The sequence below is a fragment of the Paenibacillus polygoni genome, assembly GCF_030263935.1.
GTDB classification, from domain to species: domain Bacteria; phylum Bacillota; class Bacilli; order Paenibacillales; family Paenibacillaceae; genus Paenibacillus; species Paenibacillus polygoni.
Window position 1 is genome coordinate 4,295,172 of record NZ_CP127162.1, and the last position, 57,671, is coordinate 4,352,842.

Annotated in this window: 53 protein-coding genes (2 of these 53 cut by a window edge); 8 read left to right on the top strand and 45 right to left on the bottom strand. The window is 40.9% G+C overall.

The genetic code is table 11. The features are described 5' to 3' along the window. The 18 genes from QPK24_RS20595 to QPK24_RS20680 all read right to left on the bottom strand — a co-directional run. Positions 1-781: the start of a heavy metal translocating P-type ATPase gene (locus QPK24_RS20595; protein ID WP_285744324.1), read on the bottom strand. 1,169 nt of this gene lie to the left of the window's left edge; the window shows 781 of its 1,950 coding nt (coding positions 1-781); its start codon is at positions 779-781; its stop codon lies off the left edge, out of view. Between the two features lie 355 nt (positions 782-1,136). Continuing rightward, on the bottom strand, positions 1,137-2,450 hold the full coding sequence (locus QPK24_RS20600) for a homocysteine synthase (protein ID WP_285744326.1): 1,314 nt from the start codon (positions 2,448-2,450) through the stop codon (positions 1,137-1,139). Between the two features lie 190 nt (positions 2,451-2,640). Continuing rightward, entirely contained in the window at positions 2,641-3,492 is an 852-nt protein-coding gene (locus tag QPK24_RS20605) for a sugar phosphate isomerase/epimerase family protein (RefSeq protein WP_285744328.1), read from the bottom strand. Positions 3,493-3,521: 29 nt separating this feature from the next. Beyond that, positions 3,522-4,274 (bottom strand): 2-dehydro-3-deoxy-D-gluconate 5-dehydrogenase KduD, encoded by a 753-nt coding sequence (gene kduD, locus QPK24_RS20610; protein WP_285744330.1) that lies wholly within the window; start codon positions 4,272-4,274, stop codon positions 3,522-3,524. A gap of 19 nt (positions 4,275-4,293) precedes the next feature. After that, complete coding sequence (locus QPK24_RS20615; protein ID WP_285744332.1) at positions 4,294-5,046, bottom strand: DeoR/GlpR family DNA-binding transcription regulator; 753 nt, start codon at positions 5,044-5,046, stop codon at positions 4,294-4,296. A gap of 37 nt (positions 5,047-5,083) precedes the next feature. Beyond that, positions 5,084-5,914, bottom strand: coding sequence for a 5-dehydro-4-deoxy-D-glucuronate isomerase (gene kduI / locus QPK24_RS20620; RefSeq protein ID WP_285744334.1), 831 nt, complete (start codon positions 5,912-5,914; stop codon positions 5,084-5,086). Positions 5,915-6,102: 188 nt separating this feature from the next. After that, positions 6,103-6,780 (bottom strand): deoxyribose-phosphate aldolase, encoded by a 678-nt coding sequence (gene deoC, locus QPK24_RS20625; RefSeq protein ID WP_285744336.1) that lies wholly within the window; start codon positions 6,778-6,780, stop codon positions 6,103-6,105. Positions 6,781-7,014: 234 nt separating this feature from the next. Further along, on the bottom strand, positions 7,015-7,350 hold the full coding sequence (gene cyoD, locus QPK24_RS20630; protein ID WP_285744338.1) for a cytochrome o ubiquinol oxidase subunit IV: 336 nt from the start codon (positions 7,348-7,350) through the stop codon (positions 7,015-7,017). Position 7,351: 1 nt separating this feature from the next. Next, complete coding sequence (gene cyoC / locus QPK24_RS20635; protein ID WP_285744340.1) at positions 7,352-7,969, bottom strand: cytochrome o ubiquinol oxidase subunit III; 618 nt, start codon at positions 7,967-7,969, stop codon at positions 7,352-7,354. Next, complete coding sequence (locus QPK24_RS20640) at positions 7,969-9,942, bottom strand: cbb3-type cytochrome c oxidase subunit I (RefSeq protein WP_285744342.1); 1,974 nt, start codon at positions 9,940-9,942, stop codon at positions 7,969-7,971. Before QPK24_RS20640 ends, cyoC begins: the two co-directional genes overlap by 1 nt. A 29-nt stretch (positions 9,943-9,971) precedes the next feature. Next, positions 9,972-10,886: a cytochrome aa3 quinol oxidase subunit II gene (qoxA, locus tag QPK24_RS20645; protein ID WP_285744344.1), complete on the bottom strand. Its 915-nt coding sequence runs from the start codon at positions 10,884-10,886 to the stop codon at positions 9,972-9,974. Between the two features lie 280 nt (positions 10,887-11,166). Further along, a complete protein-coding gene (locus QPK24_RS20650; RefSeq protein ID WP_236570611.1) occupies positions 11,167-11,433 on the bottom strand; it encodes a hypothetical protein in 267 nt (88 codons plus the stop codon). Between the two features lie 334 nt (positions 11,434-11,767). Further along, positions 11,768-13,132 carry a GH1 family beta-glucosidase gene (locus tag QPK24_RS20655; RefSeq protein ID WP_285744347.1) on the bottom strand — a complete coding sequence of 455 codons (1,365 nt, stop codon included), beginning with the start codon at positions 13,130-13,132 and terminating at the stop codon, positions 11,768-11,770. Between the two features lie 172 nt (positions 13,133-13,304). Beyond that, positions 13,305-15,002, bottom strand: a complete 1,698-nt coding sequence (locus QPK24_RS20660) for an ABC transporter substrate-binding protein (RefSeq protein ID WP_285744349.1) — start codon at positions 15,000-15,002, stop codon at positions 13,305-13,307. A 154-nt stretch (positions 15,003-15,156) separates the two neighbouring features. Then, positions 15,157-16,056: a carbohydrate ABC transporter permease gene (locus QPK24_RS20665; protein WP_285744351.1), complete on the bottom strand. Its 900-nt coding sequence runs from the start codon at positions 16,054-16,056 to the stop codon at positions 15,157-15,159. A gap of 15 nt (positions 16,057-16,071) precedes the next feature. Further along, positions 16,072-17,055 (bottom strand): ABC transporter permease, encoded by a 984-nt coding sequence (locus QPK24_RS20670; protein ID WP_285744353.1) that lies wholly within the window; start codon positions 17,053-17,055, stop codon positions 16,072-16,074. A gap of 170 nt (positions 17,056-17,225) precedes the next feature. After that, positions 17,226-18,782 carry a response regulator transcription factor gene (locus QPK24_RS20675; RefSeq protein WP_285744355.1) on the bottom strand — a complete coding sequence of 519 codons (1,557 nt, stop codon included), beginning with the start codon at positions 18,780-18,782 and terminating at the stop codon, positions 17,226-17,228. Next, positions 18,782-20,575: a sensor histidine kinase gene (locus tag QPK24_RS20680; protein ID WP_407082933.1), complete on the bottom strand. Its 1,794-nt coding sequence runs from the start codon at positions 20,573-20,575 to the stop codon at positions 18,782-18,784. Before QPK24_RS20680 ends, QPK24_RS20675 begins: the two co-directional genes overlap by 1 nt. Positions 20,576-20,745: 170 nt before the next feature. On the opposite strand from QPK24_RS20680, the gene bacA reads away from it, so the two are divergent. Next, positions 20,746-21,561, top strand: a complete 816-nt coding sequence (bacA, locus tag QPK24_RS20685) for an undecaprenyl-diphosphate phosphatase (RefSeq protein ID WP_285749473.1) — start codon at positions 20,746-20,748, stop codon at positions 21,559-21,561. A gap of 74 nt (positions 21,562-21,635) precedes the next feature. Here the strand turns inward: bacA and QPK24_RS20690 are convergent, their stop codons facing one another. The 10 genes from QPK24_RS20690 to QPK24_RS20735 form a co-directional block, all read right to left on the bottom strand. After that, positions 21,636-21,962 (bottom strand): thioredoxin family protein, encoded by a 327-nt coding sequence (locus tag QPK24_RS20690; protein WP_160035719.1) that lies wholly within the window; start codon positions 21,960-21,962, stop codon positions 21,636-21,638. Between the two features lie 35 nt (positions 21,963-21,997). Beyond that, positions 21,998-22,906, bottom strand: a complete 909-nt coding sequence (locus tag QPK24_RS20695; protein ID WP_285744358.1) for an aldo/keto reductase — start codon at positions 22,904-22,906, stop codon at positions 21,998-22,000. A gap of 159 nt (positions 22,907-23,065) precedes the next feature. Next, positions 23,066-24,073 (bottom strand): siderophore ABC transporter substrate-binding protein, encoded by a 1,008-nt coding sequence (locus QPK24_RS20700; protein ID WP_285744360.1) that lies wholly within the window; start codon positions 24,071-24,073, stop codon positions 23,066-23,068. A gap of 102 nt (positions 24,074-24,175) precedes the next feature. After that, positions 24,176-24,934: an iron ABC transporter ATP-binding protein gene (locus tag QPK24_RS20705; protein WP_285744362.1), complete on the bottom strand. Its 759-nt coding sequence runs from the start codon at positions 24,932-24,934 to the stop codon at positions 24,176-24,178. Beyond that, positions 24,931-25,878 carry an iron chelate uptake ABC transporter family permease subunit gene (locus QPK24_RS20710; RefSeq protein WP_160035711.1) on the bottom strand — a complete coding sequence of 316 codons (948 nt, stop codon included), beginning with the start codon at positions 25,876-25,878 and terminating at the stop codon, positions 24,931-24,933. Before QPK24_RS20710 ends, QPK24_RS20705 begins: the two co-directional genes overlap by 4 nt. Next, positions 25,871-26,821: an ABC transporter permease gene (locus QPK24_RS20715; RefSeq protein WP_160035709.1), complete on the bottom strand. Its 951-nt coding sequence runs from the start codon at positions 26,819-26,821 to the stop codon at positions 25,871-25,873. The genes QPK24_RS20710 and QPK24_RS20715 overlap by 8 nt, the downstream gene beginning before the upstream one ends. A gap of 293 nt (positions 26,822-27,114) precedes the next feature. Continuing rightward, a complete protein-coding gene (locus tag QPK24_RS20720; protein ID WP_285744365.1) occupies positions 27,115-27,411 on the bottom strand; it encodes a putative quinol monooxygenase in 297 nt (98 codons plus the stop codon). Positions 27,412-27,422: 11 nt separating this feature from the next. Next, positions 27,423-28,061, bottom strand: a complete 639-nt coding sequence (locus tag QPK24_RS20725; protein WP_285744367.1) for a nitroreductase family protein — start codon at positions 28,059-28,061, stop codon at positions 27,423-27,425. A 24-nt stretch (positions 28,062-28,085) separates the two neighbouring features. Then, the gene (locus tag QPK24_RS20730) at positions 28,086-28,547 is read right to left on the bottom strand and encodes a MarR family winged helix-turn-helix transcriptional regulator (RefSeq protein WP_285744369.1); all 462 of its coding nucleotides are present in this window, start codon (positions 28,545-28,547) and stop codon (positions 28,086-28,088) included. Between the two features lie 148 nt (positions 28,548-28,695). Next, positions 28,696-29,262: a DUF420 domain-containing protein gene (locus QPK24_RS20735; protein WP_285744371.1), complete on the bottom strand. Its 567-nt coding sequence runs from the start codon at positions 29,260-29,262 to the stop codon at positions 28,696-28,698. Between the two features lie 407 nt (positions 29,263-29,669). On the opposite strand from QPK24_RS20735, the gene QPK24_RS20740 reads away from it, so the two are divergent. Continuing rightward, entirely contained in the window at positions 29,670-30,842 is a 1,173-nt protein-coding gene (locus QPK24_RS20740; protein ID WP_285744373.1) for a cation:proton antiporter, read from the top strand. Between the two features lie 126 nt (positions 30,843-30,968). Here QPK24_RS20740 and QPK24_RS20745 read toward each other — a convergent pair whose 3' ends face one another. From QPK24_RS20745 to QPK24_RS20780, 8 genes are all read right to left on the bottom strand, one after another. Continuing rightward, positions 30,969-31,142: a GapA-binding peptide SR1P gene (locus QPK24_RS20745; protein WP_160035697.1), complete on the bottom strand. Its 174-nt coding sequence runs from the start codon at positions 31,140-31,142 to the stop codon at positions 30,969-30,971. Positions 31,143-31,270: 128 nt separating this feature from the next. Beyond that, complete coding sequence (locus QPK24_RS20750; protein ID WP_285744376.1) at positions 31,271-31,978, bottom strand: DsbA family oxidoreductase; 708 nt, start codon at positions 31,976-31,978, stop codon at positions 31,271-31,273. 107 nt (positions 31,979-32,085) lie between these two features. Next, positions 32,086-32,697 carry a flavin reductase family protein gene (locus QPK24_RS20755; RefSeq protein WP_285749475.1) on the bottom strand — a complete coding sequence of 204 codons (612 nt, stop codon included), beginning with the start codon at positions 32,695-32,697 and terminating at the stop codon, positions 32,086-32,088. 34 nt (positions 32,698-32,731) lie between these two features. Further along, the gene (locus QPK24_RS20760) at positions 32,732-33,682 is read right to left on the bottom strand and encodes a ring-cleaving dioxygenase (RefSeq protein WP_285744378.1); all 951 of its coding nucleotides are present in this window, start codon (positions 33,680-33,682) and stop codon (positions 32,732-32,734) included. 46 nt (positions 33,683-33,728) lie between these two features. Next, positions 33,729-34,127: a DoxX family protein gene (locus tag QPK24_RS20765; protein WP_285744381.1), complete on the bottom strand. Its 399-nt coding sequence runs from the start codon at positions 34,125-34,127 to the stop codon at positions 33,729-33,731. Between the two features lie 210 nt (positions 34,128-34,337). After that, positions 34,338-34,772 (bottom strand): MarR family winged helix-turn-helix transcriptional regulator, encoded by a 435-nt coding sequence (locus QPK24_RS20770; RefSeq protein ID WP_285744383.1) that lies wholly within the window; start codon positions 34,770-34,772, stop codon positions 34,338-34,340. A 145-nt stretch (positions 34,773-34,917) separates the two neighbouring features. Beyond that, positions 34,918-35,781 (bottom strand): alpha/beta fold hydrolase, encoded by an 864-nt coding sequence (locus QPK24_RS20775; RefSeq protein WP_285744385.1) that lies wholly within the window; start codon positions 35,779-35,781, stop codon positions 34,918-34,920. A 166-nt stretch (positions 35,782-35,947) separates the two neighbouring features. Next, positions 35,948-36,826, bottom strand: coding sequence for a helix-turn-helix domain-containing protein (locus tag QPK24_RS20780; protein ID WP_285744387.1), 879 nt, complete (start codon positions 36,824-36,826; stop codon positions 35,948-35,950). Between the two features lie 133 nt (positions 36,827-36,959). Between QPK24_RS20780 and QPK24_RS20785 the strand changes: the two genes are divergently transcribed. The 3 genes from QPK24_RS20785 (at position 36,960) to QPK24_RS20795 (ending at position 40,598) form a co-directional block, all read left to right on the top strand. After that, the gene (locus QPK24_RS20785; RefSeq protein WP_285744389.1) at positions 36,960-38,171 is read left to right on the top strand and encodes a sugar efflux transporter; all 1,212 of its coding nucleotides are present in this window, start codon (positions 36,960-36,962) and stop codon (positions 38,169-38,171) included. A gap of 215 nt (positions 38,172-38,386) precedes the next feature. Then, positions 38,387-39,151 carry a CPBP family intramembrane glutamic endopeptidase gene (locus QPK24_RS20790; RefSeq protein ID WP_285744391.1) on the top strand — a complete coding sequence of 255 codons (765 nt, stop codon included), beginning with the start codon at positions 38,387-38,389 and terminating at the stop codon, positions 39,149-39,151. 113 nt (positions 39,152-39,264) lie between these two features. Beyond that, a protein-coding gene (locus QPK24_RS20795) for an IS3 family transposase (protein WP_285742314.1) occupies positions 39,265-40,598 on the top strand; the annotation gives its coding sequence in 2 pieces (ribosomal slippage) (positions 39,265-39,649 and positions 39,649-40,598; 1,335 coding nt in all). Positions 40,599-40,799: 201 nt separating this feature from the next. On the opposite strand, the gene QPK24_RS20800 is transcribed toward QPK24_RS20795, so the two are convergent. Then, positions 40,800-41,348: a VanZ family protein gene (locus tag QPK24_RS20800; protein WP_285744393.1), complete on the bottom strand. Its 549-nt coding sequence runs from the start codon at positions 41,346-41,348 to the stop codon at positions 40,800-40,802. Between the two features lie 569 nt (positions 41,349-41,917). On the opposite strand from QPK24_RS20800, the gene QPK24_RS20805 reads away from it, so the two are divergent. Both QPK24_RS20805 and QPK24_RS20810 read left to right on the top strand, forming a co-directional pair. Further along, on the top strand, positions 41,918-43,147 hold the full coding sequence (locus tag QPK24_RS20805; protein WP_285744395.1) for an FxLYD domain-containing protein: 1,230 nt from the start codon (positions 41,918-41,920) through the stop codon (positions 43,145-43,147). 12 nt (positions 43,148-43,159) lie between these two features. Beyond that, positions 43,160-44,296, top strand: coding sequence for a S1C family serine protease (locus QPK24_RS20810; protein WP_285744397.1), 1,137 nt, complete (start codon positions 43,160-43,162; stop codon positions 44,294-44,296). 401 nt (positions 44,297-44,697) lie between these two features. On the opposite strand, the gene QPK24_RS20815 is transcribed toward QPK24_RS20810, so the two are convergent. The 3 genes from QPK24_RS20815 to QPK24_RS20825 all read right to left on the bottom strand — a co-directional run bounded on the left by QPK24_RS20815 (position 44,698) and on the right by QPK24_RS20825 (position 49,954). Further along, positions 44,698-46,170: a glycoside hydrolase family 32 protein gene (locus QPK24_RS20815; RefSeq protein ID WP_285744399.1), complete on the bottom strand. Its 1,473-nt coding sequence runs from the start codon at positions 46,168-46,170 to the stop codon at positions 44,698-44,700. 125 nt (positions 46,171-46,295) lie between these two features. Further along, complete coding sequence (locus QPK24_RS20820; protein ID WP_285744402.1) at positions 46,296-47,735, bottom strand: PTS transporter subunit EIIC; 1,440 nt, start codon at positions 47,733-47,735, stop codon at positions 46,296-46,298. A 26-nt stretch (positions 47,736-47,761) separates the two neighbouring features. Continuing rightward, positions 47,762-49,954: an alpha-galactosidase gene (locus QPK24_RS20825; protein ID WP_285744404.1), complete on the bottom strand. Its 2,193-nt coding sequence runs from the start codon at positions 49,952-49,954 to the stop codon at positions 47,762-47,764. 316 nt (positions 49,955-50,270) lie between these two features. Here QPK24_RS20825 and QPK24_RS20830 point away from each other — a divergent pair, with 316 nt between their 5' ends. Then, positions 50,271-51,101, top strand: a complete 831-nt coding sequence (locus tag QPK24_RS20830) for an AraC family transcriptional regulator (RefSeq protein ID WP_285744406.1) — start codon at positions 50,271-50,273, stop codon at positions 51,099-51,101. 513 nt (positions 51,102-51,614) lie between these two features. Here the strand turns inward: QPK24_RS20830 and glmS are convergent. The 5 genes from glmS to cdaA form a co-directional block, all read right to left on the bottom strand. Then, on the bottom strand, positions 51,615-53,447 hold the full coding sequence (gene glmS / locus QPK24_RS20835; protein WP_285744408.1) for a glutamine--fructose-6-phosphate transaminase (isomerizing): 1,833 nt from the start codon (positions 53,445-53,447) through the stop codon (positions 51,615-51,617). Positions 53,448-53,731: 284 nt separating this feature from the next. Then, complete coding sequence (locus tag QPK24_RS20840; RefSeq protein WP_285744410.1) at positions 53,732-53,929, bottom strand: hypothetical protein; 198 nt, start codon at positions 53,927-53,929, stop codon at positions 53,732-53,734. Between the two features lie 164 nt (positions 53,930-54,093). Continuing rightward, a complete protein-coding gene (glmM, locus tag QPK24_RS20845) occupies positions 54,094-55,437 on the bottom strand; it encodes a phosphoglucosamine mutase (protein ID WP_285744412.1) in 1,344 nt (447 codons plus the stop codon). Positions 55,438-55,533: 96 nt separating this feature from the next. Beyond that, complete coding sequence (locus tag QPK24_RS20850) at positions 55,534-56,979, bottom strand: CdaR family protein (protein WP_285744414.1); 1,446 nt, start codon at positions 56,977-56,979, stop codon at positions 55,534-55,536. Then, on the bottom strand, positions 56,979-57,671 hold the 3' portion of the coding sequence (gene cdaA, locus QPK24_RS20855; RefSeq protein ID WP_191803887.1) for a diadenylate cyclase CdaA. The gene runs 132 nt beyond the window's last position; 693 of the gene's 825 nt are visible here — the last part of the coding sequence; its start codon lies off the right edge, out of view — the gene reads right to left on this strand; its stop codon occupies positions 56,979-56,981. The genes QPK24_RS20850 and cdaA overlap by 1 nt, the downstream gene beginning before the upstream one ends.

Below are 57,671 nucleotides of genomic sequence, written 5' to 3' on the forward strand. Positions count from 1 at the left end.
TCTCTATAAATCGCTGAGATGCAGGAACCTCGCTTTGTGCTTCTTCTACTAACTTAATAATTTTTGAAAAAAGGGAATTCTCAGCCCGCTGCGTCACCTCAATGTACAGCGCACCTTCTCCATTCATCGTTCCTGCAAAAACCTCATCTCCGGTTGTTTTTTCTACCGGTGTAGATTCGCCTGTAATGGAGGATTGATTCACAGCGGAATATCCCTTATAGATTCGGCCATCGGATGGCATTAGCTCTCCTGGTTTTACTAGTATCAAATCTCCTGGTACAAGTTCATCGGCAGCAACAAGTTCCATAGTTCCATTATCGATTCGCAGCGCCGTTTCCGGCTTCAATGAAATAAGGGATGAAATATCCTTATGACTGCGTTCTGTTGTATAACTTTCAAGCGCTCCACTCAGTGCAAAAATGAAGATGAGCATAGCTCCCTCGTTCCAGTAACCAATCGTTGCTGCACCAACGGCCGCTGCAATCATGAGCAGGTTTACATCTAAATCGCGCTCCTTAACCAGTGTCGCTACCCCTTCTTTTGCTTTAGACCATCCACCGATCGTGTATGCTGCAATATACAGCAGAATGGACAGAAATTCATAACTGCCAGAAACTCCCCATGCAGCAAGCATCATTACCCCGCTGCCAAGCGCTGCCTGCATCTCCTTGTTCTGAAGCATCATTTTAAAATTCGGACCACGTTTACGCCCTGGCTGCGGAGCAGCAGAATTTCCTTTTACTTGCGTAACCGTATTTAATCTCTTATTTATTGCGTCCATGCTGATCACTTCCCTCTCTTTTTCATTGTCATTTTCGGTCGGCTAATTGAGAATGAGATCCATTGTTAGTGCCCTTAAAATGGCACATGCTGCTTCGGGAGGCCCGAAGCAGCATGGATTTATCGACTATTGAGTTGAATTATTCTTCTATTATTTCTGAGAATGATAATCAATATTGCATCAGTACAATTGTTTTTATCTGATGCAACTTTTTTTATTATTATATTCCAGTTACCTGTAATTGTAAACATCGATTTGTTATGTAATGAACTATATTTTGAATTTATTTATGAACTTAAAAAAGCACCCCATTAGGGTGCTCACTCATCTATTCCATAGCGCCTATAACTCTGGTTTACATATGGGATACAGCTGATTGCTGACTCGCCGCTATGGCCTGTTCTAGATCTTGCAATATATCCTGAATATTCTCTGTACCAACCGATAGACGAAGCAACTCTGGATGTACCCCGGCTGCCTTCTGTTCATCCTCGCTAAGCTGCTGATGTGTGGTGCTCGCTGGATGAATAATCAGTGATTTGGAATCCCCTACATTCGCTAAGTGGGAGAATAGTTTTACATTTTCAATTAATTTGGCCCCTGCCTCTGCTCCGCCTTTGATACCGAAGGTAAGAATGGCTCCCTGCCCTCTAGGCAGATATTTCTGTGCAAGCGAATAGGAAGGATGGCTCGGTAATCCTGCATAGCTTACCCACTCAACATCTGGGTGGCTTTCTAAATATTCTGCAACTTGCAGTGCATTGGAGCTGTGGCGTTCGAGACGGAGATGAAGAGTCTCAAGACCCTGCAGTAATAACCATGAATTAAATGGTGCGATACTCGACCCCAAATCACGAAGCAGCTGGACTCTGGCTTTTATAATGTAGGCTAACTCTCCTACCGCCTCTGTATATTTTAACCCATGATAACTTGGATCCGGTTCTGTCAGGCCTGGGAATTTATCATTTGCACTCCAGTCAAACTTCCCGCTATCGACAATGACTCCCCCAATGGAAGTCCCGTGTCCGCCTATGAATTTGGTAGCTGAATGAACCACGATATCAGCTCCATGTTCAATAGGTCTTAATAGGTACGGACTTGGGAACGTGTTATCTACGATTAAAGGTATTCCACTGTTATGTGCAATCTCTGCGACCGCTTCGATATCAAGTACATTCCCTTGCGGGTTTCCAATGGTCTCTGCATAGATAGCTTTGGTCTTATCTGTAATTGCGGCTCTGAAGTTCTCAGGATCTGTAGAATCTACAAAATGAACGGTGATCCCAAGCTTCTTCAGGGTACTCGAAAATAGATTATACGTTCCGCCATATAGGCTGGAGGAAGATACGATCTCATCTCCGCTGCCCGCAATATTCAGGATCGAGAAGGTAATTGCAGCTTGACCGGATGCTGTAGCAAGCGCCCCTGCTCCGCCTTCAAGAGCAGCAATCCGCTTCTCGAACACATCGGTTGTAGGATTCGTGATTCTTGTATAAATATTTCCGAATTCTTGGAGGGAAAATAAATTAGCTGCATGATCACTGTCACGGAACCCATAAGAAGTCGTCTGATACAAAGGAACTGCTCTAGATAAGGTCGTAGGATCAATTTCCTGACCTGCGTGTACAGCGAGCGTTTCAAAAGCAAAAGCCTTTTTTTCATTTGACATATTCCTTATTCCTCCTTAACGAGATGACTGCCTCGCATTTTCCATATTCTCTCACAAATTAAACCTTTTGAAAAGATTAAATCCGAGTTTTCCTATAAATATTATAATAAAATCAAATCGTAGATAAATTCTACAAAAAAAACACCTTTCACTTGAGTTACAAATGAAAGGTGTTTTCTGAATTTGAATGTTACGATAAGTTATTATCTGCATGCCACAACCGGCGCAGATAGGCAGCTGCATCATCCGCTTGCTCTGCTGTAACTCCTTCGAGGGAAATATCGATGTGAGGTTTATAAGTTTTGAGCAGTTGGAAAAACAAAGGATAATCAAGGATACCTTCACCTGGCAGCGGATTATATTTTTTACCATTCACATCAAAGGCAACATCTTTGGCATGTATCGCAATCATACGATCAAATAATTTATCGAAGACATCTTTCAAGAAATCGGCCTGATTCACGACATGCTCTAATTTCATCAGGTTACATGGATCGAACAACAGGCCCACACTGGAGTTTGGAATCTCCTCAAATAGACGCTGCATATGCTCTGTGGTGTGCATCGTGTGCACAGAAACAGGTTCAATAGCTATATTTACGCCCCATCGATCTGCCTCTTCTGCCAGTTCCATCACTGAATCACGCAATACAAGGTACCCTTGCTCCTCATAAGATTCGGGATGTGAATCTTGGTAAGTCGTGAGACTTCCTGTTTCTGTTGCCACAATGCTGCAACCAAAATCACGAGCATATCGCAAATGTTCCTTAAACCTAGCAAGCTCTAACTTTCTTGCTTCTGGGTCAGGATGAACAGGATCAATATAGCATCCAAGAACGGCAATACGAATACCTTCATTATTAAAATGTTCACCCACCCAATGAGCAAGCCCCGGGCTCAGCTTCCCATTTGATGAATCGATATCAGAAAGTGCTTTAGAAAGTGCGAGCTGAACAGAAGTAAATCCGCTGCCCGCAATACGGCGGGCTAGATCTGCTGTTTTCTGTTTACCGAACGTATGCGCCAGTACTCCAAGTTTCATTCTCGTTATCCTCCTTTAGGCGAGAAATGCTAGCGAGCAAGCCAGCCCCCATCTACATTCAGTACATGACCATTCAAATAATCAGAAGCATCCGATGCGAGAAAGACAACGGGACCTTTTAGATCCTCTGGGGTACCCCAGCGACCAGCCGGAATCCGTGCTGTGATATCTCGATACCGGTTCTCATCTTCCCGAATCTGCTGCGTATTGCTTGTAACCATGTAGCCGGGAGCAATCGCGTTAACTTGGATTCCTTTTCCGGCCCATTCATTCGCCAAAGCCTTCGTTAGTCCAGCTACTGCATGTTTACTCGCCGTGTACCCAGGGACGTTAATTCCGCCTTGATAGGAAAGCATAGAAGCAATGCTGATAATCTTACCGCTTCCCCGTTCAATCATATGCCGGCCTGCAAGTTGACTAAGGAAAAACACGGTGTTTAGGTTCAAGTCGATTACGTCGTGCCAATCTGAAGCTGCGTGATCCGCAGCCGGTGTGCGCCGAATGATCCCTGCATTGTTAACAAGGATATCTATTTTCCCTTGGAAACCAAGAGCCTCTTCAAAAACACCAGCCAGCTCTTCCTCTATACTTAAATCTGCTTGAATAGATATCGCCTTACGTCCAAGGGCTTCAATGGCCTGTACAGTCTCTGTAGGCAAAGTGTTTGAAACTGCTACAATGTCAGCCCCAGCCTCAGCAAGCCCGAGTGCCATTCCCTGTCCCAGGCCGCCCGATGTACCGGTAACCAATGCTACTTTTCCGCTCAAATCAAAAACACGCATCTTTCCCGCCTCCTGCAAGTTAATAATCGATAGTTATTCCTGCATCTTTATAAGGAGCCAGTATGCTCTCATCCAGAGCACGATCACTGATTACCTTATGAACCTCCGGTAGCTGTGCAAATGTACGAAGAGCAAAATTCCCGAATTTATAATGATCAACAACAGCATAAACATGCTGTGCAGTTTGAATGAGTGCTCTTTTTAAAGGAACCAAATCACCGGTATAGATCGAAAAACCAAACTCTGGATGAAGAGCTGTAGTAGAAATGAATGCCTTATGAATATTTAGTTTCCTAATAAAATGCTCCGTATCTTCACTAACCAGCATATTCCTTACTCTTGATCCTCCCGGTACAACGAGGCGAATTTGGTCTTTCTTGGTGAGCTCTGCAATGATAAATAAATCGTTCGTAATCACGGTAAGGGGTTCATTAGGCAGCAGTCTAGCAATCTCCAGCGTTGTACTGCCGCCGTCTAGAGCGATAATATCTCCCGGTGTAATATAAGTGATTGCCCGCTCCGCAATCTCTATTTTCTCCGAGTTATGCTTCTCCAGCGCCCCTCTGCTGGTAAGAATACCATACTGATCCTTTTGAGCCAGCACTGCCCCGCCATGTACTCTCATCAGGAGTCCCATGGATTCCAGCTTATCCAGATCCTCACGAATCGTCTTTCCTGTTACATCGAGTTTTTCGCTCAGTTCACTGACTGTAACTTCTTTCTGTTCAAGCAGCGTTTCCATAATCTTTTCGTGCCGTTTCATTGAGTTCATACTATTTCAACTTCCTATCTGTATTTCTGTCTTCCGTTTATTTTAGCTCGGTCATTGCAACGCCGTCCATATCATCAAACGTCTGGTTCTCACCGGCCATCGCCCAGCAGAAAGTGTAGTTGCTTGTTCCTACCCCGCTATGAATAGACCAACTAGGTGAGATGATTGCCTGACCCTGCCGAACAACGAGATGTCTTGTTTCATCCGGCTCCCCCATCATGTGGAAAACAGCCCCTTGCTCTGGAAGATTAAAATACAAGTAAACTTCAGAGCGACGATTATGAGTATGAGCAGGCATGGTATTCCACATGTTTCCTGGAGCAAGTTCTGTAATCCCAAGTACTAACTGACAGCTTTTGATACCGCCTTCATGAATGTATTTGTAAATTGTTCTCTCATTGGAGGATTCAATGCTGCCAAGGTGACTTGGTGTGGCATCTTCTTGTGTAGCTTTTACCGTAGGATAAGCATGATGTGCTGGTGTAGATACAAAATAAAACTGCGGCGCTTCTTCCGCTCCGGCATGGAAAATCACTTCTTTTACACCTAAACCGATATATAAGCATTCTTTTGCTCCTACCTCGTATCTCACACCATCCGCTGACACGGTCCCATGTCCACCAATGTTAATTATTCCAACTTCACGGCGAGCAAGGAAGAAGTCCGTACCGATATCCTTCAGCGGAACCTCAAGTTTAATATCCTCGGATACAGGAACCGCAGAACCTACAATATAACGATCTACATGCGAGTACACGGTGACAAGTTCGTCCTTCGTAAACAAGTCTTCGATTAGGAATTCCTCACGTAAACGTTTTGTATCAAATTTCTTCACTTCATTGGGATGAGACGCATAACGGTTTTGCATTTTTCTTCAACCCTTTCCATAGTGAGTAATTTATTTAGGTTCATATAGGTTTATATTAGTTCATTTCGTTTCATTTGTGTACACCTTTTTTAAATAAAGATGAAATAATTGCTCAACTTTGAAAATGAAGACAAAAAAAAACGACTCCATGAGGAGTCGTTTTCTTCCATATTTTTAAATTTGAGGTTTTAGTAACTGCTGTTAGAACGTTCACCTTTTGCAATAGCTACGCCGCCGCTTGTCCCAATTCGGGAAGCTCCCGCTTCGATCATTACTAGTGCATCTTCCGCGCTCCGGACTCCTCCGGATGCCTTTACGCCAACATCAGGACCAACGGTCTTACGCATAAGAGCGATGTCTTCTTTCGTTGCTCCGCCTGTAGAGAACCCGGTTGATGTTTTAACAAAATCAGCTCCTGCCTGTACTGCAAGTTTGCACGCACGAACTTTCTCTTCCTCCGTTAACAGACAAGTTTCAATAATTACTTTGGTAAGAGCTTTTCCTTTAGCAGCATCAACGACAGCTTTGATATCTGCAGCAACATAGTCATCATTGCCGTCTTTCAGCGCGCTAATGTTAATTACCATATCTACTTCAGTCGCTCCGTTAGCAATCGCGTCCTTGGTTTCAAAGGCTTTTACCTCTGGCGTATTCGCTCCAAGAGGGAAACCAATTACCGTGCACACTTTTACCTGCGGTGTATCTTTAAGTACTTCATATACAGTGGATACAAATCCTGGATTCACACATACAGAAGCAAATCCATATGTTTTTGCCTCTTCTGCAAGTTTAATTATATCTTCACGGCGGGCATCAGCCTTAAGTAATGTATGGTCAATTAATGGTGCAATCGCGGTTTGTGTCATGATTGGAATCGTCCCTTCTTCTATCAATCCTAATTGTGTTAGTTAAAAAGTACATTTGTAATCATAACAAGACTATCTTCGTAAAGCAAAGGTCATATACCGAATTTACTACAGTTTGTGTAACCTGTCTCATTTCCATTCAGCAAGTAGCAGATTTTATTTTCGCGAGGCAAATAAAAAACACCTTGCCTGCTCCGTAAAGAGAAGACAAGGTGTTACGATTAATCGTGATCATTAATGAGCAACCGTGTTGTTCATCATGATCCAGATGGAACCTACAACAATGGTAAGTACCAACAAAAGTCCAAGAATCAAGGCCATGACATTCCATTTTGGTTTACCCGGTTCTCCTTCACGAACATGCATAAAGAAGAAGAGCTGAACAATAAACTGTAATATTGCCATAATCAAAATAATGATCATGTTTACTGTTTTATCGAACATATCATTCAAAACTACTACAAGCGGGATAATCGTGAGCACAATCGAGATCAGATATCCAATGAGGTAAGATTTGAACGACCCGTGGTTCTCATGAGAATCATGTGTATGGTTATGTTGCTCTGCCATCTTACATCACCCCCATCAAGTAGACGACGGTAAGCAAGAAGATCCATACCACGTCCAAAAAGTGCCAGAACAAGCTAAGTGCCATTACTTTACCGCGCGTTACAGATGTAATGCCACGTTTCTTAAGTTGAAGCAACAGCCCGATCATCCATACGAGACCGAATGTAACGTGAGCCCCGTGCGTTCCTACCAGGGTAAAGAATGCACCAGTGAAAGCACTTGTTGTAATCGTAGCACCTTCGTGTACCATTTCAACAAACTCGGTAATCTCAAGTCCTAAGAACGCAAGACCCAGTACCGCAGTTACGATAAGCCAAGATATCAAACCTTTCTTATCACCGCGGTTCATCGCTAATACTGCTAGACCACTTGTAAAACTACTTGTTAAAAGGATAAATGTTTCTGCAATAACACCTGGCATCTTAAACAGTTCAGCACCCGTAGGTCCGCCTGCTGTATTATCACGCAGTACGATAAATGTCGCGAAGAATACAGCAAACAGGATAAGGTCAGAAATCAAGAATAACCAGAAGCCGAGCATTTTCAGTTCTTGTGGATCATGATGTCCATGATCGTGATCATGTGCATTTGAATGTTGATTTGTTACTGTATGTGCCATTATACCGACCCCCTCAAGGCTGTTTCGGTACGATTTACTTCTTCAGCCGGAATGTAATAATCCGTATCGTACTGGAATGAGCGGGCAACGAGACATGCCGCTACACCGATGAGACCCGGAATGTACATCCAAGACCAGCCCCACACAAATCCGAAACCAGCAATAAAGAAGAATACTGCCATAACAATCGGAATTCCTGTGTTTTTAGGCATGTGAATTGGTTCATATGCTGGCGGTGTTTCAGCCTGTTGGTTCGCTCTACGCTGTTTGTCTTCCCAGAATTGGTCAACAGAGTCAACGGTAGGTACGATAGCAAAGTTATATTCAGGTACAGGAGACGGAATAGACCATTCCAGGGTACGTGCATCCCAAGGATCCGCTCCCACTTTATTTTCTTTATGTTTACGAATACCATCTGCAATTTGCAGAAGCTGGAACAAGAACCCTGCACCCATGAGGAATGCGCCGACGGAAGATACGAGGTTGAGCGGCATCCACCCAGTATCCCAACCATATGTACTCAGACGACGAGTCATACCCATCAGACCTAGCGCATATTGCGGCATAAATGTAAGGTAGAAACCAATGTTCCAAGTCCAGAATGCCCAGTGTCCCCAGCGATCCGGCAATGTAAAGCCGAACAGTTTAGGCCACCAGTAGTACATCCCTGCAAAGTAACCGAACACAACGCCACCGATCAGTACTTGGTGGAAGTGAGCGATCAGGAAGTAACTGTTGTGGAACTGGAAGTCTGCTGGCGCTACCGACAGCATTACCCCTGTCATCCCCCCGATAATAAAACATGGGAAGAAGGCAATCGTCCACATCATCGGAAGTGTAAAGCGAATCCGTCCGCGATACATCGTAAACAGCCAGTTAAAGACTTTAACCCCTGTAGGGATGGCTATAAGCATTGTAGTAATCGCGAAGAACGCATTAACATCCGCCCCCGAGCCCATGGTAAAGAAGTGATGGACCCAAGTGAAGAAGGACAAGACGCTGATAATCAGCATTGCAAATACCATGGATTTATATCCAAACAGTTTCTTTCTGGAGAACGTAGCAACGACTTCGGAGAAGATACCGAACGCCGGTAAGACTACGATATAAACCTCTGGGTGACCCCACATCCAGATCAAGTTGATATACATCATCGGGTTACCCCCGAGATCGAGTGTGAAGAAGTGAGTTCCTGCAAAACGGTCCATGAACAGAAGGAACAAGGTTACCGTCAAAATTGGAAAAGCAAACAAGATAATAATGTTTGTTGCAAAAACGGACCAAGTGAACATCGGCATTTTCATCCAAGTCATACCTGGTGCACGCATTTTGATAATAGTTACCAAGAAGTTAATCCCGGTTGCGAGGGAACCGATACCTGATATCTGGATACCCCATATATAGAAGTTCTGTCCTACCCCTGGACTAAACTGAAGTCCTGATAGAGGCGGATAACTCAGCCAACCTGCTGCTGGTGAACCCCCGATAACAAATGAAACGTTAAAGAGCATAGCTCCTAAGAAGAATAACCAAAAACTTAGTGCATTCAAATAAGGGAATGCAACGTCACGCGCTCCAATTTGCAGCGGTGTAACGATATTAAATAATCCGAACATAAATGGCATGGCCATAAACAGGATCATGATTGTACCGTGCGTTGTAAATACAGCGTTATAGTGATCCGCATGAAGGAATTCCATATTCGGCATGGCCAATTGGAATCTCATCATCAGGGCGTCAACCCCGCCGCGGAACATCATTAGGATCGCCGCCAAAATATACATGATACCGATTTTCTTATGGTCAACCGTAGTTAACCAGTTTTTCCAGAGCCATTTCCACTTTTTAAAATAGGTGAGCCCGACTATGATTGCAATCGATGCAAGACCAATCGAAACTTGTGCCCCTAGAATGAGGGGGTCACCCGTAACGAGAAATTCAGTAGTCAGGAACTCCCAAAACTCACTTAGCATGGATGAGGGCCTCCTTTCGAACTATTCATTTATTCTTTTGCAGCTTCTTCTGAAGCATTTTCATTCTTATCCACTACATATTTCGTAACGATATTCTGGAACATTTCATCTGGAACTGCAGAGAAATATTGTTCATCTTCGACACTTGGCAGTACAAGGTCTTCATAAGATTTTTCAGTAAGAGGCTCAGAATAGTCTTTTACTTCTTTCACCCAAGCTTCATACTCTTCATCCGAAACTGCATTCACATCAAATTTCATCTCTTGGAAATATTCTCCGGAGAAGTTAGCGCCTGAACCTTTATAAATACCAGGCTCATCTGCTTGTAGATGAAGTACCATCGCCATACCAGACATCGTATACATCTGTCCGCCAAGTTCAGGTATCCAGAATGAGTTCATCGGTGCATCTGATGTAAGTTCAAAGCGGATTGGTGTATCTTCCGGAATCGTAAGTGTATTCACACTTGCTATATTCTCTTCCGGATACATAAACAGCCATTTCCAGTCTAGGGAGACTGCCTGAATCGTAATAGGCTCTTTGTCCGATGCCAGTGGTTTTGAAGGCTCAGTGGCATAAGTGTATCGCACAGTAACCGCACCAAGAATGATAATGATAAGGATTGGAATCCCCCACCAGATCACTTCGGCAGTCGTATTGTGCGACCAGTTAGGTGTGTATTTTGATTTGTTGTCTGGTGTATCACGGTATTTCCATACGATGATACCTACGAGTATTAAGGTTGGTACAATAATGATCGCGCACAAAATGGTCGAAATAATGATTAAGTCCCTTTGTGCATCGCCGATCGGTCCTTTCGGATCGAGAACAACGTATCTTCCTCTTTCATCCGCAAACATAGCCCATACTATGACACCAATGGTGACAAGTGATAGGACTGCAGCGATAATGATTTTGGAAAGCGACCTAGGTTTTTTGTTCATCTTGATCCCCTCTCCTTACGCGCTATTACAAAACGATACTATAATATCTTCTACCTAAAGATATCAGATATTAACAGTCATATACGTCTTGTTAACAAATTTGTCGAAATTGATCATACCATTTGTGAATCTTTTCTCACAAATGATTTTCTCCCTTGATTTTCAAACACAAAAAACCTTAGCCATTGGACACGGTGGGTGCCAACTAACTAAGGTTTTTTACCTTTAGAATATGTTTTTGAATCAATTCTCCTCTTCTTCCCAGATGAACTCATTTTCTTTAATCAGTATCCCGTTCATTTCTTCTTATATTAAGAAGACCCATCGCTTTCCCGATGAAGTAAATATAGACGCTTCCTACTAAGAATCCAATGCCCACCATGATTCCTGTATTACTATTCGTCAGAGCATGAAGGTTAAACAAACAAATAACAACGCCCGTGATCAGAGCTACCCAAGCCATAACCGTCATCATAAAAACCATCTGAGTTAAACGTACTTCATTCTCCTTGTTGTCGCTCACACGTACCGGTTTATTCACAATCATTATTTTTCAACTCCTTCTAATATTTGTAAGTGCTTACTACATTTAATATATCACACTTCTGCTTATTTGTTCACTATTTGTTCAAATTTTAGTCAAACTTTGTTCATTATTTTTACACTTTAAGGTTTTTACCCTTAATTTTACAACTTTAATCATGACTTTTGTGGTTGACTTTACTTCGTTTAATGTGTTTTTAAGGTTTACATGTTATAAGACGACAGAAAAAAACCGCCGAAGAGAATGAATCTCCGGCGGTTCTATAACTTATAGGCTATGAATGACGACTCATTACACCGTAAATAAAGCGCAATGTTGTCCGATCCATAGTCTTATTTTACGATTGCAATTTCAATACGTCTTTCGTCTCCAGCCAATTATTACGAATTACATTCTGATACCAATAGAAGCTTTCTTTTGGAGTACGAACCAAAGAACGATAATCTACATGAACTAGACCAAATCTCATGCGGTAACCTTCTGCCCATTCGTAATTGTCCATCATAGACCAGGCCATATATCCTTTTAGATTAATACCGTCATTAATGGCACGGTGAACTTGAGCTATATGCTGTTGTAAGTACGAAATCCGGCGAAAATCTTTCACTTCACCATTCTCCAAACCATCATTAATGCATGCACCATTCTCGGTAATGTAGATATCGATATCGCCGTATTTTTGCAAATAATGCAGCGCCTCATATAAACCGCGTGACTCAACAGGCCAGCCTATATCTGTACGAACAAGCCCCATATCGAGCGTCTCCGACTGCAAGAGTCCACCACCTGGATTCGAACGCACCACACTCATTGTGTAATAATTGAGACCGATATGGTCAATTGGCTGGCAAATCGTCTCCATATCTCCTGGCTGAATTTCGGGTCTTGCGCCCGCGGCTTCAAAACAATCAAGCATAATCTGTGGATAGGTCCCTTTAAAAACAGGATCTAGGAACCAATCAGCAAACCAAGCAATATTTCGATCCGCTGCTGCCTGATCTGCCTCGGTTTTGCTATAAGGTTCTGACCACTCCATATTTGGTGCGATCCCAATCTTGCCGTCTACTCCGAGCTCACGGAATTTTTGTACGGACTTACCATGAGCAAGTAAAATCCCATGTCCTACATTTATTGAAACTTGTAAGTCTGTATTCCCAGGGGCATGAGCGCCAAGGAAGTTAGATAGAAAAGCAATGCACCATGGTTCATTAAATGTAAGCCAATATTTTATTTTTCCACCGAATTCACGGAACATGACTTCAGAATATTTTACAAAGGCATCTACTGTCCGTCTGTTCTCCCAACCTCCGATGTCTTGTAGAGCTTGCGGAAGATCCCAGTGATAGAGAGTACAGAAAGGTTCAATATCATTTTCAATCAATTTATCTACAAAGCGATGATAGAAATCGAGTCCTTTTTGATTAATTTCTCCGTCCCCGTCAGGGATAATACGAGGCCAAGCTACAGAGAACCGATACGTTTTAATACCAAGTTCCTTCATTAAAGCAATATCTTCTTCGTATCTGTGGTAGCTGTCACAAGCTACATCCCCGTTGTCGCCATTAAAAACTTTACCAGGCGTCTTTGCAAAGGTATCCCAGATAGAAATTCCTCTTCCATCCTCTTTCGTTGCTCCTTCGATCTGGTAAGAAGCGGTTGCTGTTCCCCACTTAAAATCACTTGGAAACTGAAAAATTGTCAATGTAATTCCCTCCATTTTTATGTCTCGACAACTATGTAGTATTAAGAAAATCCTAAAACGTTTTCGAAAAGCTTAACAAAAGAATTCGACACTGTTGTTCAATATCCTTTTTTTATACCAATTTTATTAAAAAAAAGGGGATCATTCGGGGATCCCCTTTCCTTTATCTATTCTATTGCACGTCTTTACCTGTCCACAATCTTACTCTTTCTTTAATCCACTCGGTATATTGTTGCTCCATTTCAACTGCGCCCGCTTTATCAAGTTCAGCTAGCATGTTGTCATAGACTTGATCAAATTTATCTGTGGAAGAAACAACGGCTTCTGGGATACGTTTTTGAACGATATCTTGCGTTTTTTGATAGATAACTTGATATTTACCGTCAGAAGGTACCGGCATATTGTAAGCCGCTCCCCACTCTTTTACTTCAAAATCCTCTTCCGTTGGGAACAGCTCTTTCCAAGTAGAAATACCGTATCCTTTTAAAGCTTCTTTCTCTGCTTCTGAATAGCCTGCTAAGATTTGTTCAGGGAAGTTCGTAGTATAGTAGTTGCCTGATGGGTCTTTTACACCATCTCCATAGTGTGGACCAAAGACAAAGTATAGCCCAATTCCGGTTTCTTTCGTAAAGCTTGCATTGTCATTATTCTTACGTTCCTGTACATCAGCAGGGATCACACGAACACCGTCTTCAATAACATATTGTTCTCCTTCAACCCCCCAGTTACGAAGTACCTGGCCTTCATCGGAAGCCATCCAGTCTAAGAATTTAATTGCACGAACTGGATCCTTACAATTTTCCGTAATCCCAATACCATAACCATCGGAACCAACGGGCTGGAAATCTGCACGTTTAAATTCGGAGGTAAGCGTTACTGGATAATGACCATAGGTCATTTCATCTTTACCTGCATTTTTTAGTGCTACTTCTGCATCATTGTAAGCCCACTCATGGTCAATAATACCAAGAACGCGACCACTTGCGATTTTTGCTTTATATTGATCTTCTTTTTGAATAAAGGTGTCTTTGTCGAGAAGACCTTCGTTATACATTTTGTTCAACCAGCGGAAATATTCTTTCTCTTCTGGACGTTTGTAATGAAGCACTGCTTCGTAAGTCTCTGGATTAATGTAGTATTCACCATCATCAGGTGCACCTGTAGCAGAAACAGCTGGGTTCGTAACGGTAATCATGCTTCTCCATCCATCGGCACTAAGAGTAAGTGGAATCGTTGGCTGTCCATCTTCTGTTGTTGGATGTGCTTTGTAGTATTCACGAAGTGCATTCTCGTAATCTTCTACTGTTTTGATCTCAGGGTAACCGAGTTCTTTCACCACACGGTGTTGCAGTTCAAAACCGCCTGTATTATCAAATGTCAACTGATCTACAGATCCATTCGTAGGCAGGGTATAGATGGCTTGATCCTCATTACTATATTTCAAACGATTCATTTCTTCGCCATACATTTTTTTAATATTAGGTGCATGCTCTTCAATTAGTTCTGTCAGGTCAATCATAGCCCCTGCATCGACTAGTTTAGATAAGTTTGCTTTAGGAAAGATCAGGTCGGGATAATCGCCGCTAGCAGCCATTAGTGCAATCTTATCATCCCCGCCGCCACTCGCAATATCATATTCTGCGTTAATTGTAACGCCTGTTGCTTCTGTAATCTTCTTACCTACCACATCTTGCATTTTATTCCAATGCGGACTTGTATCTGCTCCAAAAAAGCTGAACGTGATTGGCTCGGTTGAATTGGGATCTGAGGTACTAGATTCCTCTCCTTTTGTATTTCCACAAGCAGCAGTGAACAGCATAGTACTTGCAAGCAGCATCATCGCTATCGCTTTCGGCGCTTTATGTTTCATTTGGCATAATCCCCCTTATTTATAGGTAGCTTATATATGCATAACAGGTCACCCTGTATATACCATAGAAAGTACTCGTTTGGTGATAAATCTAACCCTTGAATGGCAATGACAACAGCATTTAAATTGCTTGATGTTCATAAGTGAACTTCTATTACGCTTTTACGGCACCAAGTGTCATGCCGCCAACAAAGTATTTTTGCAGGAACGGATATACAACCAGGATTGGCAGTGTAACAACAATCGTAATAGCCATCCGAATCGATTCAGGCGATACTTGTGCCATTTGTTGAGCCAAATCATTGGCATTCACATTCGATCCGCCTTGCTGTGTACTTTGCAGAACTTTCATCAGCTCATACTGCAGTGTTGTAAGTTCCGGTTTGGAACCGTTATAGAGATACGTATCAAACCAAGCATTCCACTGACCTACGGCGAGGAACAATGCAATGGTAGCAAGTACAGGCTTACATAATGGCAGGATGACTTTGTAATAAATAGTGAGGTCATTTGCACCATCAAGTTTCGCTGATTCTTGAAGAGCATATGGCAAACCGTCAATAAAGGACCGGATAACGAACACGTTAAACGCGCTGACCATCATCGGCAAGATATAGATCCAGAATGTACCAATTAGGTGCAAGTCTTTCATCAGAATGTATCCCGGAATCAAACCACCAGAGAAATACATCGTAAGTGCAAGGAATGTAGATACAAATTTCTTAATTTTGAAATCAGGGCGACTCAGAGTATAAGCAAGCATGGAGGAGCTGAGCAGACCCAAGAGTGTACCTATAATCGTTCTAGCAAATGAAATTTTGGCTCCTTGGATCAGTCCATCATATTGAAAAATTGTTTTGTAATTTTCGAGTGTGAACTCTCGAGGCCATAAGTAAATGCCCCCCCGAACCGTATCGGTTGAATCATTCAAGGAAATGGCTAGTACATTTAAAAAGGGATACAAAGTTACCGTCAGTATTATTCCCATCAGTATAAAATTCGCAATGTCGAATACCTTCTCCGATTTAGTCGCATTAAAAGCTTTAACACTCATGTTACTTCCTCCCCTCTACATGATGCTTTCTTTCGTAAATTTCTTGAAGAGACCGTTTGCAACGAACAACAGGATGACACTGACAACTGAGTTGAATATGCCGATGGCCGTACCATAGGAGTACCTGCCCATTTGTAAACCATAATTAAGCGCATAAAGATCAAGTACTTCGGAATAGTCGGTTACGAGACTGTTTCCTAAGAGGAATTGTTTCTCATATCCAATACTGATCAAGTGTCCGATGGACATAATGAACAATACGGAAATGGTTGATCGAATACCCGGCAGTGTGATGTGCCACATTTGTCTCCAGCGGCTTGCTCCATCCACCCTTGAAGCTTCGTATAATTCTTGAGAAATCCCCGTAATGGCAGCTAGATAAATAATTGCGTTCCAGCCCATTTCCTTCCACAGATCGGAAGCGGTTACAATATACCAGAACAAATTCCCTTGTGCCATGAACTGAATGGGCTCATTAATAATATGTAGTCCGATAAGGATATCGTTAATGATTCCGCCATCCGTCGAAAGCATTTTTGTGACAATCCCGGCAACAACGACCCAGGATACAAAGTGAGGCAAATAGGATACCGTTTGCACCGTTCTTTTGAAGATCGTACCGCGTAGTTCGTTCAATAAAATTGCAAAGAAGATAGGGGCCACAAATCCTACTAGAAGTCCCATCAAACTCATTGCTAGTGTATTTCTAAGTACGAGATAAAACCGCTCATCACTAAACAATTCAATGAAATGTTCGAATCCGACCCACTTTTGTTCCGTAAAGGTCTTGGCAGGTTTGTAATTTTGGAAGGCCATAGTCCAGCCCCAAAGAGGTAAGTAATTAAATATGAAGACCCAAATTACAAAAGGTAAGGACATAAGTAATAAAAACTTCTGATCTTTCACAGTTTTCCATAAACCATTCGGCCACTTTGGCTTAACTTGTTTCGCGGCGGAGGCCTCGGAATCCGTGGAAGCGGGCTTTGTTAGCGTTTCCATAAAATAACCCCTCCTCTGTTTGATAACCTAATCATACTCCAAGAGATTCTGGATCAATACCCAATGAATTTCAGAGAAAATCATATAAAAATTAGATATGTTTCTAATTTTTATTGTGCAGAATGTCTAAAAACTAAAAACGTTTTCGTAAAGGAGTATGAGACGACGCTCTACTTTTGTCGCTGTTTATGCTGATCTCGATAGGCAGAAGGAGAAATTCCCATATATTTTTTAAATTTTGTATGGAAGTAATCTACGTTAGCATAACCGATTTGGTCCGATACTTGATGGACTTTGAGCCCTTCTTCAAGAAGCGACTTTGCTTTCTCCATACGAACCTTATCTAAGAACACATTAAAGGACTCACCCGTATAATTTTTGAACAATTTCCCCAAATAGCTGCTATTATAATTAAAAACTTCAGCAAGAACCTCCAGCTTGAGGTGGTCTCCTGGATTTCTTTTTATAAAATCTATCATCTGTTTGATTACGGTATCTTTACTATTAACACCAAGCTTATGAATCAGTTCCGAGAATTGAAGTTCCAGTGTATCAAGAAGTGCAACGAATGTTGGCTGCTGATATAATGCCGATAACAAAGCCGTATGTTCCGTCGCAATGAGTTTCGTCTCAGAACTCACTAGAGAAAGCTTGTTTAAAGCTACCGCAGCAATTTTAGTTATTATGTTCTTAATCTCATGTTCCGTGTAGCCCTCTGTCAGCACCCACTGCTGGAATTGACCCAGTACACGTGATAATAAATCTTTACTCCGGATGTCTAAAGCATAGTAAAGTGTATCAGTGATTTTATTTTCGTCCAGTCCCTGTAATTCTACTTCTCCCTCTTCTATAGGCATACTTAGCCCGTAACCTTCTTTTCCCACCAAAACCGTTTGTTCGGCAAAAAAGAACCGCTCCTCTAGCAGGTGCACTGCTTCATCATATGATGTCTTTATTTCTTCTATATGTAATACACCCGTCCCGGCAGCTATAAATACAGGGCTTGAGAATCTTTTAAGAATCGTACTCGTTTCATTATAAAAATGCTGCCGTTCAGCACTCGTAAACAGAGGTGAATTAAGCAAACAACCAATGTATTTTCCCGCTGTAAAAACAATTCCACTCTTCGATGTAGCAAACAGATCGATCATTTCCTTCTTTATCTCTGCACTCATGTGAGTAGAAGACTCATTAAACACTTCAATAAGGACGACCTGATAGGAAGTCCAGTACAAATCGTATTTTTTCAGATCTTCCGCAGCCCACACCTGTCCACCGTGCAGTATAGACTCAATCACATGTTCACGATAAAAAAGATCTTTATTCGTATTGCGCTGATTTACACTTTGCTCTTTATCTAGACGTGCTTTAATTCGCTCCAGTTCTTCCAGCATTTCTTCTTCATCCACCGGTTTTAATAAGTATCCGCCTACACCAAAGCTGATCGCTTTCTTAGCATAGTCAAAGTCTGCATGTCCACTTAGAATAAGAAATTGCCCCTTTTTTCCTTCACTGCGGAGTTGTTCAATCACTTCAAGACCCGTAAGACCTGGCATCCGGATGTCTAGGATTGTAAGGTCTGGGTTCAATTGATGATGCTTTTCAATAGCTTCTCTTCCGTTAGAAGCAGTATCGATTACCGTATAGCCCTCTTCTTCCCAGTTAATAATCGTTTTGAGCCCTTCTCTGATCATAGGTTCATCATCAACTATTAATACGCTATACATTATTTGCTGCCTCCTTTAGGAATCGTAAAATGAACTGTTGTACCTTTACTAGACTCACTGGATATGATTAGACCATGCTTTTCTCCATAAGACAAGGTTAGACGCTGATGTACATTCCGCAGTCCAATTCTACTTTTCTCTTGTTCATCAGAGCCTGTTATCGACGCGACGACTTCCTTCAATCGTTCTGGGTGAATGCCCGCTCCATTATCTCGAACGGTAAAATGAATAAGGTCATTTTCTTCATATAAGGACACCTCTACTCTGACCCCATCTTCTTGATTCTCGAGACCGTGCACAATCGCATTCTCTACAAGCGGCTGAATAATAAGCGGAGGTATTTTCTCTTTCTCAATGCCTTCCTTTATAGTAAGTTCAAAATCAAGCCGATCTTCATAACGAAACTTTTGAATTTGCAAATAAGATCGAACCATTTCCATTTCTGCCTTAATGGTTGTTTTACCACTGCCAATCTCCAGGTTTTTACGGATGAGCTTCCCTAGCAAACGCACAATGTTGGCTATCTCTGCTTCTCCTTTAATATGCGCTTTCATTCGAATAGACTCTAGTGCATTAAATAAAAAATGGGGATTGATTTGGCTAGCCATCATTTTAAGCTTAATCTCTTTTTGTGCGATCGCAAGTCGGTTGTTCTGCTCACTTGTCTCTACGACTTGTTCCATAAGCCCATTAATACTGGATACCATATGATTAAATTGTCTTGATAATTGACCAATCTCATCATTACCATCGACTTGCGATACAACCTTTAAATCTCCTAGTGCTAATCGATTAAACTGCCTGCTGAGCCGAAGTAAACGATTGGTCGTAAGCAGTGATATAACGTATACGAGAGCCATCGCAAATAAAAGCACGAGAATAATAAACAACATCCCGATCTGACTGATATGCTTTGCATTGGATACGATGCTTTCCTTCGAAAAAATAGATACAATTTGAAACCCGTTCATACTCGAAGACGGGATCATTTCATCGACTATAATATTTGAAGGTTCATCATACACGTTTGCTTCAATGAGCCCTTTTCTTTGAGATCGAAGATCTACCCCCATATGAAGGGACTCAAAAGTAGACCCTACGAGCTTCGTATCTTTTGCAGCGACAATATACCCCTGACTGTCTACGATCATGGTATGAAAAGGTTCCTGGCTCAGCATATTATTGAGTACATCACGGTCAATGAGGACCATGAGCACGCCTCGTCTCTGATATTCAGGAAATTGAACACCTCGTACAAGACTCAGGGTATCTGCTGGATAGTCATCTGAATTCGGAATAAAGAACCAACCAATACTCGTCGATTTCATTGCTTTCTGAAACCAAAGAGCATTCTCTATCTGAGGATCAACGGGTATAAATTCATAATTATTAACCAAGGTTGGGTTAAAAGAGAAAAAGCGAATCCCATATAATTCTCTATATTGCTGTAAATAGTCGTTAAACAAGGTAAAGGAGCGATAGCTTCGTGTCAGCTCCAGCATACTTTCGAACTTTGTGTTCGCAATTTCTTTTATCTCGTTATTAAACAAAAGCAGATTAGAAATATCCATCGGTACTCGCAGCAGCGTCATGGTCTGATTTTTGATACGCTCTACATTGTTTTCTGCCTGCTGTATTGCCTGATCCATCGCCTGCTGTCTAAAATAGTAGGTGACCCCTACTCCAATGATCAGTACGGGAATCATGACAACAAGCACATAGCTGATAACAAGCTTATGTTTAAGCTTCATATCATTCGTACGCCGTACAATCTTTGACAGCAATTTACACACCCCGATCTATATAAGCGCTTACAAATCTTTACTACTTATTTTATCATAAATTGTCATAGCCAGATTGTAATTCTCGGCAAATAAATACAGTTTTCATTAGTTCTTACAGGACAAACTATAGAGTACTATATATGGATGAGTACAGAAATTCTCTGATTGTTAATTTACCGATGGAAAGGGGACAAGAAGTGGACATTTTTTCATCCATTATCATGGGAATTGTGGAAGGGCTGACTGAGTTTCTTCCTGTTTCCTCGACCGGTCATATGATTATCACCGCTCACTTGCTCGGACTCTCTACGGATCAGGAAAATGTCAAAACATTCGAAGTTGTTGTCCAGCTCGGAGCTGTACTTGCTGTCGTTGTTCTTTACTGGAGGACCTTTGTCGGTTTTTTCACCGTCAAACCTGGTGATCGTGTCATGCCTCGGCTGAACCTGCTTCACATCTTTCTAGCAATGCTGCCTGCTTCTATTACTGCAGTACTGTTTCGTGATGTAATAAAACAATATTTATTTGGTCCAACTACTGTGGTCTACAGCCTGATTGCCGGCGGACTGCTTATGATTGCTGCAGAGAAATGGCACATGAAACCGACAGCACAGACTGTAGATGATATCACTTACAAGCAAGCATTTATGATTGGACTGTTTCAAATTTTAGCGCTTTGGCCAGGCTTCTCTCGTTCCGGTTCTACGATTTCGGGCGGACTTCTTGCTAGAGTCAGTCATACAGCTGCGGCTGAATTCACTTTTCTTGTTTCCGTGCCGATTATGTTTGGGGCTACCGCTCTTGATCTATGGAAAAGTGCAGACATTTTGTCCGTAAAAGATATCCCTTATTTTGCAATCGGGCTTCTGACTTCTTTCTGTGTTGGTATGCTGGCGATTAAAACATTCCTTTCCCTTTTGAAAAAATGGAAACTTTCTACCTTTGCTTATTACCGGTTTGGCCTTGCCCTTGTTCTTCTATTTATCATCCTATAAAAATAGGAGCCTCTCCTTTAGCTGCTGAAATCAGCTCAAGGAAAAGCTCCTTTTTCATTTTTTATCCTCTTGTATTATTGTTTCGATTCCAAAGTTTCTAAGTACTCAGAGATTTGGGTGGGTGTTTTCGCCCATTTACTATGCAAATGTGCAATTTTTTCCCCGTCTTTAAACACAAGCAGGCTTGGAATACCGCGCACCTGATTTTGTTCTGCAATCGTCAGGAATTTCTCAGCATCCAGAGCAAAAAACTGCTTATCTTGATGTTTGTCTATAACGTCACCGATAAAGCGGTCTAGATTTTTACAGTCTGGGCACCAGTTCGTATCAAATTTAATGACCGTCAAACGGTCACCGTTAATTAACTCCTGATACTGTTCTTCACTTTGAATTCGTTCCATATCTTTTCCTCTTTTCTTTACCTATAAGTTTCTTATTATAAATGCTGTGTATACTGATTGGCTCTAGTCAATCTTCTAAGCTTATCTAGTTCTTTATCTGTTAGCGGCTCTGTCATTGCTGCTCCCATATTACTAAGCAATTGTTCCCTGGAACTAGCTCCAGGAATAACAGTCGCAACCGCAGGATGGGAGAGCGCATACCGAATTGCCAGCTGTGACATACTCCGTTCTTTCGTAACAAAAGCGGATAATCTCGCGCGAATCTCTTTAATTTGCTCGGGTGTATATTCTAAATACCCTTTTAAGGCTTTATCATCTCTGCCATCTGCCAGTGCACCGCCAGCCACCGGCCCTCTCGCTATGACACTTACCCCATGTTCATGAAGAGAAGGAAACACCTCTTCCTCTCCGCGGCGATCCAGCAAGCTATACTGATTCATTACACTTACGATCGAAGAATGCTGGGTGTATTCGCGAATCACATTCGGACGTATCGATGAAATTCCATAATAACGAATGAATCCAGCTTGCTTTAATTCCTCAAAGGCCTCAATTGTTTCTTCAATATGATCTTCTATCGTACCGCCGTGCAGTTGATAAAGATCAATGTAGTCAGTCTGAAGCCTGCGTAAACTATCTTTTACAGCTTCTTTAATGTGCTGTTTACTTGGGTCCCAGCGGAGTCCTTCTTGACCGGTCAGACGTCTGTTTCCTACTTTGGTAGCAATGATCACATCTTGTCTGCGTCCTTTAAGAGCCTTCCCCACCAGTTCTTCATTACGTCCATCATCATAAATATCAGCTGTATCCAGAAAATTAACACCCTGATCAATCGCTTCATGTATAAGCGGAATCGCTACCTTCTCATCTATCCCTAGTGACATGCATCCGAGTCCAATTTCGCTTACCATTAAATCAGATGAACCAAGCCTATTCTTCTTCACTCTGAGACCTCCCTTCAGGTTATAGGAATAAAGATAAGATGACAATATTAGTATTGTAGCATGAAGAATAAAGAACACAAAAATACGCAAAGGGTAGAAGGTAAACCTTCCTTTACCTGTACCCTATGCGCATGCATCATCTACTATTATTTTTAGTTATTATTTTTCAAATGCATCACTTACTTCTTTTACCATTTCAGATACCGAGGCAAGACCTCCCCCGGACAAGTACCAGTAGTTTGCATCTAGATAAATAATATGTCCTTCTTTATATGCTTTGGTATTCTTCACCAGGCTGTTTTCAACCAAACCTTTAGCAGAAGAAGTTTTATCATCCGTTGAAACAGCCGCACCGCGGTCGACTACAAACAAATAGTCTGGATCTTTCTCCACAATATATTCGAACGAGATACTTTGGCCGTGTGTTGAAACTTCAATCGCATTATCTACGGGAGTAAAGCCAAACACATCATGAATAATTCCAAATCGGGAACCTGCACCGTATGCGCTGATTTTCCCTTCATTAGCAAGGATGATTAGAGCATTTTTACCGCTTGCTGTTACTTTCTCATTAAGCACCTTAATTTCGTCTTCAATTTTCGCAATCTCTGTATTTATTTCATCTGTTTTGTTGAAAATCTGTCCCAGAATCTGCATGTTTTCTTTGTAAGAATCCATGTAGCGAGTTGTATCTACGCCAAGATGAATGGTTTTTCCAATTTTACTAAGCTCATCGTAAGAATCAGCTTGACGACCGGAGATAATGATCAGGTCAGGACTGATTTCTGCGATTTTTTCGAAATCTGGTTCTTTCAAGCTTCCTACGTTCTCATATTTGGAATCATTATATTTTTCTAGGTATGGAGGTATGTTCGCTTGTGGAACCCCTGTTACTTCAATTCCCAATTTATCAAGGGAATCCAGAATCCCCATATCGAATACGACTACTTTTTCAGGATTAGTCTCAAGTGTGGTTTCACCCAGTTTATGGGCAATCGTTACTTCCGATTGTTGTGCTTGTTCTGCTGTTCCATTACTGCCAGCCGCTGCGTTCGTCTCAGCGCCGCCTTCTGCTTCTTTGGAGTCAGTGCCGCAAGCTGCCAGTACTACCGTAAGCATCATAACCATAACCAGTGTGAAAATAGAAGATAACTTGAATTTTTTCATTAGAATCACCTCTTATATTATTGGGTTAATCATGAACTTAAAATCTTCTTTATACTCGAAAGGAATAAGAAACACTGCTTTACTTTCTAAGAACAAATTACCTTACCGGAAGTACACGCAAATTTTATTTCCATCAATGATCTGGACAGGTATATCCATCTCATAGATTTCTTTCAGCACCACAGGATCAATAATTTCATCCGTCGGTCCTTCTTTTACGATTTGGCCATCCTTTAATGCAACGATGTAATCAGAGTAACAGGATGCAAAATTGATATCATGAATAACAATGACAACCGTCTTACCCAGTTCATCTGCAAGCTTCCGCAGTACTTTCATGATCTGAACGGAATGTTTCATGTCCAGATTATTCAGCGGCTCATCCAGCAGAATATAATCTGTATTCTGAGCAATAACCATGGCGATAAAGGCTCTTTGGCACTGACCTCCACTCAGCTGATCCAAAAATTTGTGCTGCATATCTTGAAGTTCCATGTATTCGATGGCCTCATCAACATATGCCCAATCTTCTTTGGTTAGCTTGCCTTGAGAATAAGGAAACCGGCCGAAACTAACCAAATCACGTATGGTTAATCTTACATTTATGTGGTTGGATTGCTTGAGAATTGCTATTTTCTTTGCAAGATCTCCACTTTTTGAGTTGCTTACATCCATTCCATCAATGAAGATTTCACCGTGATCTTTGCTTATGAGCCTGCTTACCATAGACAACAAGGTACTCTTTCCCGCACCGTTCGGCCCGATAAAAGAAGTGATTTTCCCTTTTTTGATGTTGGTAGTTACATTCTCCACCACATACTTGTTACCGTATAGTTTGGATACCTCTTTCACATCTATCACGATTTATTCTCCTTAAGTAGCAGATAAATAAAGTAAACCCCGCCGATAAAATTAATGATGACACTCAGTGTAGTTGAAAAAGTAAAGATTCGCTCTACTATCATCTGACCGCCTACAAGCGCACTAATACTGATTAGCATCGCTGCTGGAATCATTACTTTATGCTGATAAGTCTTAAACATTTGATAAGTTACATTGACGACAAGCAGTCCTAGGAAAGTAATAGGTCCAACAAGTGCGGTAGAGATGGATACGAGGATCACGACAATGATCAGCATCCGGCGCACAACCAGATTATAAGGAACTCCAAGATTAACGGCATGTTCCCGTCCTAGCGACATCACATCCATATACTTACTGAATTTTGTGAAATAAACTCCAATGGCGGCAAAAGCAATAATTGATACAATGACGAGATCTGTATTCACGTTATTAAAGCTTGCGAACATGCGATCCTGCACAATTAAAAACTCATTCGGATCCATAATAACCTGCATAAAGGTCGACATACTCTGGAATAACGTTCCCATGACTAGACCGATGAGAAGTAAAAAGAATAAGTTTCTTCCTTCACGTTTGAACAGCAGTTTATACAAGACCCCAGCAAACATCACCATCAGTCCGACCGAAATAATAAAATTCATATTTTTGCTGAGGGTAGATACTTGTGCTGATCCGTACATAAAAATAATAAAGGTTTGGATAAGCATATAAAGTGAATCAAGCCCGAGCACACTTGGTGTCAAAATCCGGTTATTCGTAACGGTCTGAAATATCATGGATGAAAATGCAATGGCACTTCCTGTAATCACAATAGCGAGGATCTTCATTGCTCTTCTAGGAAGAACATAGCGCCAGCTGCTGCCTAGATCGACAAAGACAAAGATTCCTATAAGAGCAACAGCAAGAGCAGCGAGAAGTGTAATCTTAGTCTTGTTATTCATAGGCCTTTCTCCTCATCAGCAAGAAAATAAAGATGATACTGCCGAGCACGCCAACCGTTAAACCGATCGGTATCTCATATGGGTAGATAATGATCCGCCCCAGGATGTCGCAGATCAATACAAAAATGGCACCCACTAAAGCAGTGTGAGAGAGACTTTTCTTAAGGTTATCACCCATATACATACTCACGATGTTAGGAATGATCAGACCAAGAAAAGGGATCATACCTGCCGTCAAAATAACGACAGAGGTAACCATCGCAACGATGATAAGACCGATATTGACAATCCACTTATAGTTAAGTCCGAGATTGACAGCGAATTCCTCTCCCATACCGGCTACCGTGAACTTGTTCGCATAAAAGTAAGCGATAATGACAAGCGGTATACTGATATAGATGAGCTCATATTGGCCAGAGATGATCATGGAGAAATCTCCTTGCAGCCAAGAGGAAATATTTTGGATCAGATCGTGTTTGTACGCAAAAAAGGTAGTGATCGAACCCACAATATTACCAAACATGATGCCCACGAGCGGTATAAAAATCGTATCTCTGAATTTAACTCTCTCTAGAATCTTGGTAAATATAAATGTCCCTGCCAGTGCAAATGCAAAAGCAACCAGCATCTTCACAAACGGAGGAGCAGTAGCGAACAGCAACATAGACACCAAAATGCCCAGTTTAGCTGAATCTTCTGTTCCCGCTGTGGTTGGAGAGACAAATTTGTTTCGTGTAATCTGTTGCATAATCAGTCCGCATATACTCATGCTGGTCCCAGCAATGAGTAGACTTACAAGCCTTGGTAATCGGCTCTCCAGTAAAATCTGCTTCTGAATGTCATCTAAGTTCAGCAAATGCCAAGGCTGGATATCCTTTACTCCGATGAAAACGGAAAGAAGGGATAAGATGATAAGTAAAATAAATAAGTATCGCTTCTTCATAACCGTTCCTTCCTCTTCTCCGTTTATTCAGGAGGATAGGGATACTACTTACATCTGAAACAAACGGATGGATCATTATGTAGGAAACTCTGGTATTAATTGCCTTAGATAATGATATTCATTATCAATTGGACACAAGATTCATTGTATCATTCCATTCTTATCTGTCAATGCAATTACGCAAAAAAATTAAACGATAAAAAGCGGAGAAACTAGATTAGCTAGTTTCTCCGCTTTTTTAGTCAATCCTATTAGGAATAGACCATTTCTTCCTATCTTCTTTAGCCGATATCTTACTTGTTAATAGGCTGACCTGCGTATGCCTGCACATTCAGTGGAGCTGACAAATATTTAGGGGCTTTAGCTACAAATGCCTGGAAATGAGCACTTGCATTATGAGAAGCTACAGCATCCTGATCTTTCCACTCTTCGATCATTAGATAGGTATTCTCTTGCTCTGTATCTTTAAATAGTTTGTATGAAACATTACCTTCTTCAGCGCGTGAAGATGCTACCAACTCTTTTACTGCTTCAAGAAATTCAGACTCTACAGCAGGGTTCACTTTCATTTCTGCATGAATAATTATCATAGGTATTCTCCTCACTTCCACTGTGCAACACGGTCTATAGGCAGACGTGTTGTCTTACGTGCTTCTTTAGCTGCTTTACCGATGGAAATTAGCATCACAGGTACGTAAAGTTCTTTATCCATTCCAAATGCTTCTGCAATTCGGGATTTATCATAACCGCCGATTGGGTTAGTGTCATATCCATGAGCACGAGCAGAAAGCATAAGCTGCATGGAAACCAATCCGCAGTCGATTAAGATCATTTCGCGGAATGCACCTGCTGAAATACGACCAAACAGATCTGTGTAGTTCGCCATGATCTTTTCCTTCACATCTTGTGGCATAAATCCGCGTTCTACTGCACTGCTCATAATTTCGTCAGCATTGTCAAATGCATTCATGTCTCCAAATACAGCAATGACTGCAGAAGAAGTTTTCACTTGGTGCAAGTTTCCTGGAGCCAGTTCTTCAAGAGCTGCTTTCCCTTCTGGGCTGTCAATAACTAGGAATCTCCATGGTTGGAGGTTAACAGAAGATGGAGCAAGTGTTGCCTCCTCCAAAATTTCTGTCATTTCTTCACGGCTAATTTTAACCGCAGGGTCATACACGCGCACCGAACGGCGGGAAGAAATGACTTCTTTATAATCTTTGATTACTGAATTTACAGTCATGGTAATAGGCTCCTTTTATCTATATCATTTATTCGTCTTTCCGGGATCTTTCATTTGGTGGATCTGGTTATTTAGCTTCTGTAATGTTTCAAGAAACTGAATACGCTCTGCTTCTGTGAGATCGGTTTGCAGTTCCTCCATAAATCGTTCTTTCTCCGCTTTGAAAGCTTCTACTTTGTTTCTTCCTTCTTCCGTCAGCTGAACTAACGTAATCCGGTTATCGATCTCGCTTCTCGTGCGGAGTAATATTCCTTCCGCCTCCAGTTGCTGAACGTGACGTGTCACAGCCGCAGGATCAATGGATACTGCCTTCTGTAAATCGGATTGGCTGATTTCTCCGCCCGTCAGTTTACATAAGAGTTCAAGCCGATTAGGACTTACACCCGCACAGCGTTCAAACTGGGTAGCAATATGCTTATTAAGATGCATAAGCAAATATAATAGGTCTTCCGTACGACATGTAGAGATAATAAAGACCTCCTTCAAATCATTGACTCCTCAATGGTTGATGGGTCAATTATATCCCTTATTTTCTAAACAATCAAGTTTTTTTGCAAAAAAAACCGAAATATCTCTTAAAAAGAGACATTCCGGTCTTTTATTCATCTACTACTTCTTACGTAACTACTCACTCTTAATAATAAGGTGCCATCATAAGATACACAATTACCCCTGTAAAGCTTACATAAAGCCAAATCGGCATCGTCCATCGCGCAATCTTCCGGTGTTTTTCTACCTGCATTGTCCAGCCCCACACGAGTGAGAAAAGAGCAAGCGGCACAATGACAGCAGCTAAAAAGCTATGAGTAATCAAGATGGTGAAGTACACAGGACGAATAAATCCTTCTCCTCCAAACTTAGATGTCTCCGGCGAAATGTAATGGAAGGTAAGATAGGTTACTAGAAATAACAATGTAGAAACAAATGCTGCAATTACAAATCGTTTATGAATCTTAACATTTTTCTTTAGAATAGCAATAAGTGCTGCTAGCAAAAAAATAAATGTAAAACTGTTGAGTACTGCGTTGATCCGCGGGAGTATTGTATAATCGAAATGCACTTCACCGTTATAACCTACTGGCGCAAAAAAGAGCAGCAATATAATAACATTGGCAATCAATGAAAAGCTAATAATAATCCCCGCAAAATTCTTCTTCGTCGTCGGGACGTAGTCACTTTCTTTTACTATACCTTTGCTCATAACGAACGTTATCCTCCTCTATAGGTAAATCCTTACTTCAATTATAAACTTCATAATAGTTGATTGTTAAGTGACAACACTCTGAACTTTATCCAGGATACTTTGATGGGGTTCCTATGCCTACTTAAAACTCCTGCTTTTTCTTAACCGAAAGGTTGTTGATAAGGACTGAATAACGATTCCCCTTCCCATTTGTTATAAAAAAATGTACAATAAAAAAGAGAAACGTAAAACATATCACAATTATATATATTGTTCACAGGAGGAGTCTGGCACACAAGGCCCCCTTCTGTCTATATTCAGGCGTATTTATGGGGATCTTGCGTAAATAGGCTTTTTTTGTGTGTAATCATAAAAAAACTCTCACTGGCGAACAATATAAACCTACTTCGAAAGGGGAACAACAGATGGATTTTATTTTTATTTTACACCTCGTGCTCATTCTTATTTTCACCAAAATTGCAGGTCACCTCTCGGTAAGATTAGGCCAACCTTCCGTCCTTGGTGAGTTAATTGCAGGGGTTATTCTCGGACCGGCGATCCTTGGCTGGGTTCAACAAACGTCGTTCATCCACGAATTCTCAGAAATCGGTGTACTTGTTCTTATGTTTATAGCTGGTCTCGAAACGGATTTGGATCAGCTTCGTAAGAACTGGAAGGCTGCTTTAGCTGTTGCCGTAGGCGGGGTTATCTTGCCTTTCTTCGGGGGATATGGAGCTGCACTGAGCTTTGGTATGGAGAATCATCATGCCCTATTCTTCGGTCTTCTATTCTGTGCTACTTCCGTAAGTATCTCTGTGCAAACGCTAAAAGAAATGGACCAGCTAAGTTCGCAGGAGGGTACTACGATTCTTGGGGCCGCTGTTGTTGATGATATTCTCGTTGTCGTCTTGCTGGCAGTCATGATGAGTGTTCTCGGAACAAGTGGAGAGAGCGTAAGTATTGGTAGTCTTATTGGAAAGAAAATTCTTTTCTTCGCTGTCATCATTGCCGCTTCCATCTGGGTCGTCCCCCTAATGATGAAATGGTTCGCCAAACTGAAAGTAACAGAAACTGTGATTTCTGGCGGAGTTATTATTGCACTCGCCTTTTCCTATTTTGCTGAATGGATGGGTATAGCAGGTATTATTGGTGCATTTGCCGCAGGTATTGCGATTTCGCAGACTGAATTTAAGCATACGGTTGAAAGTAAGCTTGAACCGATCGCGTACAGTTTGTTTGTTCCTGTATTCTTTGTAAGTATCGGACTAAATGTCGACTTTGAAGGAGTCGGTTCACAGATCGGATTCATTATCGTAATTAGTATTGTTGCTATTTTGACGAAACTGCTAGGCGGAGCTTTAGGTGCGCGTCTGACTGGTTTCAAAGGACGTTCTTCTTTTTCCATCGGTGCTGGTATGATTTCTCGCGGTGAAGTAGCTCTGATCATTGCAGGTACAGGTCTTGCAGCAGGTCTGCTTGATCCTGAATATTACACTTCACTCATCATTATGGTCATTGTCACTACCCTAGTAACACCGCCGCTTCTTAAAATCATGTTCTCTACTAAAAAGGAAGTTAAGTTAGAGAACAACCGTTAAATAAATATAAATAAACAGGCTTATACATCACAGTAAATAGGGATGTATAAGCCTGTTTTTAATTTTTTTGGGTCATTGCTTGGTATCCTGTATCATCATCTTATCTACATAAGAGTAATATAATCATTATTCGTCCATATATTGTTCGTACTCCGTATTCAGTCTTGTTTCTTTGCAATGGACTGAACCGCAAGATGAATAGAAAATCTGGACACGGTCTGTCTCCTGCACACCGAGCTCACTATAACAGTCCCGACACAAAATCACACCCAGCGGATTAGAGCTCTTGTATTTCTCCACCTAAGTAAACCTCCTCTTTTTTCGTTTCTTCTCTACATGTATAGTAAGCGTTATCATTTTTTATGACTCTCCTGAGATAAAAAAAATGCCCGGCAGAAATGCCAGACATTTGTGATAAGGATCCTTTTTTATTTATCAGGTAAACTGCAAGAATCATCCGTACATAACGCAGCATCACTGCCTCCGATAACCTTCAGTGGCTGAGATTCAGACCAAGCCTGCGTTAATGCATCTGTGAACACTTGAGGTGGCTGAGCACCCGAGATCCCATATTTACGATCAATTACAAAGAAAGGAACACCTTGAATTCCAAGCTCAGCACCTTGTTTCTCATCTCTGCGTACTTCCTCAGCATAGGTCGATTCCTCCAGAATCTTCTCAACCTGTTTGGAATCCATTCCAATCTCTCCTGCAAGACGAATAAGAACTTCCCTGCTGCCAATATGTTCGCCTTTTTCAAAATAAGCGGAGAAAAGTATTTCTGTCATCTCACTTGCTTTCCCTTGCTCTGCAGCATAATGAGTTAAACGGTGCGCATCAAACGAATTCGTTGGTTTAATAACGTCAAAATTGTAGTTCAGTCCAACCGTACGCGCTTGTGCTACGACATTATCTGTCATTGATTTTGCCTCTTGAACAGACATTCCGTACTTTTTCGCAAGACTGTCGTAAGTTGTCTGATCTGTATCGCGTGATCCGTTTGGATTCAATTCAAAACTACGATAAACGACTTCAACCTGATCTTTATGAGGAAACGAATTCAAAGCTTCTTCAAAGCGGCGTTTTCCAATATAGCAAAATGGACACATATAATCTGACCAAATTTCGATTTTCATTGTATACCCTCCCAATAATATGATGAAACTGCCATGTTGCTATTAAATATTAGTTAACCATAATCAATAACAGTAAATTAATGGTATGAAATGAATTCTAAAGCTTTTTACTCAGGGCGCTCGATTGAAAACATCGGACCTAGCTTCGAGTAATAATTCCCTGCAAGACGACTAACCGGCTGAAGTTTGCTTGCATCAATTCGGCCATGATCGATTAGAGAATCAGCTACATGATAACGAACAACTCGGCCGATGATTAAATCACAGGAAGGAGCACTCTCTGTTCCTCCTAAGGGATAGGCTGCTTCAAGTACACATTCCATACGAAATTTCGCCTCTTTTACTCCAGGAACTTGTATTAGGTCACTTGAAACCAGGGTTAGTCCTGCCCTTTCAATCTCACTTTCGGAAGGAGGTAAGCTCGCCGCAGTCTGATTAATCTGATCCACATTCATTTCGTCGGTTATATGAACGACAAACTCTTTCTGATGCATGGCATGACGTGCAGTGTCCTTCAGATGTCCATTTTTTCGCTGCACTGAGATCGAGATCATTGGAGGATTCGCGGTGACGATATTGAAATAGCTGTAAGGAGCTCCATTGATCGTTCCCTCTTCCGATAAAGTCGTCACAAAAGCAACCGGTCTTGGAATAATACTTCCTGTGAGAAGCTTATAATTCTCTCTTTCTGTTTGCGTGAGAGGATCAATCGTTCGCATAGACATGTCCATTGAAAATCAGCTCCTTTTCTACTTACCTAGAGTCCTGTTCCAGCACACGAACAACAAGGGGAACCAGATTCTGTTCAAGCAGAGGGCGTTTATTCTCATACCATTCTGGCAGCATTAAACTCTCCCCCAGCTCTGCCACAGGTTCATCCACAGTAAATCCAGGAGGATCTGTTGCAATCTCGAACAGAATTCCCCCTTTTTCCCGAAAATAGAGTGCTTTAAAGTAATTCCGATCCTTTACTGGGGTTAGCTCAAATCCGTCTGCTCTTACAGCAGTACTCCAGCGTAGATGATCAGCTTCATCCGCTGCTCTCCAGGCAATATGATGCACAATCCCGGTACCGTTTCTCCCCGGTGCTATCTGTGTTTTGCTTACATCAATCAGATTACCGAGCTCTCCAGTTGAGCGGAAACGAACAACTCCCTTATCTTCGCCTACTTTGGTCAATCCGAGTGTATGCTCTAGCGTCACCATCGTTTCTTTTGGATTTGTGCTATAGAGCAGCGCCCCTCCGAATCCCTTAATTGCTTTCTCAGCAGGTACTCCGCCAAAGGTCCACTGGCTTGCAGGTCCTTCTTCTCTCTCTACAAGTTCAAGCTGCAGTCCATCCACATCTCGAAACTGTACATAACTTTCTGAAAAACGTTCTACCATCGTATAGGAAATACCAAATTTATTCAAACGTTCCTTCCAGAACTCAAGTGAACCGACAGGCACTGCATACGTTGTCCACCCAACCTGACCTCCGCCTATTGTTCCTTTACGTCCCGTAGGGAACGGGAAGAAGGTGATCACTGTGCCTGGACTCCCTTGTTCATTACCAAAATAAAGATGATAGACATCCGGAGCATCAAAATTAATTGTCTTTTTTACAAGTCGTAATCCAAGAACCCCTGCGTAAAAATCTACGTTCCTCTGAGCGTCTGATACGAAAGCTGTGATATGATGAATTCCTGCCGTTTGTTGTCTCATCTTGTTCACCTCTTCTAATATAGTAAGTTCATCCTATTTATTCGTTTTACTGAATCAAAGCATCAATAGAGTAAGCACCTGCCCCTGTAAAAGCGACACCAATCAGCACTGCCATGAGAATGACATTAAGCTCAACTCCACCCTCTGTCGCCCAGAAACCATTGGGTCCATGCACCTTAACCATTGCTACAATCATCGTAAGTGCAAGCAGTACAGCGACAACTGGAGTAAAAAGTCCTGCTGCAAAAGCAATTCCGCCTACAAATTCAACAAGCCCTGCCATTACGGCTGCTGCCACCCCTGGTTTAATCCCAATGGATTCCATCCATCCGCCTGTACCTTTGGGTCCATAACCGCCAAACCAACCAAATAATTTCTGTGTTCCATGTGCTGCAAAAATAAGTCCTACCACCAAGCGAATCATTAGCAATCCTGTTCCTACCATTTGTAATTCCCCTTTTCTTTGTTCATTTATTTGTATGAAATATATTCATCAACAGTTAGTTTAGAATCATTTATCTTAAATTTAAGATATTTATGCAAAAAAATAAATTCTTTTTACTGTTGATTATTATTTTGATTAAAATTCATCCGTACAGTGATCTGCAAGCTTAACACCCGCTTTTACTATTCTCTTATGTAATCGTATGAGCAGCTAAGTGTTCTGAGCGGATAAACCAAGTTTCTTTAGCAAATCAATTGCTTCTCTCTTCTCTTCATCAGTTAGTCCAGTCATGGTGGATTCAATCACTTTCTGGTGTTCTGGAAAGACGTCATGAAACATTTCACTTCCCTCTTCCGTAATCTCTGCGTAGGTTACCCGGCGGTCAGACGGACATGCAACCCTTCTAAGAAGCCCCTTATTCTCAAGCTTATCTGCAGTATAGGTAATGCCACCGCTCGTAATCAGCAGCTTCTCGCTCAATTGCTGCATCGGGATTTTCCCTTTATGGTACAAAAGTTCCAACATGGCAAATTCGGTCTCAGAAAATCCATGTCTTTTCATATCCTTCACTGCTTGTTCCATAATTACCCGGTAAGTCTTAGAGAGAATAACGAACAATTTCAATGATAATGAGTCATTATTCATTACGTTCATCCCTCTCTCGTATATTATCTTAAATTTAAGATATTATTAATATACATGCTTTTTATTTATAATGCAACCTACTTTTTTCACAAAAGAAATAAACCGAATCCTTTAAAAAGAAAATAGGAAAGGATCCGGCTCCATTTTATTTTGACACGGCATTTACATGGTCTATATCTTCGCTTCTACGAAGCAAATCCTCTGTGTTTAGAAAAAGCAGAAGTTCTTCATTAAATTTAGCCTGTTCATCAAACATCATGGCATGGCCGCTTTGTTCAAACATGACTATTCTCGAACCAGCAATGGCTTCACTTGTGAGTTTAGCCAGATTCGGTTCACAAATTTTGTCCTTTGCTCCGTGAAAAATAACGGTTGGCACCTTGATTTTAGACAAATCGGAACGCAAATCTTCTTCCCGTAAAGACAAAGCTGCCTTAACTGTTCCATGATGCGAAGCTTGCAAACAAAGAGATTGAAGCCAGATCATCATACCTGCTTTTGTTTTGGTTTTTGTAAATTGAAGTCCTAGTTTTGTCAGCATTTTCGGCCGATCTTCAAAAGCAGCCACAATCATCTGTTCGGTAAACTCCTCAGGATCCATGCCATAGTCAAAATCATCTCGTTTCGTAAACACGGGCGCTGCTGCTCCTGCCAATACGAGACTTTTAACCCCATGTCCGTTATGCCGGGCCATATATCTTATCGCCACCGCGCCCCCCATGGAGAAGCCAAACAATGTAGCATCGGTAACCCCGAGCTCATCAATAACCGTTCTAACATCATCGGCAAGTCGATCGTAGGAATAACTCTCCCATGGGGCATCCGATTTACCGAATCCACGAAAATCAATACCAATACAACGATATCCATTAGCGGGCAAACGGGAAAATTGATATTCAAACATTTTATGATTAGCAGGCCAACCATGAAGGAAAATAACAGGAGTCCCTTCCCCTAAATCTTCCACGTAAATTTTCACGTTTTCTTCAACTTGTATATAGCGTCCCATCGTTTCTCCTCCTAACCGAAATAAATAAACTTCAATCCTTTTCATTGATATGCCTTTCCCTTATCATCACGCAGCTTCTGAGCTAACCTTGTGAGTATATTTAACCTTGGTCGGATGAATCCAAACGCAGCAGATAACATAAGGAAAGAAGCATTCCTGTATAGGCTTAGGAACGGAGAAAACGACAAGCATCCGGTGAAATTCCAGAAATATCCTGTATTGTACCCTGGTGCTGATTGTCTCTTCCAACTAAAACAGGGCGTTTACGGAACTCGCTTGGTGTACACCCTACTTTTTCTTTAAAACATTTATGAAAATAAGAGTACGTACTAAATCCACAGGCATATGCAATACTTTCTAGACTTGCTTCTGTATACTGAATCCGCTCGATCGCATGTGACAGGCGGATCTCACCAGCGTATCCGATGATTGTATAACCGGTAACCTCTTTAAATAGGTGTACAGCTCTTGATACACTCAGTCCAGCATGATGAGCCACTTCTTCCACCCGAAGAGGACGAAGGGCATGATCATTAATATATTGCTTCATTTTGACAACAAGTTCATTACTCCGAACGGAATCCTGCCCTTGCTTCTGACCCGTGACCCATGTTACCTGATCCAACGTTAGTAGCAGCGTACATAACAAGTGACCAATGATCTCCTGGTTGTTCCGATTGACTCGGTGCTGTTCGATGGACAACTGCTGCCATAGATATATAAGATGATCATCTAATGGAATTCTTTTTAAAGTATCGCGATGATGTCTTCCCCACCATTCATCCACCCAGCTTCCGTCACACAGTAAAAAGTAATCACCGCTTTCCGTATCTTCCCCCTCTTTGCCTACCCTTAAATGATAAGGTTCCCCTGGAGGATACATGAGAAGATCTCCGGGTGAAATTGGTTTCATTTCTCCATGAACTAGAGCTTTTGCAACGCCCAACACCTGAAGCCGAATTAAATAGAAAGGCGGCGGATTATAAGATGTTTTAAAAGGACCATTATGTAGAGAATAAGAACAAGCATGTAATCTTATGTCCATCAAAATAACCCCTTTAGCCAAATAGTTGAGGTTTTCAGTTAAATACCGTATATATTATTATTGTCTTTTTCAAGTATACTATAACGCGGTTGGCTATCTAATTCTAAACAACATAGAGGAGTATCTTATTATCATGATAAAAAGACTCATTGGACTATTTTCTATTCCTTCTTATGCCCTGCTCTTTTTATGTATGTTGCTGCAGGGAATGGCAATCTCACTCAGTGCGCCTTTTCTATCGATTTATTTTACAGAGCAACTCGGTGTATCTGTAGGGGTATTTGGTGTTTTCCTTGCCGTCACTTTAATTGCCGGAATCTGGGTCAGCATACTGATTGGGAAACGTTCTGACCTTGGTTTGAATCGAAAACATATCTATATCGTCTCCACCCTCTGCAATGCCTTGGCTTTTAGTGGATACTTGCTCATTAAAGACTTTACGTTCCTGTTCATATATATGACCGTGTTCACAGCACTTGGTGCACCAGGTATGCCTCAATTATTTGCGATTGCAAGAGAAGCAGTAACGAAGAGCCAATCTACTGATCATTCCTTTGCTAATTCTACCTTACGTTCTGCCTTCTCCCTTGGTTTTATTACAGGTCCATTATTTGGTACCCTGCTTCTGGAGGCCGTCGGTTTTAGCGGTATTTTTTCGGGAACGATCGCCATTTTCCTACTTGTTGCATTTCTCGTCTTTGCATTCCTGAAATCAAATGTTGAACTAAAGACGAGCGGCACAGGAAGTCCGGCACAAAGTGTACGGCTGCATCAAAATCGGTCGATCCTGTTTCCTTTTCTTATCCTGACACTGCTTTATATAGCTCACTGGATGAGCAGCCTAAATACGGCTCTCTTTATTACGAACAACCTAGGCGGGACAACAACAGATGTCGGTCTTGTCAGCAGTATTTGTGCTGCACTGGAAATTCCTTTTATGATTATGCTTGGTCTCCTAGGCTCAAAATATAGTAACCGGATCCTCATGTTGTATGGGGCTATTCTAGGGGGAGCATATTATCTCGTTGTCGTCATCTCAGGTGAAATGTGGCAAATGCTTGCTGCGCAGTTACTGCTTGCTTTCTTTGTTGCGGTTATCTCTGCCATTGGCATCAGCTATATGCAGGATCTGCTTCCAAGCATGCCTGGATACGCATCAACGCTCTACTCTAATTCATCGACGATTGGAAGACTGGTGGGCAGCCTTGTTGGCGGGGGAGTAGCCAGTATTGTAGGTTACCGTTATTCATTTTTATTCTGTTTTGTACTTGTCAGCGTTGCTGCCATCATGCTAGTGGTAAGCGAACGACACTCGAAAAATGGGACACAGAAATTAGCCGTATAACCCGGTCTTTATTTTAAACTTTCCAATATCTCGCTCATTCTCTTTGCAATAAAAAGAGGATGAGCTTTTTTATGTAGATTTTTATATATTAACTTCTTATAACATCAGTTTTAGAATATAATTAGATGGATGGAAGAGCAATTAAAAGTATGGTGAAATTAATTCATTAGCTGTATATTTCAACAACTAAACTATACATATCGGGGGCAGTCAATTTGCGAACAAACAAAAGGATTATTCTGAGTATTATTGGGCTCGAATTATTACTAATGGTCTTCTTTACAGCGAACGGAGCCTTTGTATCCATTACTTCTCCTGAGCGTCCTCTGCTTCAATTCATTGGAGTGATCCCGCTCGCACTTGGTATTCTCATCTATTTGCTTGTGGGGAACAAGTGGAAACACTATTTCTTTACCTCCCAATCTTCAGCTAAAAAAGCTTTACTTTACTCCTTGCCGCTGATCCTTGTACTTATCCTCATCGCTTACGGAAATAACGGGCTGAACACCTCCTCTTTACCTGATCTTTTTATGATGCTCCTTATACAGATCCTAGTCATTGGATTGGTAGAAGAAATGTTCTTCCGCGGCTTTATGCTCAGGCTTCTCCTTTCCAAAGGATTCCGTGTTGCCGTCTTTACGACGAGCTTTCTGTTTGCAATTACTCACTCTCTTCAGCTGATTGGCGGGCAGTCTCTCATAGATACCTTTTTTCAAATTATATATGCATTTATCGTCGGACTAGTCCTTTCTCTGCTTATAGTTCATAGACAATCCATCGTCATTCCTATTCTTTTTCATGGACTGAATAACTTCCTTCAATTTATGGGGAATTCGATAGGTAATGTGAATGAACCTGCCGCTATAGAATACCTCATTATTGGAATTATGCTGGTGTATTCCATATACTTATGGCGAAGTATGGCTGCCAAGACAAAGAACGTATCTGACATACCTGATACTCGAAACGTAAATGTGTAAAAAAAAACGCCGTCTCCAATAAACTGTACCCTACAGAGTAGACACTTTGAAAAAAGTCTATCCTGTGGGGTACTTTTGTTTATAATAAGAAAAAAACATCGGAGCGAATAAAGATGACCAAACGATTATTTACGGAAAAAGAACAAGCCCAACTAAAGCGTAATCCTCATGTCCGATCTGTTAGCAACAAAGCGATTACATATACAGATGAGTTTAAACGACTATTTATTAATGAAAATAAGAAAGGAAAGTTACCCAGAACTATTTTTGAAGAAGCTGGCTTAGACGCTGAGCTAATCGGCATAAAACGCATCCATTCTGCTGGAAAGCGTTGGCGTGGAGCTTATCGTGAACATGGAGATGAAGGTCTACAGGATACAAGAAAAACAAACTCTGGTCGCCCCTTAGAGCGAGAATTAAGTTTAGAAGAAAAGGTTTTACGACTAGAAGCAAAAAATCGATTATTACAGGCTGAGAATGAACTTTTAAAAAAGCTCGATCTACTCGAAAGGCAGATGTTGAAGAAGAAATTAAACTCGTAACAAAACAGAAGTTTGAATTAATTCGTCAGACCATTGAAAAATATCAGCTAAATCGCTTGGTACACTATTTGTGTGAAACGATCGGTGTGTCTCGTTCTGGCTACTATAATTATTTCCACGAAAAATCAGTACGAAAGCGTACAGTACGCAATATAGCAGATGAAAAAGTAAGAGATATCATTTTAAAAGCCTATCATTTCCGTCGAAGAAAGAAAGGTGCTCGTCAAATTAAAATGACATTAAAAAATCAATATCATATCATTTACAACTTAAAACGAATTCGTCGCATCATGAAGAAGTTCAATATATTTTGTCCGATCCGAAAAGCGAATCCTTATCGTCGGATGGCGAAAGCGACGCACGAACACCGTACATGTCCAAACCTCTTGCAGCGCCAGTTTAAACAAGGTGTAGCAGGCAAGGTATTATTAACGGACATCACTTACTTATCCTACGCTCACGGTAAACGTGCGTATTTGTCGACGATAAAAGATGCCGAAACGAATGAGATTTTAGCCTATGAAATATCTGATAAGATCACTCTAGATATTGCTTTAAATACGCTACGCCAATTAAAACGCAATCATTCGCACTTTGCGAAAGATGCATTTATTCATTCAGATCAAGGATTCCACTACACAAATCCCCAGTTTCAAAAGTTGGTAAAGAAAATGAAATTAGGACAATCTATGTCACGCCGGGGAAACTGTTGGGATAATGCACCACAAGAATCTTTCTTTGGACATTTAAAAGATGAGATCGATTTAAAGACCTGTGAGACCTTACACGATGTGAAACGTGAAGTGAGAAGTTATATGCTCTATTACAATCATTATCGTGGACAGTGGAACCTAAAGAAGATGCCGCCTGCAAAATACAGACAGCATCTCCTTCAAGTGGCTTAGCTTTTTTTAAAGTGTCCTTTACAAAGGGTACAGTTTACAACAGGGACAGGTATCTTTTCAAATATTAACTTCATGATATAAATGATTCATGGCATTTTTCTTCTACGGAGTTAATCATTAACGGATCTAATCGTTCGTTAGATTAATATGAATGATTTTATGGGTGAATAGTTTATACGTTTAATATAAAAAGCCCGCCATTTAATGGCAGGCTCTTTTTGTTTTGACGGGTGCTGCTAAAGATACTGCATGATGAAACACTTCCTTTATCGCAACACAAAAATAATAAGCTATATACCCTGCAATACCTCCAAGTGTGTTAAGCAAGAGATCATCAACATCAAAGTTCCCCATGGAGAGGATCAGCTGTAAACTTTCCAGGCATAGGCTCATTCCAAACGAACCAATGAGTACAACAATTCCCGAGCTTGCCTTCTTTATTCCCATTGAAATTAAAAAACCAAACGGGATAAAGATAACAAAATTTCCTATTATGTTAACTACATTTCGTAAGTTAGGGTGAGCTGCCTGCCGTCTTAGCGTTCTGAATAGATCAAGATTTGCCGTATCCAATCGATCTACTAGAGAGCCCGGATCAATCAGAGTTTGATGTATTTTACTCAATATGGGCCCTATCTCAATTGAACCAAACTTGAACAATATGACTTTAAATAAAAAACAAATATATAGCAGTAATAACATCCAGACGATGTATGTTCTGCTTTTTCTCTGTGTCGTCTCTGTTTGCATCTTAAATTCCTCCTGTCTTGTCATTCTCAGTAACACATTTCAAGATCTAATCAGACGAATATTCTGTAAAATAAAACTGTTTCTATAGTGCTATGAAATTACATCTCTCTACTGCCGAACGATTTACGCCTTATACGGCAGCATCCATAATTCATCAGCTAGACTCCACTTGGATAAGCAAAAAGTTTGCATCTTCACCAATTGTTTCTTCCTGTTTTCTATGTCTATAGAATAGTAGAAACTTCTTAAATAAAGAGTAGGTTATAATTTAAATTTTTCTTAAGTTTTCCCCTATAAAAATCCTCAGCTGTGCCTTCTTTTGTCTGTTTGTCCGTCAGTTCTTCAACTGCATTTTACATCTGATGCTACAAGCTAAATGACAAAAACGATTCATTCGATAAACGATTAAATTTTTCTTTTCTCGCAATTCCACAATATGGTATATTAAACAACGGGTTAGGTCTATCGAACCATTTATCTTACTTTTGACCTAACTATAATTAGTACCAAGGTTTTATTTTGTTACTGGTTAGAATTGCTGATTAGAAAAAAGAAGTGGAGGTAGCAAGGTGTATTGTCATCAATGTGGGGCAAAATGTGCTTCAGAACAGAAATCGTGTAAAAGCTGCGGGGCAAGATTACTAACTACAGATTTACAACAAGCTGTTATTGAATTAGCAGCAGGCAGTGGACTGAGCAATGCGGAAGTTAATCCCGATTCTATGAATCAAAAAACGGAGCTACGTAAAGCAAAAATCAGTGTTTTTCATTGGCTGATTCCTCTTCTTCTCGCGGGGGTTGTGGGTTTGGGATCACTGCTGTTTTATCAGTACGAGCATTCCATAAACCAAGAAACTTTAAATTTACAACTGCAGGCCAAAGAAGAGGCACTTGAAGGCAAGTATTCAAATGCTGTTAATCTGCTGAAGCAGGCGGAGGAAAAACGCCCTAATTTCGCTGCGCTGACGCGTGATCTGGAGCTTGCAACAAAAGCAGCTCAGCTTCAGACGAAGCTGGATAAAGCTTCTGCGCAGCTAAAAACACAGAAATTAAATGAAGGTGAGAAGCTCCTGAAGCAAGTTCAAGCCACCATTGGTAAACGAAAAGAACCGCTGTTTGGACATCTTCAGAAAGAGCTGACAGCTAATCAAGACAAATTGGCAGTCCTTCGCGTTAAAGGAGAGCTGGATAAGCTGTCCACAGTAGATGAGCTATCGGACAAACTTAACAAAATTAAAGGCCTCAGCGGAAAAGAAGCCGTCTCTGTTAAGGCACAAATTATTAATAAAATCGTTGGTCTAAGTTACACTTCGGCAGAAGAAAAAAAACGAAAAAAAGATTTTGTCGGTGCCCTAAATATAGTCGATAACGGGCTGTCCTATGATTCAGATAATGAGAAACTTACAACGTACCGAAATCAGATTGTAGAAGCTAAACGAGAGTTTGAAGAAGCAGAGGCAGAGCGCATACAGCTTGCTCAGCAGAAAGCAGAAGAAGAGGATCTAAACAACCGCACAGCTGCAGTTGAAGTAACAGACCTCAAAGTTATGCTAGACGATTATGGTGACCTGTCTATCACGGGAATCGTCACGAATACAGCCACTCGTCCGATCTATTCAGTCAACATAGATCTTGATATCTTCAGTTCTTCCTCCGGAGCCTACATCGGAAATGCATATGCTGACGTCTCTCCTTTTAGACTGGAGCCGGGGGAATCCGGGCAATTCTCCACCTCGTATTATGGAGTGTACGAACAGGCAGAAATTTCAGTTACCAATGTATCTTGGTATTTAGAGTAGGAGGAACGAAACGTGAGTAAAGGATTATGGATCAGCACGCTGACCTGCTTAACCATCCTTGGTTTAGGAGGTGGCGGAATGTATTTTATTCATACATCAGCAGCAAATGAGCTGAACGGGCAACCGCTGCTTGCCTTACAGACTTCAGCAGAAACCACAGCAATGACTGCAGAAGGTAAAACAAAAAAGACACGCAAAGAGATTATAGAAGATAGCCAGAAACGTGTTGTTACCATTAAGAGTGGAAACAGCCTTGGTTCCGGGTTTCTGTACAACAAACAAGGTGATATCTTAACCAACGCTCATGTAGTAGATGGTTCAAAACAAGTCACCGTACGTACATTGTCCCAGGAAGAGTATGAAGGAACCGTGATTGGGATCAGTACAGATACAGATATCGCGGTAGTCCGTGTGCCTGATTTAGAAAAGCTCTCTCCACTTTCTTTAGCTGAAGAAGGAAGAGCAGAAGTGGGAGATGAAATTCTTGCGCTTGGCAGCCCCCTTGGATTTGAGAACACGGTCACTACAGGAATTGTCAGCGGGCTAGATCGAAGCTTTGATATCGCCCCCTATACATATAGTAATCTATACCAGATTTCTGCACCCATTACCCATGGGAATAGCGGCGGACCACTTATTAGCAGCGATACGGGAAAAGTCTTGGGTATTAATTCAGCAATCGCTGATGAGGATTCTACTATTGGATTTAGCATTCCCATTCCCAGCATCCTTCAGCAGGCTAGGGAATGGTCTAAAACCCCTATGACAGAACTTCCTAATTTGCCGAACGACGATGATATTGATTCGGATAGCAATGTACAAACCGGAGACGAGCGAGATATTGTGACCTACTTTTATCAAAGCCTTAATGATGGCGATTATGTCACTGCTTACTACCTTCTAGGAAGTGATTGGCAAAGCGGGATAAGCTATGAGGATTTTCGGGCAGGTTATCTACATACTGGCTACATAGATATCGGATCTGTCACTCTTAAAGAACAGGCAGATGAAGCTATGGTCGAAATTGAAATCACAGCCGAAGAATGGCGCGACAGCGGTACCGTATATCAAAATTACCGGATGAGCTACACTGTCGGTTATGAGAATGGTGATTTGAAGATCCTTCATGGAAAGGGAAAAAAGATATAGTAAACTGTGAATTAGTACATTAAATTATTGTGAAAAGTACGACTATGAAAAGAGAAAAGATATGCTCAAGAAATATCCAATTGAGAAAAGGAAAATTTTATATACGTTTCAAAGTCTAATTAAGAACGCCACCGGATATTTCGGTGTTGTTCTTATTTTTTAAAAATATTATTGTATGCCTCTTCACCTATTTCTATCAGTTTCTAACTTAGTTATAAAGAGAAAATACCATCGTATTAAAGGACAAGAAGAGCCGAGCAAATGTCAGGATATAGTCCTGGATCTACTCGACTCTATTACGAATACTTCGATTTTAACTGGATTCATGATCTTTCTCCTTTTGAGTCCAGCTACTTGTCAGTATGAAGCTTATTATTTCTTAATTTCCAAATTACAATTTCTTAATAATCCCACTTAACGGTTTTGAAATTCACGCTTCCCTCTGTCACAAAAAAACGAATATCTTTGCTGTCTTGACTCGGGAAAATCCGACTCGTAAATACCTCAATACCGTCATTCACAAAAATTTCTACCGAAGAGGAATCAACAAACAAGTGGAATTTTATTCTGTCTGCCTCCAAACTACACGATCTTGTTGTTCCATAAGCGGCGCCCACCTCTTCGCCTGATAAAGTACGGTCAAGGATTACTTTTTTCTGAGAAACGTCATATTTAATTACCGTTTTTTCTTCATTGCTTGCACGAAATTCAATTCCAAACGCAGCTGCATCTGCTTGTTCAAATTCACAAATCAATTCATAAGTGGTTCCCTTAAACCCATCAACCATTTTTGTTTCATTAAAAAGCGCAGCTTCTGCTTCATATTTATATTTGCGAAGTGCCTGAAGCTCCTTAACCGGCTGTTGCACCAACTTACCATCCCGAATAAATAGCTGTCTCGGTAATGTGAGGCAATGTGCCCACTCATTCCGGTCCGTTGGATATTCAATATCCGGTAAGCCCATCCATCCCACAAGGATTCGGCGCTCTTCTGGATCTATCATAGTTTGCGGAGCATAAAAATCAAAACCTCGATCAAGCTCTATGAAGTCACCATGCTGTAATACTCTACTCTGTAGATCGAGCTTCGCTCCAAGGACATAACCCGATTGATAAATATTATGGAATTTATCTCCCTCTGGCTCTAAGCCTTGTGGCGAGAAAATGAGTACTCCTTGATCTTGAAGTTCAAAGTAATCGGGACACTCCCACATGTAACCGAATGAGTCCAACTTTGTCTTGATTTCCCCTTCAAACTCCCAAGTCATTAGATCCGCCGAACTGTATAAGACTACACAGCCTGTTTTGTTGTCTCTCTGTGCTCCAATAACAAGATAGAAAGTATCTCCTGATTTCGACACCTTTGGATCACGGTAATGATCCGTATACCCGGCAGGAACATCAGCAATAATCGGTTTATCCAGTTTTTTGGATATTTCACCTTGCTGATTCATGATTGCCATACATTGATAAGGGTGCCTTATCCACTGCTCATCCCGTGTATTCCCTGTATAAATTAAATATAATTTATCATTATGCTCTATAGCACTTCCCGAATAAGCCCCATGACTGTCAAATTCATCACCAGGTGTTATTCCTATTCCAACGTTCTCCCAGTGAACAAGATTTTTAGATTTAGTATGATACCAATATTTCAGACCGTGTACTGGCCCAAGTGGAAACCACTGATAGAATAAATGATATTCCCCATTATAATAAGAGAACCCGTTCGGATCATTCAAAAGCCCGGTTTCCGGTTGAATATGAAACGTTTGCCGCCATGGACAAAGGTTAACTTTATTTTTTAGGTTGCTTATTTCCTCTGGGCTAACTTCTTCTATTTTTCGGTACCTCTGTTCTCTCGTCCAATCCATATCATTAACTCCTTTAAATAAAACCAGAATCATCCTTGTGGCGAAGCGCTTTCATCAAGTCTTTGCTTGCAGATATGAGAAATCGACTTTGCCATCAAGGACTTTATTTATCTGTATTAATCCTGTTATGAGCTAAGATCTGCCCTTTTTATAATAATGTTTCCGTATAATATAGTGAATAATCCACCACATGTTAATGCGATCAAATGAGCGATAATATAATGAAGATGCCCGTGATTTTCAGCAGATACAATGGCTAACCCTGGAAGAGCGGTAGTTCCAAATCCGATTGAAGTAAGTTTAGTTAGATATACATAACCGCCTGCAATCGCTCCTCCAATACATCCAGCAATCACCGGGAATTTATATTTTAGAGTGACCCCAAAAATGGCTGGCTCTGAAACACCAAATATGACGGAACCAAATGCTGAAATTCCAAGTTCTTTTACTTTCGTATTTTTTCGATGTAAAAGGACATATCCTAATACTGCTCCCCCTTGTCCAAACAAGGCTACTGACATTAATGGATTTATGAAATTTCGCCCTGTATCGATAAGAAGCTGTGCTTCTACCGCACCTATAACATGGTGTAACCCTGTAATTACGATGATTTGCTGAATTCCTGCAAAGATCATATATCCAAAGATGCCTAAGTTTTGTGTAGTCCATAATAATGAAGTGGTTACCAATTGAGCTAATTCACGGCCAAGCGGCCCGATGATTGTAAATAATAGTATAGAAGAAACGAGTACAGTTAACATCGGTGCTAAAAACAACTTGATCATGTCAGGCACTTTTTTAATAAAGAACTGATCTAGTTTGGCTACTACATATCCCATCATTAGAGCAATAATAATGCCGCCTTGAAATCCAACAAGTTCAATATTTAACCCTAAAATATTTATCACTTCAGGATTAACATTGCCTTTAGCTACTTCATAAGCATCTGCTAAGTTCGGATGCAGCATGATCGCGCCAATAACTAAACCAAGAATGGGTCTGCCGCCATATCTTTTAGTTGCAGAATATACGACTAACAACGGTAATATAGTAAATATTCCAGATGATACAATCGACAGCAACCGGTTAATCCCTTCTAAAGCGGGGTACATTTCTATAACTGATTTTTCTCCAAATAACCCCTGTTGTCCTAACAAACCTGTAATCCCCATTAATAGGGCAGCGGCAAGGATCCCAGGCATAATCTCAATAAATACATCAGATAAAGATTTGATTGCTTGCTGGAAAAAATTCTGTTTCTGAGAGGACTTTGTCTTCACATCACTTAGAGACATATTTTCTGTTTCTGTGAGCTTAGAAAACACTGCATAAATGTCGTTTACTAAGCCTGCACCAAAAATAATTTGAAGCTGATCTCCAGCTATGAAAACTCCTTTAACTAAATCTATATTTTCTACTTTCTTTAAATCAGCCTTATCGTTGTCTTCTAATACGATTCTTAGGCGGGTCGCACAATGTGCGACTCCGGCTATATTTTCTTTTCCTCCTATATTCTCTAATATCTCTTCCGATATCGTTTTGTATTGTTTCTTTTTGTCTTTCATGTCGCTTTTCCCTCTTTCCTGACTGCTCAATTATGATGTTTGGTAAATCTCCAGAACATACTTAGAAAGTCTTGCTTGATCCTTGGTAATGTAATCCCTGCATTCATTAGTTCGTCTCCACCAAATAGCTCACCCGTCTCGACATTTTTATAAATATAGTCTGGATTAAGCCCTTTGAATTTGAGGGTTCGAAGGGAAGCTCCTGGTTGCGAGAGCACTTTGAAGTAACTAGCTACTACTTCTGATTGATCATCAGAAACAAAGTTCCAGGCAGCTTCATTTCCTTCGAATGGACTGAGTATTCGATGAAATTTTCCGAACTGGATAATCGGCCGAATCTCTTTATATAAAGCAACTTGATTTTTGATTTCCTCTTTTTCTTGAGCTGTTAATGTTGTAAGATCTAGCTCATATCCGAAGTTTCCAGCCATTGCAACATGACCTCTTGTCTCCAGGGGAGTTACTCTTCCCACTTGGTGATTAGGTACAGTGGATACATGTGCACCCATGGTAATCGGCGGATATACGAGACTGGTTCCATATTGAATCTTAAGTCTACACATGGCATCCGTATTATCGCTTGTCCACGTTTGCGGCATATAGTGAAGCATTCCTGGGTCAAAACGACCGCCACCACTAGAACAACTTTCAAACAATATATTAGGGAATCTCGATGTGATTTCTTCCATTACCTTGTACAGACCCAGCATATAACGGTGAGCAGTTTCACGTTGTCTTTCTGGTGGCAATGCAGCTGATCCTATATCTGTCATATGCCGATTCATGTCCCATTTCACATAGGTAATCGGTGCACTTGCTAAAACATCTGATACAGATTCAATAACGTACTGACACACTTCCTCACGCGATAAATCCAAAACAAGTTGATTCCGACCTAGTGTGTGCGGCCGATTTTCTACATGCAGACACCAATCTGGGTGTTTTCTATATAAATCGCTGTCCATTGAAATCATTTCAGGCTCAAACCATAATCCAAACTCCAGGCCGAGCTCACAAATCCGATTAGCAAGGTCTAATAATCCATTTGGCAGTTTACGCTGATCCACAACCCAATCCCCTAGTGAACTGTTATCATCGTCTCTTTTTCCAAACCATCCATCATCTAATACAAGCAGCTCAATACCCGCTTTTTTTGCTTCTACGGCAATTTCTTCAATCTTTTCCGCATTAAAATCAAAATACGTAGCTTCCCAGTTATTAATGAGTATGGGCCTTAGCTTATCTCGGAATGTTCCGCGGCATAATCTTTTACTATATAGCTCGTGAAAGATCCTAGACATATCCCCCAGCCCATTTGCTGTGTAAGCCATTACAACTTCAGGAGTTTGAAACGTTTCTCCCGGTTCCAATAACCATGAGAAATCAAAAGGATTCATACCTATAGATACTCTTGTATTTCGATATGGGTCTACTTGAACTTGAGCCGTGAAATTTCCACTGTAAACAAGGTTAAATGCATACACTTCCCCTTGATCTTCATCGGTCCCTTTTCTTACTAATGATAAAAATGGTGCTTGTTGTGGACTGCTCGCCCCCCGGCAGCTATCAACTAACTGAACGCCTGGAACAATTCTGCGTCTCTCCATATTTTTTTCATTGTTATGAGCACCATATAGTGTAATTAATTCATACTCATCATCTCGAAAATCAATGCTTGCACTCAGCGCCCGAAGCATCTTCAAATTTTGTGACCCTTCATTTTTAAAATGAACCGACCTTGTGATTACATCTAATTCCGGGTACAGACTATAAGTTAGCGTCACAATCAATCCCAGCAGCTTATCCTCCATGATAAGCTCCAGTGTTTCTGCCTCATTCTCATCCTCTACATAAGTAGATGGCAATCCTTCTAATTTAGGCTTTCCTTTATACATTTTGTATTCTTTATAACGAAGATCCGTTATCGTTGAGCCATTATTTAGCTGGATTTGATATGCCGGAATTCTAAAATCCCCATTCCCATAAGCGGGATATTCTTGAGGCAGCGTATCGAGTGAAAATGTTCGATCCGAAGCATCAGGGTTAGGAGAAAATCCTCTATCCATATAAATAATTTTATTGCTGCCACGATAGGTGTGAACTCTTTTCCCCCAATATAAATGTGCTAAATATCCATCCCGAACAACCTGCATTACATAACTTGTATTTTTCCCTTGCAGATGAAATAAAAGCTGTTCGTTATTGATGTGAATTGCCATAAAATCCTCCTTCAAGTTAATAGTCATTGATATAACATAGATAATAGATACAGAACTGGATAGTAAATAATGTAGTATTTGTTATTCCTCATAATCTATTTCACAACAAATAAAATAAGCTGATAAAAAATATGAAGCATAATAAGAAAGCGTTTTAAATATTGTGTACTCTTGATATAAGCATCGATATCATTTTCATACTAGATCTAATATAGTTTCATTTTATAACTTTACATTGAAAATAAATATGGAATAATGTAGATTGAGTATTAAACCATGTGATAACTTTCTATCATTTTTAATGGAGGTAACAAGAATGACCTCAAGTTTTTCTAATCATTTTTCTAATCATTCCTACAGTAATCTAGATCTTAACTTGTACACATGCGGTAGAGAAGCTTGCGAGGGAAATCACTCCTATGGCCCAGCGATTCGAAGCGGATATATGATTCATTATGTATTAAGAGGAAAAGGTATTTTTAAAGTACATGACAAAACTTATGAGCTCGGTCCACAAGATGCTTTCTTAATAGAGCCAAACAACCTAATTTATTATGAAGCAGATGCGGATGACCCTTGGGAATATATTTGGATTGGTTTTAGCGGGGTAAAAGCAAAAGAATATCTGAATAGGACAAGTTTATCTACAGACAATCCCATCTTCACGTTTGAGCAAACGCATAGTCTGGCTGATTGTATGAAAAGCATCATAAGTATGACGGCACTGAATTCTAATAAAGACCTGCTGCTGACATCAAAGCTCTATGAATTTTTCTATGTATTATGTGAGCTTTATCCGAATCTCGAAATTACTAGTGAAGTAAAACAACAGAAGTATATTGAAGATGCGCTTCAATTCATTGAGCAAAATTATGCAAATCATATTACTGTAAATGATGTGGCTAAACATATTTCTATTGATCGTTCCTATCTGCACCGGTTATTTAAGCAATATCTTAATAAATCCCCTCAACAATTTTTACTGAATCTAAGAATCGAAAAATCATGTTTTTTATTAGCCAATTCTTCACTTAAAATCGGAGATATCGCTCGGTCGGTAGGGTATAAAGATGTGCTTTTATTCTCGAAAATTTTTAAACAAATAAAAAACTGTACGCCCTCAGAATATAGGAAGAGGCTACTTTAAATAATGACTAACGGCTTCATTCTTTGAAGCTGTTAGATTCTTGTAATTAACAACGATGAAGATCACTTAACTACATTTACTTTTTAGGTAATGAATTCATACTACAGCAATTACGAAGCACTAAAGGAGCTAGAACCCCGTCACAAGCCACTTTACCCGCATAAGAGCATTACCCCCTACATCATTCTATATAGACTAGAGACATCCCCTCATAAGTTAACAAGCGTATAGCTAATCAGATTCTATTGTCTACAGGGTTCATTTAATAAAGCCATTTAATAAAGCGCCTCCCTCTACTCTGTATGCCTCTACTAAAATATTGATTTTTCAAAGTCTAGCCAGGATCATAATATGATAAGTTAAAAAAGAAAAAACCGAGCAAATAGCCGGAAATAATCCAGCATTTGCTCGGTTTTAATATAAATTTATTTACAATGAAATATGAGTTTTAGAGTAATGGTATGAGTTTATTTGTAACTTAACCTAACTCACTCACATTGACATTACTTAATATTATTCAACAGTTACACTCTTCGCAAGGTTACGTGGTTTATCCACATCAAGACCCAGAGCAAGAGATGCGTAGTAAGCAAGCAATTGAAGTGGTACAACAGCTAGTGTTGGAGTCAAGATTGGCAATGTTTTAGGAATTGCATATGCTTGGTCTACGGATTTAAGCAGAGTTGCTACATTCTCTTCATGAGTAATGACCATAACATCCGCACCGCGTGCTTTCACTTCTTTGATGTTACTTACTGTTTTCTCAAGAACATCTTCTTGTGTAGCCAGAGCAATAACAGGAATACCTTCTTCGATCAAAGCAAGTGTTCCGTGCTTCAATTCTCCAGCTGCATATGCTTCAGAGTGAATATAAGAGATCTCTTTCAGTTTCAAGGAACCTTCTTGTGCTACAGCGTAGTCAACACCGCGGCCGATGAAGAACAGGTTCTTGTGTGTAGAGATTTGCTCTGCATATTCTTTGATTGTTTCTGCTTGTTCAAGCATTTGCTCCACTTGCTCAGGCAGAGCTTGCATTGCAGCAATAATGTTTGCAATGGTTTCTTCTGTTTGTGTTCCGCGAACTTGTGCAAGATACAAGCTAAAGAGCGCAAATGCGATAAGCTGGGAGCTGTAAGCTTTGGTTGAAGCAACAGCAATTTCTGGACCTGCAAGTGTAGCAAGTACATCGTTCGCATCACGAGCAATCGAGCTTCCTACTACGTTAGTGATTGCAAGTACGTGTGCACCGTTTGCTTGAGCTTCACGAAGTGCAGCAAGCGTATCAGCAGTTTCACCAGATTGGCTGACAACAATTACGAGTGTATCAGAGTTCACGATTGGTGAACGGTAACGATACTCGGAAGCCACATCAGTTTCTACTGGAATACGTGCCAATTGTTCAATCATAGTACGTCCTACAAGACCAGCATGGTATGCAGTTCCGCATGCAATGATTTGAATGTTTTTAATATTTTTAATTTTCTCTTCTGTCAAGTTTAGATCAGGAAGAACAATCTTTTTATGATCTTCAGAAATACGGCCAAGCATAGTTTCACGGTATGCTTTTGGCTGTTCGTAAATTTCTTTCAACATAAAGTGAGCAAATCCGTTTTTCTCAGCTGTAACAGCGTCCCAATCGACACGAGTCATTTCCCGAGAAATAAAATTCCCCTCAATTGTCATCAATTCGACAGAGTCTTTTGTCAGAACTGCCATCTCACCGTCATTCAGGATATACACGTTACGAGTATATTCGAGAATAGCTGGAATGTCAGAGCCAATAAAGTTCTCGCCTTCACCAATACCGATGATCAGTGGGCTTGCTTGACGAACAGCAACCAATTTATCTGGCTCATACTCAGTAAGTACTCCAAGTGCAAAAGCACCACGCAGGTGTTTAATCGCTTTTTGTACTGCTTTTACGATATCGCCGTCGTATTCACGTGCAACCAAGTGAGAGATAACTTCGGTATCAGTTTCAGATGTAAAGCTGCATCCTTCAGCGATCAATTCATCTTTCAGTTCCAAGTAGTTCTCAATAATTCCGTTATGAACTACAGAGAATTTCATGCTGTTATCTGTATGTGGATGAGAGTTCTCATCCGAAGGCTTACCATGGGTAGCCCAGCGTGTATGTCCAATTCCTGCGTTACCTTGTAGTGGAGCATCTTCAAGCTTCGCTTCAAGATTAGCAAGACGACCAATTGATTTTTGAATTTGAAGACCGTTTGGAGTGAATACAGCAATCCCCGCAGAATCATAACCACGGTACTCCAATTTTTTCAAACCTTCTACTAATACATTTTGCGTATTTTTAGTTCCGATATATCCAACGATTCCACACATAGGTAAATTCCTCCGATTTTAAATCATGCGAAGGAGATACATGCATAGTTTGCAAAAATAAGCATGAGGAAATAATTGTCTGATATGCGGGTGACAAACCCTTTTACGGTACATTTCACAGCTTTTCATAAGACCATGTCCTGAAATCATAGCATCTAGCTACTTTAGCTAATCCGTATTTTCTATCGTATTTCATGTCACGATGAATGCATATCAACCTCATGTAGTATTATGCAAAGATGCTCTCCTCGTGCATGTCTAATTTTGTATTTTAGTTTAATCACCTATCGATTCGTTGTAAAAACAGTCACCTGTTTCTTTTCCGTACTCGAATTAGCGGTATGGTGGAATACCGGGAGGTCCCCGCCGAACAATCCGAACACCTCCACCTCGTCAACTTGCCCATCCGTCCAATTGTTATAGAGCAACTGGTTCCGTACGCTGGCACAAGTTCTGGCGCTTTTAAAACGTTGTAACCTCACGATCCTCACTTTCTGTATCTGAATCACACAACTCATTATATGCATCTCATGTACGTTTTGCAATGGCGCTTTATACCTTACATCAATTTTCATCATTTATACCCATAAAAGAGAGCCTGGGAAACCGTTACTAGTCTCTCAGGCTCATTTTTAAGCTTATTGTTTTATACAGAAAGCTCTTTTTTCACGACAACTGCAATTTGTTCTACGAATTGTTCCAATTCGTCACGGTCTGGACCTTCTGCCATAACACGAATTAAGGACTCGGTTCCAGATGCCCGCACTAGGACACGGCCGTTATCGCCAAGCTTGTTCTCTACTGCAACAATAGCTTCTTCAATGCCTTTATTTCCTTCAAACTTGCTCTTGTCTTCTACACGAACATTCACAAGAACCTGAGGATATTGTTTCATGATTGATTTAAGCTCGCTGAGTTTTTTACCAGACTCTTTAAGTGTATTGACTAGCTGAATACCTGTCAGCATACCATCACCAGTCGTATTGTAATCAAGGAAGATTACATGTCCGGATTGTTCTCCGCCCAGGTTATATCCCCCGCGGCGCATTTCTTCCATCACGTAACGGTCGCCGACTGCAGTTTTTGCTGTTTTAAGACCTAATTTTTCAGTTGCTTTATAGAATCCAATATTACTCATCACCGTGGACACGATGGTTCCGTCTTTTAATTTGCCTGCACGATTCATTGCATCGCCGCAAATACACAGAATAAAGTCACCGTCTACTTCTGCCCCTGTCTCATCAATAGCAATCAGACGGTCTGCATCGCCATCAAAAGCAAGTCCAAGGTCTGCACCATGACGCAGAACTTCTTCTTTTAGTTTCTCGGGATGGGTAGATCCGCAGTGATCATTGATATTAAGTCCCGTTGGTTCCGCACCAATGGTGATTACTTCAGCTCCTAGGTCTGCAAACAGTTTTGGAGCAAGTTCATAAGCAGCACCATGTGCACAGTCGAGTACAATTTTCAGTCCGTCAAAACGAGATGAAACTGTTGTTTTCAAGTAATCAATATATTCAAACTTCGCTTGATCATTAACGGTAAGCGCACCTAAATTACCCCCGATTGGACGTGGGAGTTCATCTTCATAAGCATCCATTAACTCTTCAATGCGATTCTCTGTCTCATCAGAAAGTTTAAAACCATCGCCACCAAAAAATTTGATGCCGTTATCTTGTACCGGATTATGAGAAGCTGAGATCATTACTCCCGCATCTGCTTTAAGAGTTCGCGTCAAATACGCTACTGCTGGTGTAGAAACGACACCAAGACGAATTACATCTGCCCCGATGGACAATAGTCCAGCGATTAGAGCTGATTCCAGCATAAGTCCTGAAATTCGAGTATCCATACCAATCACCACTTTTGGACGCTCTACTCCGCCAGCTAGTACATAACCTCCACAGCGGCCAATACTGTAGGCCATTTCTGCTGTTAATTCTTTATTGGCAACTCCACGAACTCCATCGGTACCAAAATATTTCCCCATTGTTTGTTTACCCCTCTTTTTTTATATCATCTTTATCAAAAATTCGTTTTCATATCTGCTTTTTAAAAAACTATAATGGCTTATACAGTGTTTCTATTACGGTGATGAAAGATTAGCTCCCGCTGAGCTATCGTTTTCTTCTGAATCGCTTTCCATAGTCTCGTCATTGTTCCCATCTGAGGATCCTGTATCTGTATTCTCTTCTGATCCTTGATTTGGTGTTTCCGCTTTGCTATCTTCATCCGGCTTTGTTTCAGGTTCGACCGGTGTTGTAGACGTTTCTTTCGAATCATCCTTCACATGTACGGAAACTTTAAGATCCCCCGAAGAAGACGTAACCGTCACGTAATCAGGTGCTTCTACCTGTAACGCAACTACATGATTACCTTCCTTGAGGTTTCTCGCGTCCGCAACAAGTTTAATATCACTAGCATCCACATTATCCAGCATATCACTCGGACCCGAAACCGTTATATCTTTATTTGCACTTTGGGGACGAGTTATTGTCGCAGTAAAACTGCCCCCAGGTTCCTGAAGAGTAATGGGAACGTTACGAATTATTTTCTCGCTAATCGACGATTCTTCCGATGCAACAACAGTTACCGTAAGGACAACGGAGCTCGGCTCGATTTTCTCAAAACCAGAGGGCGGCGTCAAGTCCGCTTTAATTGTCTCTGTGCCGGCCTCTGTTAGAGTACTAAGGTCCAAAGTCACTCCACTATAGGACTCTATCCCTACTATCGCTTCTTGGCTTCCAAACAACGTTACCTCACTCACATTTGAATCCACTTTGGCTAAAGTAAGCCCTTCGGGGAGCTGACCTTCATACTTAATTTTCAAAGGAACTTTAGCGAACTCCTCAGTTATCGGAATATCGACAGAGACTGCAGCTGGTTCAATGACCGCTCCTTCTATCTCTTTTCCTTCCAGATCATAAGCTGCTAACTTCACCTTTTTCTCAGTTACATTCTCAGTTGCCCCATCAATATTAACCGTGCCCTGAACTTTCCCAACAGCAGCAAGTTGACTAACCGGTAAGGTGACTTTTACAGGTTCATTTGGCGTAATAACTGGTATCCCTGCTGCATATCCATCTGCCGGGGTTCCTGTGGTGACCACATTTACTTCAAAGTTTTGTGACGATAATTCCTCAATCGTAACGGTTACGCTCGAAGGTTCCATAGACACAAATTCCACGCCTTTTGGAACTACATGACTAAGAGGAAGCGTCGTCGTACCCGGGCCCACATTACTTAAATCCAGTCTTACTTTATATTCATCCGTGAATACAGAAGTGAGTACAGAGCGCTGACCTCTAACCTGCATTTCTACTTCCGTTTCACTCATGGATGTCAGTACATATTTAGACGAATCAATTCCATAGGCTTCAATTTTGACATTATCGATCGCACGAGGTTCTATTGAAGTGTTTGTTGTCGGTGTCGGTGTAACATCGTTCGAATGAACCATAGCCCACAACAAAAGACTGACAGCGAGCGCCAAGATTTTGGCAAAATTGTTATTATTGAACCATTTATCCATTACTGACGTCCCCCCTTCCGTTTCCAGAACGGGTTACGTTTCTCTTTTAGCGTAGAAGATGGACGAAGTTCTTCATGTAATTTGGAAATGAGTGATTCTTCTTTAATATCTCTTACCACCTGACCATTAATCGCAAGAGAAATTTGACCTGTCTCTTCCGATACGACAATGGCGACCGCATCGGCAACTTCACTGACTCCAATGGCTGCCCTGTGGCGTGTGCCAAGTTCTTTACTAATGAAAGGATTCTCTGATAAAGGTAAATAACAGGCTGCCGCCGCAATCTGTTTCCCTTGCAGAATAACAGCTCCATCATGGAGCGGTGTATTCGGAATGAATATATTGATGAGCAGTTCCGAACTTAACACAGAGTTCATCTTAATACCTGATTCCGTATATTCGTTGAGCCCTGTTTCTCGTTCAAAGACAATCAAAGCTCCGATCTTGCGGCGAGAGCAGTAGTTGATGGCTTTAATCAATTCATTCGTAAACCTGCTAAACTCCTCATTATCTGCACTAATCCGATTAAACCATTTACCTCGTCCTAACTGCTCAAGTGCGCGGCGGAGCTCAGGTTGGAAGATGATGAATAGACCAACCACACTGAACGTAAAGAACTGGTTCATGAGCCACTTTAATGTGTAGAGATTAAACCAGGTACTGACAACCCAAATCACCACAAGTAAAAGGAT

Excerpts from the sequence above, each read along its gene's own strand:
- QPK24_RS20600 (WP_285744326.1), bottom strand. The coding sequence starts at position 2,450 with ATGTCAAATGAAAAAAAGGCTTTTGCTTTTGAAACGCTCGCTGTACAC.
- QPK24_RS20605 (WP_285744328.1), bottom strand. The coding sequence starts at position 3,492 with ATGAAACTTGGAGTACTGGCGCATACGTTCGGTAAACAGAAAACAGCA.
- kduD (WP_285744330.1), bottom strand. The coding sequence starts at position 4,274 with ATGCGTGTTTTTGATTTGAGCGGAAAAGTAGCATTGGTTACCGGTACA.
- QPK24_RS20615 (WP_285744332.1), bottom strand. The coding sequence starts at position 5,046 with ATGAACTCAATGAAACGGCACGAAAAGATTATGGAAACGCTGCTTGAA.
- kduI (WP_285744334.1), bottom strand. The coding sequence starts at position 5,914 with ATGCAAAACCGTTATGCGTCTCATCCCAATGAAGTGAAGAAATTTGAT.
- deoC (WP_285744336.1), bottom strand. The coding sequence starts at position 6,780 with ATGACACAAACCGCGATTGCACCATTAATTGACCATACATTACTTAAG.
- cyoD (WP_285744338.1), bottom strand. The coding sequence starts at position 7,350 with ATGGCAGAGCAACATAACCATACACATGATTCTCATGAGAACCACGGG.
- cyoC (WP_285744340.1), bottom strand. The coding sequence starts at position 7,969 with ATGGCACATACAGTAACAAATCAACATTCAAATGCACATGATCACGAT.
- QPK24_RS20640 (WP_285744342.1), bottom strand. The coding sequence starts at position 9,942 with ATGCTAAGTGAGTTTTGGGAGTTCCTGACTACTGAATTTCTCGTTACG.
- qoxA (WP_285744344.1), bottom strand. The coding sequence starts at position 10,886 with ATGAACAAAAAACCTAGGTCGCTTTCCAAAATCATTATCGCTGCAGTC.
- QPK24_RS20650 (WP_236570611.1), bottom strand. The coding sequence starts at position 11,433 with ATGATTGTGAATAAACCGGTACGTGTGAGCGACAACAAGGAGAATGAA.
- QPK24_RS20660 (WP_285744349.1), bottom strand. The coding sequence starts at position 15,002 with ATGAAACATAAAGCGCCGAAAGCGATAGCGATGATGCTGCTTGCAAGT.
- QPK24_RS20665 (WP_285744351.1), bottom strand. The coding sequence starts at position 16,056 with ATGAGTGTTAAAGCTTTTAATGCGACTAAATCGGAGAAGGTATTCGAC.
- QPK24_RS20670 (WP_285744353.1), bottom strand. The coding sequence starts at position 17,055 with ATGGAAACGCTAACAAAGCCCGCTTCCACGGATTCCGAGGCCTCCGCC.
- QPK24_RS20675 (WP_285744355.1), bottom strand. The coding sequence starts at position 18,782 with ATGTATAGCGTATTAATAGTTGATGATGAACCTATGATCAGAGAAGGG.
- bacA (WP_285749473.1), top strand. The coding sequence starts at position 20,746 with ATGGAAAGGGGACAAGAAGTGGACATTTTTTCATCCATTATCATGGGA.
- QPK24_RS20690 (WP_160035719.1), bottom strand. The coding sequence starts at position 21,962 with ATGGAACGAATTCAAAGTGAAGAACAGTATCAGGAGTTAATTAACGGT.
- QPK24_RS20700 (WP_285744360.1), bottom strand. The coding sequence starts at position 24,073 with ATGAAAAAATTCAAGTTATCTTCTATTTTCACACTGGTTATGGTTATG.
- QPK24_RS20710 (WP_160035711.1), bottom strand. The coding sequence starts at position 25,878 with ATGAATAACAAGACTAAGATTACACTTCTCGCTGCTCTTGCTGTTGCT.
- QPK24_RS20715 (WP_160035709.1), bottom strand. The coding sequence starts at position 26,821 with ATGAAGAAGCGATACTTATTTATTTTACTTATCATCTTATCCCTTCTT.
- QPK24_RS20720 (WP_285744365.1), bottom strand. The coding sequence starts at position 27,411 with ATGATAATTATTCATGCAGAAATGAAAGTGAACCCTGCTGTAGAGTCT.
- QPK24_RS20725 (WP_285744367.1), bottom strand. The coding sequence starts at position 28,061 with ATGACTGTAAATTCAGTAATCAAAGATTATAAAGAAGTCATTTCTTCC.
- QPK24_RS20735 (WP_285744371.1), bottom strand. The coding sequence starts at position 29,262 with ATGAGCAAAGGTATAGTAAAAGAAAGTGACTACGTCCCGACGACGAAG.
- QPK24_RS20740 (WP_285744373.1), top strand. The coding sequence starts at position 29,670 with ATGGATTTTATTTTTATTTTACACCTCGTGCTCATTCTTATTTTCACC.
- QPK24_RS20750 (WP_285744376.1), bottom strand. The coding sequence starts at position 31,978 with ATGAAAATCGAAATTTGGTCAGATTATATGTGTCCATTTTGCTATATT.
- QPK24_RS20755 (WP_285749475.1), bottom strand. The coding sequence starts at position 32,697 with ATGCGAACGATTGATCCTCTCACGCAAACAGAAAGAGAGAATTATAAG.
- QPK24_RS20760 (WP_285744378.1), bottom strand. The coding sequence starts at position 33,682 with ATGAGACAACAAACGGCAGGAATTCATCATATCACAGCTTTCGTATCA.
- QPK24_RS20765 (WP_285744381.1), bottom strand. The coding sequence starts at position 34,127 with ATGGTAGGAACAGGATTGCTAATGATTCGCTTGGTGGTAGGACTTATT.
- QPK24_RS20770 (WP_285744383.1), bottom strand. The coding sequence starts at position 34,772 with ATGAATAATGACTCATTATCATTGAAATTGTTCGTTATTCTCTCTAAG.
- QPK24_RS20775 (WP_285744385.1), bottom strand. The coding sequence starts at position 35,781 with ATGGGACGCTATATACAAGTTGAAGAAAACGTGAAAATTTACGTGGAA.
- QPK24_RS20780 (WP_285744387.1), bottom strand. The coding sequence starts at position 36,826 with ATGGACATAAGATTACATGCTTGTTCTTATTCTCTACATAATGGTCCT.
- QPK24_RS20785 (WP_285744389.1), top strand. The coding sequence starts at position 36,960 with ATGATAAAAAGACTCATTGGACTATTTTCTATTCCTTCTTATGCCCTG.
- QPK24_RS20800 (WP_285744393.1), bottom strand. The coding sequence starts at position 41,348 with ATGCAAACAGAGACGACACAGAGAAAAAGCAGAACATACATCGTCTGG.
- QPK24_RS20815 (WP_285744399.1), bottom strand. The coding sequence starts at position 46,170 with ATGGATTGGACGAGAGAACAGAGGTACCGAAAAATAGAAGAAGTTAGC.
- QPK24_RS20820 (WP_285744402.1), bottom strand. The coding sequence starts at position 47,735 with ATGAAAGACAAAAAGAAACAATACAAAACGATATCGGAAGAGATATTA.
- QPK24_RS20825 (WP_285744404.1), bottom strand. The coding sequence starts at position 49,954 with ATGGCAATTCACATCAATAACGAACAGCTTTTATTTCATCTGCAAGGG.
- QPK24_RS20830 (WP_285744406.1), top strand. The coding sequence starts at position 50,271 with ATGACCTCAAGTTTTTCTAATCATTTTTCTAATCATTCCTACAGTAAT.
- glmS (WP_285744408.1), bottom strand. The coding sequence starts at position 53,447 with ATGTGTGGAATCGTTGGATATATCGGAACTAAAAATACGCAAAATGTA.
- glmM (WP_285744412.1), bottom strand. The coding sequence starts at position 55,437 with ATGGGGAAATATTTTGGTACCGATGGAGTTCGTGGAGTTGCCAATAAA.
- QPK24_RS20850 (WP_285744414.1), bottom strand. The coding sequence starts at position 56,979 with ATGGATAAATGGTTCAATAATAACAATTTTGCCAAAATCTTGGCGCTC.